This window comes from Candidatus Thiothrix sulfatifontis (assembly GCA_022828425.1).
Lineage (GTDB): Bacteria > Pseudomonadota > Gammaproteobacteria > Thiotrichales > Thiotrichaceae > Thiothrix > Thiothrix sulfatifontis.
This window is the reverse complement of the sequence record CP094685.1, coordinates 3504842-3561257: the sequence shown is the minus strand read 5'-3', so window position 1 is coordinate 3561257 and position 56416 is coordinate 3504842. Positions and strand designations below refer to the sequence as shown.

Here is a 56416-nt window from a genome sequence, read left to right as displayed (position 1 = left end):
TTTGAAGCTTGGATGTAAGTTCATAATGATTCCCTGTTAAGCCCAGCAATAAGCTGACTATTATTATATAAACTGGGTTAATTAATAGTTGTGATGGGTATCACATGGAAGGTGGAAACGTGCTGTTATCGGGTAAATCATGGGTGACGGTTGCACCCGCTGCGATGGTAACGTGATTGCCGATGGTGAGATAAGGCAGAATCACTGCACCTGCACCCACGAAGCACTGTGTGCCGAGGCGTACTCCGCCACTGATGACGGCACATTGGGCGATGTGGCAAAAGTCACCGATGACGCTATCGTGTTCGACCACGCTGTTGTGGTTGAGGATGCAGCCTGCACCGATAACGGCATCAGGGCCGGTGATGCTGCCAGCGGTTAGCAAACTACCTGTGCCAATGGTTGTGCTTGGGTAGCAGGTGGCGCGGGGGTGAATGGCGGTTGCGGCGCTGATGCCGCGCTGTTGCCATGCGGTTTGCAAGGCGTGGCGGATGCGGTTATTGCCGATGGCGAAGTGGATGGTGTAGGCGGCTGAATCCTGTATGTCAGCAGGGGTGAGAATGGGCAAGCCGCAACGCTGTTCGTGAGTGGGTTGGTCATCCAAGAAAGCAGTGATGGTTTTGCCCATGCTGGTAAAGGTGTGAAACACGACTTTGCCGTGTCCACCTGCACCGTAGATGTAGCAGTGAGTCATGATGGCTTCAGGCGGTTTTCCATGATAAATCCAGTTTGCGGTGTTGGGTGACGCAATCCCGCAAATAGAGGTTGATCAGGGTTTGGTAAGGGATGCCGGTTTCTTCGGTCATGGCTTTGAAGTATTCCACGGCATCGTTATCCAAGCGGATGGTGACAGGTTGTTTTAAGTGCTTGATGTAGGGGTTGCGTTTCCCTTGCATAGTGGCGAAGTCGTAATGTTCTCTCATGGTCGGTTGCTCCAATAAGCTGCTTGTTCAGAAGCGTCAGCATGTCGGGCTGAGATAATGCGGATGACGGTTTCAGTTTGGCGAAAACAGTGACAGATAACCAAGGTTTTTAGTTGGTGGTTAGTGCCAAGCAGGATAAAACGGTCTTCATCATCGGAGTGATCTGGGTCGTAGAATTGCATGGCGTATTCATCATGAAATGCGGTTTTCGCATCAACAAAGGAAACGAAGTCGGTACAGCCATGATGGCGAGCAATTGCCAAATGTAAGGCATCAGGTGTTTTTAAGCGATAAATTGACCTGAACTGCAATTCCTGTTCGTAAACTGTTTCTCACTCATCACCCCAAGCATCACGTATCTCTTGAATAGTGCGGTCAATATGCTTTGGATTTCCGAGCGGATAATGTTGGTCAGTATCGGCGGCTAACCATGCCTTGACTCCTTGGGCACTGCCTTTATGGGTTTGCCAGATGGTGAGGTGATTACTGAAAGGCATAGGTTCATCATATCGCCGGATGATGTCGATTATTCTCAGGTAATTAGCAAACGGGATGATCACTGCCTGTTTGCTGCCGCGCTCATCAACGATAAATTGTTCGTTTAACTGCATATGCATGATGTGACTTTCCGCTTGGAGACGCTTTTGATTGTGGCATAGCTTATGAGTAGCTGCAATTAACGTCGGGCTTGCAGGTAGGCTTGCGCGGTTTGGCGTAGGGCTTCATCGACGCTGACGGGGGGTGTCCAGCCGAGCAGTTCACGGGTCTTGCTGATGTCGACTTGCAGGTTGTTATTTCAAGGCAAATTATCGAATAATACCAGTGAGATATGGATGCAGGCTGCTTTTACCTGTCGCCAGTCATGCCATTTGGGATCAAGGTTCTTGTATTCTGCCAATTCAGGTGCTACTTCATCTAGGTCAAAGGGTAAGGGATTCGCCAGTTGCGTTTGCAGTTGTTGCAAAGGCGATTCGCCATTGGGTTGTGGGTAAAGTTCATCAAAACGTGCCAGTGCGTGAGTGACTTGCTCCTCACCCAAATGATCAGCCAGTGCAATAAAATCCAAGTAGTCGCGGGTCGCGTTGCGTTTGAGGATTAGCACGCCTTTGATACGCAGTATTTCGCCTTGTGTGGGCAGCGTTAGCTTTTCCCCGTGGTAGTCAATCACGTTGGTTTCTAGCGGTATTTCGCGGATCAGTTGCCGTATGCCAGTTTCAATACCGTCTAAACTGCCGAGTATTTGTACTGGGCGTTGAATACGGGCTGTTTTCCAGCCTGCTACAGACTCCATTTCAAGCAACACGTCATCAAAGCGTGCTTTTAGGTCAGTCAGTACATGGTCGGCATCCCGTGAAAAGCGATGTTGGGCGTAAATGGCAGATGCTGTGCCACCCACGAGAACGGCTTCCGGCAAAATGCGTTGCAGGCGTGCTGCCGCCGATAGCACTTGTTCCCAGTCAGGCAGCTTGGCGTTGCGCATAATGTTTCCAGAAGTGGTAGCGTTGTGCAAAGGGGTCAGCAATGCGGGCATCGCAAATACGTTGTACTTTGACGTTCAATGTGCGGTCTTGGTGTAAAGCCATGCGTAACTCAGCCCAGTCCACCCGTCGCCCACGGGCGATAATGTCGTCAATCGCAGCCAAGGTGAACTGTTGGTGTGTTAGGTGACGGTGGAGCATGGTGATTATCCGTGAGTCGCTGAATTCAGAAAAAGTATAGCACGCTTTAACGCTGGTTTTGCAGGTAGGCTTGGGCGGTTTGGCGCAGGGCTTCATCGACGCTGACGGGCGGTGTCCAGCCGAGTAGGTCGCGGGTTTTGCTGATATCGACTTGCAGGTTGCCGCAGAGGCGTTAGGCTACCTTATCCATTGTTGTTAGCAGCAAGCTCAATTCCCTTTGAACGTAGTCGGCGATGAATTTCTTCCGTTGCCTTAGTGCGTCGATTTCTGATTTCGTCAGCCGTCTTGAAACCAATGAGATACTGGGCTTCGTTGGCAGTGAGGGCGTGGGGGCAGATGTGGAACAGGTTGATGATTTCATTAGGGTATCTCCGCTCAAGTTTGCCAATGATTGTTTTATCGGGTGCAAGGCGTTTCAAACGTCAACACTATTCCCCAAGTGCCAATAGTGCTTGATGAATAAGGTCGTCAGATGCATACATACCCGCTTCACGAAGGCGGTATACCCAAGGTTTAGCGGTTTCAATGAACCCTCGGTCTTTGGCGCGTAAGACGACACCCAATGAGCCGATCATCTGAAGGTTATGGGCATTAATACAACGTCGCGCCATGCGGTCATCCAGCACTGCCCAGAAATTTCCTGTCAGGCAATGGCTGATCACTTGTGTTTCACCTGCACCCAAATCCCAACGTTCTACACTGGTTGGAATGGGTATATCAGCGCATTGATAGGCTTTTGCCCAAGCCAAGGCTCGATTGGCTGTTGCATCTTTGGGAAGACCGTCTCTGACTTCTTCCATCACTGCACTGGGGATATGTATTTGTGGTGCGAGTTTTTCAAATAATTCCAGTTGATTGATACGGGCAAACAAAATTAGGGGTGAGGCGTTGATAATCCATGCATTAGGCACGTTTGACTTCCTCTAGCAGTTCATCCAGTTCGATTTGGATAACCGGGATGCGGCGTTTGGCGAGTTCGTCAATAAAGGCTGCGCGGCTGAGTCCGGCTATTTCTGCGCCTTTTTCTTGAGAGATACGTTGTTGGGCGTACCATTGGGCAGCGGCTTCAATACGCATTTCTTTGAGAAATTCGCTGGGCGCGAAGCGTAGCGCGGAAAATACGCTGTCGGGTACGGTTAAGTTGAGGGTGGTCATGATGATGCTCTATCTCTTCTTGCCAAGATGATCTTAAGTATATCTCACGAAACACGTCGCGCTAACATCAACATCTATTTCTTTGGAATGCTGATGAGAAGCTTGTAAGGGCTGCATCGACGCTGACGGAGAATCCCGCCGCGCAAGTCGCGGGTTTTGCTGATGTCGACTTGTAGGTTGCCGAAGAGGCGTTGGGCGATGGTGCGTTTGCCCACTAGGGTTAGCGCGGTTTCCAGCCAGCTTTGGGGGATGGGGAGGATGTCAACAGTTTTTCTTCATGGGGAATGGAACATCCAGCCCGACTTCACGCCTGACCCTGCGGTAGATGTGGTGTACGGCTATTTCTAGACCAACAGATTCCAGCACCAAGGTATCTTCGGCGTAATAGGGTTCTAATTGCCAGTGGGTGCGGCGGCGGTAAACCCGTAAATAGGGCGTTTCCTGCGAAACCACGACGTATTCCAACAAGGAGGGAATTTGGGTGTAATTATCGAATTTTTCTTTGAGGTCAACCCGCTTGGTTGAGCCAGATAGCACTTCGACAATCAGTATGGGGTTAGTGCGGTAATAGGGGTCGTCAGTGTTTTCACCACAAGCCGCCATGATGTCGGGGTAATAGGAAAACGGTTTGTTGTCGCGGGTTTTCCCAATCACTTGCATGTCAGATTGCCAAACGCGGCAGGTGTCTTTCAGGGCATTGTCGATAGCAGAGCCGAGTGTATGGGCGATGGTGTTATGGGTTTCACTTGCGCCTGCTATTGCGTAGATTTCACCATCAACGTATTCGCTACGGGTGTCTACGTCGCGTTCGCCTTCCAGATAGTCATCGAAGGCGATGTAGGTTTGTGTTAAAGCTTGCATTGCCATAGGGTTGCTTCCGCTCTACTGTGTTGTTTTAGGAAAGATTTGAACAAGTATAGCAAATTAACGCTGGACTTGCAGGTAGGTTTGGGCGGTTCGGCGTAGGGCTGCCTCGACGCTGACAGAGAATCCCGCCGCGCAAGTCGTGGGTTTTGCTGATGTCGATTTGCAGGTTGCCGCAGAGGCGTTGGGCGATGGCGCGTTTCCGTCATTGCGGGCTGGAGGCGGTTTGCAAAGGAATCCACAGCAAGTATGCATTTGGTTGTGGATTCCTTTGCCGGTGGTTGTTGGGTGATTGCTTAAAATATGGTATCAATACGTGTGGCTACACAATATCCGTAGGTAACTCTTATATTAGTGTCAATATGAACAGTAACCTGTTTATTCAATGATGCGGCTAATAATGCACTGGCATAATGGCGATTGCCCTCACCAGTGGGGGTACTAGTTGCCTTACAATCTAAAGATACCCATCCGTCATTATAACCACAACCATTAGCAATAGGACTATCGAGCTCTATCATGCATCCACCCCATAGAGAAGAGTCTGATAGTACTCGAGTGATCTTTCCTGTTTTTTCAAATGTTGCTGCATTAGCTTGATTGGTTGCCATTACTAAAATGGTCGTAAGCAATAGTGTAAAAAGCGTATGTTTCATGTCGATGTCCTGAATTTGCGTGGTTGGTAAGTAAATATTCGAGGGTTATTCCTCGCGTTGTCCGGTTTCTCGTTGGCGATATTGCGCTTCGAGTTCCGCGACTTCGGGAGTGATGGCAGCGTCGGGGGAGAAATCAATTTCATTAGGCGAATAAAGTGGCGTTTCCCCCGAGCGGTATTGTCTTTCGAGTTCGGCGGTTTCTGGTGTAACCGGGGCATTAGGCGTGGTGTCGATGTCATCAATTGATAGTGTTGGTATTTCCCCGGCTCGATATTGCCTTTCAAGCTCGGCGACTTCTAGTGTGACAGCCGCATCGGGGGAGAAATCAATTGCATCGGATGTGCTTATTGGCAGTTTGCCTTCGCGGTATTGTTGTTCTAATGCTAAGACTTCGGCTGATACTACATTAAAGTCATGATTGATTGAGGTTTGCGCTGCATTGGTTGGTGCTATGGCATCGCTCTTATTGGGAATGGTTGAGCTTATAATTTCTGGACTCATTGCCGTGTTGCTTTGAGCCGTGGGCGAGGGCGGTGATTCCAGAGGTGTGGATGCATCGGGCAATTGATTTAGGGCTACATCGGTTGGTGCGGAATCCCACAGTTTAGGTGATGCAAACAGGTAGTAGCTGCAAACCGTGCTAACGACGAGCGCTATGGCTAAGAAACGTTTGTTACGCAGCATTTCACTTATACCCCTTCGTGTTAATCAATAAATAATGGTGATCGCAGAAGTAGATGGCGTTGAGACAGCACTTACACGAATCAGTTATATTTATAGCATTTACCCTTTGTGGTTTCTGTGATTGGTGTCACATGGATTGTATTTATTTATGATTGGTTATTACGTTGGGTATTGGTGAGATAGGCTTGGGCGGTCTGGCGTAGGGCTGCGTCGACACTGACGGGGGGTATCCAGCCGAGCAGGTCGCGGGTTTTGCTGATGTCGACTTGCAGGTTGCCGCAGAGGCGTTGGGCGATGGCGCGTTTGCCCACTAGGGTTAGGGCGGTTTCTAGCCAGCTTTGGGGGATGGGGAGTAAGCGGGCGGGTTTGCCTAAGGCGCGGCTGAGGCGTTGCAGGAGTTCGGTGGTGGAAAGGTCTTCGCCGTCAGAGACGAGGAAGGTTTGGTTGGCGGCGGCGGGGTGGTCGATGCAGGTGGTGATCAGGTCGATGAGGTTGGGCAGGGCGACTAGGCTGCGTTGGTTGTGGATGTTGCCTAGGGGGAGGGGGATGCCATGCGCTACGGTTTTGATGAGTTGCCCGAAGTTGCCGGGGGCGTTTGCGCCGTAAACTAAGGGGGGGCGGATAATGACGATTTCCATACCTGTTTCGGTGGCAAGTTGGCGTAGACCGATTTCGGCTTCGTGTTTGGAAATGGCGTAGGGTGTGTGTAACCCCTCGCCCTCAGCCCCTCTCCCGCAAGGGGCGAGGGGAGTAATATCATCATCGGCGGTGAAGGGTTGGGCGTAGGTTTGGTTGCCATTGACTCCGATAGAGCTGATGAAGATGAAACGGCGTACACCTGCGTTAGCGGCTTGTTGGGCTAGGTTGAGGGTGGCGTAGGTATTGGTTTCGCGGAAGGCGGCTAGTGGGTCAGTGGCTTGGTCTTTGAGGATGTGGGCGCGGGCGGCGAGGTGGATAATGGTATCTACTTTGTTAATCGCAGATGTCCAATTAGTAGATGGAAGTAGATCAGTGACAGAGACTTGCTTAATGTCGGGAGAAAAAGCATCGCTAATTTGGCGTACCGCAGCAATGATGGAATAGCCTTTTTGGTGTAGATGTTGGGTGAGGGATGAGCCGATGAATCCTGTCGAGCCAGTTAGTAAGATATTTTTCATGGCTTTTTATGACCAATAACAGACAATAAAAGACAGGAAAGTAGAAATAGAATTTTTTCGGATGGCTTGCGGCGACAGTTATAAGCGTTAAAAGCTAGATAAAGAAAATCGCTACGTGATAGGTCGCACCAACGATTTACAAATGGGTGTGAAGCTAAGCCGCATAAACGGGCAAGTAACACGGATTGCTCTAGAGCCTTGCCACTAAGAACAAAGCGCATTCGATACAAGAATGCTTTATAACCAGTGTTGACACCAACTTGATTATTTTCATGCTGACGGTACAGCATTGACGAGTATTTATCTATGTACCACTTGTAGTTATGAGAGCGTGCGAATGCGTAGATAAACCAATCATGTAGCCAAACAGACGACATAGGTTCTTTGTTGTCACGGACAAATGCTTGCAATTCAATTGCAAGTTTTTTAGTCAAAACAAACGTGCAACCCGGTCCCGGTGATTGAAAGAGATAATCCCATTCAACTTGGGGTTGAGCTTTATTTATTAATTTTTTTCGTCCATCAGGCCAGAAAGCTGTGAAGTTGCTGGAATAGCCATCGCAGTTATATTTAGTCAACATTTGGATGGCTCTGGAAAGTTTATCGGGATACCAAATGTCGTCTTGATCAGCGAATGCAATATAGTTAAATTCTGAGAAATCGACATCACTAATAAGACGGAAGAAATTTGGGGCTGCACCACCAAAAATATCACCATAAGGTAGTAATTTGATAGAGTCTTTTAGTAAAGCTAATTTCTTTATATGAGATTGAATACTATCTGGAGATTTGTCGAGGCTAATAAATATTGTTGGTGTAACGTTGATTTGGCTTTCAATGGAATTGATTTGACTGTTAATATATGTTTCATCATTATAAGCGGCCATTATTACGGCTACATTACAGTAGTAAGAGTTAGAAGTTTTCATCTTTTATGATATTAACTTTATTGTATGTCATCGGCAATTGAGAATTCGCTCTTTATCATTTGATAACGATGAGTTCAGGCAATCAAAGAATGGTAGGTTTCCATTAGTTATAACAGTCGGTTGTGGATAAAAAAATCACGTAGTTGTTTTTTAGTTTCATTCCAGTTAAATCGGGTGATAATTATTTTTTTACTCTCCTCATTGAATTGATAGGAGTCAACAGCGTCAAGAAGATTAATTAAGGATTCTTCTTTATAAGGACTGAAGTAGTAGATGTTAAACTCTCCAAATTCGGCTAAAGAACCTGCATCAGAAGAAAAAACAATCGTATTTGAATTAATGGATTCTAAAACTGGCAAACCAAACCCTTCATAAAGTGATGGAAAAACAAATGCGCTAGCATTTTCATATAAGCTTTTTAAGCTTGCATCATTAATGTATCCAGTATAGATTATTTTTTTCTTGCCTATGGCTTTATTCTCTCCTTTGTGACCGACTAAAACTAGTTTTTTAGTAGAGTTGGATTTAATGTAACAATTTATTAGGAATGTTAGATTTTTATGAGGTCGGTTATTTCCAGTATAAAGAAAAAAATCTTTTTTTCTTAGGTTTAAATTGTAAAAATCAACATTATTTAGATTATTTGTTTCAAGAAGATTAACTCCCTCAACGATAGTTGTTGAATTTAATCCAAATATGTTTTTAACATCTTGATTGGTAGCTTCTGATATGCTAAATATATGGTTTGAGTTTTTTAAGCTGGTTTTAACGATTAAGTTATAATAAATGACGGCTAATCTATTTATAACGTAAAACCCTCCAAAAAAACCATTAACAATTCGATACATTAGATCATGAACTGTGGTTATGTAAATTTTTTGACGATCTTTGAAAAAAGAATTTGAGTAAAATGGCGAATGATAAATATCCGCATCTATTTTTTTTAAGAAGCGATGAAAAATAAAAAAATGAAGCAGATTAAATGGTTTTAGATCGGTTTTATAGGTTTTTATTTCTGTGAAATGCTTCTTTAAGTGTGGGGTTGTTATAAGTAAGATATTTTCCGAGCCAAATAAGTCCATATATATTTTTAGTATTTCCTCACTGTATCTGGAAATCCCTGTTTTTTTATCGGAAATTAATCTGCCATCTAGGATAATTTTCATAAATATATAATTTACTATTTAGCGGTTTATTATCTTTGGAAAGTATATGATTAAAGTTATATAAATAGATTGCTGTATAACTTGATATAAAAATATGTCTGGGCCGTGTCTAAAAAAGTGAACAGAGTTTATAGTTAATAAGAGAATTATTAAGTTTCCTAACGTTGATGAAAATAGTCGTATTAAAAGAGTGAGGAAAGAAAAATAAAATATATAAAGAAACCACCAATAAGATTTTGACAATATAAGAAAATAAGCAATCGGATGTAATGCTAGACCATGCCCTACTTCATCCTTGTAAAAATCAGCTAATAAATAATCAAGATTAAAGTATGTTCCATACAAGAGATGGCTATTATCTAGAGCATGACCTATACTTGCATAGACACCTAAAAACTCAGATGTGTAGGAATAAAATGAAAATAATTGATGATAAACATCTGCTTGATCATCAGCTGCAACTGCTCTTAATATTGAGATGACTATTATTATAATAATTGAGAAAATCCCAATGTAAATTAAATGCTTATTTGAGTTTTCACTTGTGTCAGAGTTAAATAAAAGTAATGCGATGGCATAATAAGAAAACTTTTTTCCTAAATATATAAAATCAAGCAACACAAATAGAAAAACTATTATATAAAAATATTTTTTTGAAATATATCTTGCAATATAAACTAAAGCGCCAATAAATAAAAAAGATACGCCAGAAACAAGAAATTCATGTAGATTTGAAAGTAAAAAAATTCTGTCTGAACCAACAGTTAATCGCTGGTATATCCCATTTGTTAATAGAACAAAAATAAATAATAAAAATAAATAAAAATGAATTCTTAAAATTTTCCTTGAAAGAGAGCTAATTGATTTGCTACTATTGATTGATTTTTTAGAAATTATATAAGTAAGACCTAAGAAAAAAAATGATACACAGAAAGCAAACATAGCAAAGTATTTAGAGAGGCTCTCGCTATATGAGAAAATATAAAAGTTACTTCCTAAGACGTACTCTCCTGATATGGGAAGGATAAAGTATAAAAAAAATAATAAAATTATAAATTTTGTTTGATTACTTAGAGGGATTTTGTTATTCATCATGTTGTTCTGGAAATCTCAGTAAAGCATTGATGGATTTTATTTTTGAGGAGTTCAGAAATTTCTCATTTATAGTGGCTTTTGCATTACTTTGTAAATCAGTGTAATTAATTAAGTTAAGTGATTTAATTATTGAATCAATGTTCTCTATTTTTTTATAGAGAAAGCCATTTTTTTCATGCTCAACCATTTCTGGAATGCCATCAATGCTGTGAGCAATAACAGGTACGCCGTGATTAAAAGCTTCTAATATAACTGTAGGTAAAGAGTCTTTTTTGCTTGTTATTATAAGGAAATGAATGGATTCGTAAAATTTACTGATGGATGGTCTATCAAGTCTACCTATAAGCTCAATACTTAGCTGTTCTGCCTTTATGACCTGCTGTACTTTTTTAAAGAGTTGCTGATCTAAGATTGATCCGTACACCATTCGTCCTGATATTTTGATATTTTTTGTTATACTTGCTTGCTTAATAAAATGTGTAAAATCAAGTGGATTCTTCAATTCATCAATATTTCCAATGAACCCAAAAATCATTTCATTATTTATTTCTTTTTTTAGATAGGTTGAGTTAGGAGTTAGTCCATTGTAAACGATAACAATTTTATGCTCAGGTATTCCTATAGTGACAAGTGCTTTTTTTACAGCATCTGAGACAGCAATATATTTACTTACGAAGCGATCAAAAAATAAAATCCATTTTGCTAAGAGAGTGCCTTGCTCAATCATATCGTGAATATAGTTAATATGAGTCTTCTTAAATAAAAAAGAGTAAAAAGAGTAAAAAATATCACCTGTATTATTGCCAAGGACGACTGTTATTTTTTTGTTTGATAATACTTTCGCTAACACAAAGAATGACATTGCAAGACGGTAAGCTTTATGTACTAATCCAAGTAATCCACTAGTTGCATGAGCTGGAATTAAAAATTTACTGGTAATACTTTTATTAAAATTGAACTGTTTGTAAAAATTATTTACAGTTTCAATATCCGAATAAATAATGGTGATTTTATTTGTGTGTTGTGTTTCTCTCAAGTAATCACCTAAAACAATTTCAGCACCACTTATAATGGGTGTGCCGCTAATGATCAATACTTGATTGCTGTCCATTTTTTTCTCAAATAACTCATGATTTTGGATGAAAGTTTTGGCAATATTCTATGGGGATATTTTAAATATCGGTAGTACCATATTTCCTTGCGCAAATAATTATCAATTTCTTGCTGAGTCACAGAATCCAGCAAGGGATTGTTTGGGAATGAATAGAACTCTTTTGAGTCAAACAGTATTTGACTCTGATATAAAAGATGTTCGACATTATTTGAGTCGCAATGTAGTCCTGAGCCGTCATAACCGTGATTTCGTACTCGACTTGTATTGGAGAAAATGCAACTCATGTTGTTGCGGAATAAATGGTAACAAATATAGGTGTCACCGCCAAGTTTGTTTATTCTGATGCTGCGTTTAAGGTGGGATAAAACATGTTTGCTTGTTATCTTCTTTACATTATCTTTGTTAAGCAAATATTCTTTCACCTCATCTATATTCCAATTAATTGCTCTAAATTTATCTCTCCATGTGCCATAGCCCCATGCAGAAAAGCCTTGATACAAAAAAATATGGTCAGGTTTTTTTCTAAAGTTTAATGGGTATATATAACCACATATAGCTAGAATATCTGATCTCTTTTCATAAGTATCTAGTCCACCATTTATGAAGTTTAGGAAATCTAGTGAGAATTCGTTGTCATCCTCAGAAATTATGATTCTGTCATATTTTTCAAATATTAAAGCCTGAGCATTGTAGAAATTTTCGTGTGCACCTAAGTTTTCTTTGCGTTTTATAATGGTAACTTCTTTAAATCCATTGATTCCACTATCAATGTATTCTTGTATTTTATTATAACCTGAACAGTGTTTTTCTGATGGGGGATAGTCGAGTGCTATAAAAAGGTGAGTTTCATTGCTATAAATGCAGTTCTTTAGTGATTCAACACAGCGCTTAAAGTGATCATAGCGGTTAAGTGTTCCTATCAAAACAGGAGCATATTTTTTTACTGATTTCATAAAAATTTATCCAAACTAAAACTTTCTAACCACTTATGGTGATTATTAGTAAATATATGATTGCAGATGGGGTAAGCATCAAAAAAACATCTTTAACCAACCAAGACAAATGAATATTAGGTGCATATTTATTATGGACAATCTGTGTATATCCGAATAAATAGGTAATATTTGCTATTACCCACGCATACCCAGCCCCAACCATCCCATACTGTTCAGTAGCCCAAAATAAAATAGGCAACAAAACTGCCACATACAGAATGCTTCCAATAACATGTAAACGCAGTTTACCCATTGCATACTGAAGATAATACGGAAATGCTGAAACAGCTAAGATACCATAACCAATGGCATATAATGTCAATATTGGTGCTGCCGTCTCTACAATATGTTTGTTACCTGTCCACAAGTACAATATGGTTTCTGAAAACCCAGCTAAAATAATAGCTATAGACCCTGCAATGACAGTAACTAACTGCGTTGACTTTCGGTACAACGCGATAAGTTCATCTTGCTTACCTTCTTCGTAAAGTTTTGTCATACGCGGCATGATGGATGAACTAATAGGTGCGGAAATCATCATAATGCCACTGGCTACCAATACAGCTAGGGTAAAATACCCATATTCTTCTAATGTCAAAAGTTTTGACATGATGAGCTTATCAGTTTGGGTTACAAGAACCCACAACCCTGAGGTCAGAGCAATTCCTAGTGAAAACTGAAGAACATTCTTAATCGGTTTGATTGAAAAGCCTATTTGTTGAGCCTTACCAAGCTTTGGTAATAGTGATCGAGATTTCAAGAACAGACCACAGTATTCAATAATCGCAACAAAGAGTTGAAAGCTAAAGAAAACCGTTGGTGTTGCGCCGAAATGCCACAATACAGGAAAAATCACCAAAAAGCGTAATGTTGCAATAAACGCATTAAATCCACTTAACCAAACTAACAATTCTGAGCCAGAAACCACTCCCCGATATAGACCTGTCATCCAGCGCAGAGCGACGCTAATGGCCATCACTTGCAAAGCAAAGCTAACTTCTGTGATGGATAATTTTTCTATTTTTAACCAGTGATTACCAATCGCTTCAGCGTTAAAGAATAATAGTATTCCACCAATTATTGCGATACCGAAAAAAAGTAAATTTAATGCCCTAAAGAGTTGACGGTAATAAAGTCCGTCATAGCCCCCCGCCCTGAATTTTGCAGTTTCTCTCGCAATAGTGGGTGTTAAGCCTAAATCTAAAAGGGCAAACCATGCCTGCAACATAGCAAAGAAGCCTACTAAACCATAGGCTTCTGCCCCCATATATTTTATGTATAATGGAAGTGTAAGAATCCCAACGGAAGTAATATAGATTTGGCTGGCATAGCTGGCAACTATGTTTCTTTTAAGATTCATTTTTCTTGTGGTTTAATAATTGTTGTTCTAATGTTAATAAGTCTTTTTTTCTTTCTTTGATAAGTTTAGCTGGATTCCCTGCATAAATCCCAAAAGTCTTACAGCTTTTCGTGACCAAAGATAAAGCTCCGATAGCCACACCTTCCTCCAATCTAACCCCCGGCAATATCACACTCCCACTACCCACAATGACATGCTTACCTAAATAAACATCAGCATGTTTGACATTAGTGAGCTGTTTAGGAACAGTAGGATTAGTCATGAAAGCCCCAGAGTAATCATCACTACTTGAGTAAATAGCAACTCTTGATGATAAACCACTAAAGTCAGATAATGTTATATTTCCAGCCCCGATCAATGTTGAGCCTACAGCAATATGGACATATCGCCCAACATTAACTCCTCCTTCTCCTGCTGCAACTACACAGAAATCATCTATACGGCAGTTATCCAATAATTTAATTTTATTGCAATTATAAAAAGTGGCTTTTTCTGAGATTAGGACATTACTACCAATTTCAGCAAAGCCCATCTGTTCTAGAGTTTCATGACTAATAGCTGCCATTATTTTTCTCCGGCAATAACCTGAATAATTCGTTGTTGCTCATGATGCGAAAGATTTGGATAGATAGGCAAGCAAATCACTTGTTGCGCTGCTTTTGAGGCAACGGGTAAATTGTCAGGTGTCGCAGAGCGCAAGCCGCGATACATAGGGAATTCTGAAATTAATGGATAAAAATAGCGACGTGCAAAAATGTTATGTTCCCGCAATTTGAAATATAGCTCATCACGGTTTAATGGATAATCATCTTCGACCATGATAGGGAAATAGGCATAATTAGCCGCTTGTTCGCCAGCATCATTAACGCAACGGATTCCCTTAACATTAGCTAAAGCTTCACGATAATGCGCATCAATTTCTTGGCGGTATTTCAAAGCCTCATCAATATGTTGTAACTGCAATAAGCCTACAGCCGCATTGAGTTCACTCATTTTCCCATTAATGCCAGGAGCAACAACGGTGATCTCATCAACAAAGCCGAAATTTTTCAAATGGTCAATACGCTGTTTTGTTTTTGCATCAGGGCAAATAATTGCACCACCTTCAAAGGTGTTAAAAACCTTAGTGGCATGAAAACTCAAAACCGACAAATCACCGTGATTCAAAACACTGCCACAATGACATTTAACCCCAAACGCATGGGCGGCATCATAAATCACGCGCAAATTATAGTTATCTGCAATTTTCTGAATAGCATCAACATCACAAGGGTGTCCATAGACATGCACCGGCATAATCGCAGTGGTTTGTGGTGTAATAGCTGCTTCAATTTTGCTCGGCTCAAGATTCAGCGTGTTAGGGTCAATATCAACAAATACAGGCTTAATACCGTTCCACAGCAGTGAGTGCGCTGTTGCCACAAACGAATACGGCGTAGTAATCACCTCACCGGTAATACGCAGGGCTTGCAAAGCCGTGACCAATGCAATTGTACCATTGGCAAATAAGGCAATGTGTTCAACACTTAAATACTCACACAACGCTTTTTCTAATTGTTGATGAAAAGGCCCACCATTAGTAAGCACTTTGTTATCCCAAATCTTTTCAAGATAAGGAATTAGCTCTTCTAGCGGGGGTAAATAGGGCTGTGTAACGTAGATGGGCTTATCATTATCCATAATTAAATTCCGTTTATTATTTAGTGAAATCCAAACAGTTCTACACCACCACGCCAAAAAGCTGCACCATTCAGATACCAGTCTACGGTCTTACTCAAGCCTGACGTGAAGGTTTCTTGTGGCTGATAACCAAGCTCGTAGCAAATTTTGCTGTTATCAATCGCATAACGCCGATCATGCCCCAGTCTATCCGTCACATAAGTAATATGCTGCTGATGCGGCACATTCGGCGATTCGGGGAAACGCGCATTCAACAAGTCACACAGTGTGTGAATCAGGTTGATATTCGCCTGTTCATTATTCCCACCGATATTATAAGTTTCGCCAACCCGCCCTTTACGAATAATCAGATCAATCCCGCGATTATGGTCATCCACATACAACCAGTCACGCACTTGCAAGCCATCGCCATAAATCGATACAGCTTGACCTTGCAGCAAACGTGAAATCGCCAGTGGTATCAATTTTTCAGGGTATTGATAAGGGCCGTAATTATTAGAGCAGTTGCTAGTGGTCGTTTGTAACCCATAAGTGTGCTGATACGCCCGCACAATATGATCCGAAGCTGCTTTACTCGCTGCATACGGTGAATTCGGTGCATACGGTGTGGTTTCCGTAAATGCAGGGTCAGTAGGGGAAAGCGTCCCATACACCTCATCCGTCGACACATGATGAAAACGGTGTGCAAACCCCGGCTTTTCATCCAACCACACCGTTTTAGCTGCTTTCAGCAAACTGTGCGTACCATCAATATTGGTTTTCAGGAAAGCATCCGGCCCGTAAATCGAACGGTCAACGTGCGATTCCGCCGCAAAATGCACGATGGTGTCAATGGTTTCCTCACGCAACAGCGTTGTCACCAATGCCTGATCCAAAATATCACCCTGCACAAAGCGAAAATTGCTTTTCCCCTCATGCGCTTGCAGGTTTTCACGCCGCCCCGCATACGTCAGCACATCCAACACCACGATATGCGCATCAGGGTATTGTTCAAGCCAATAATGCACAAAGTTAGTGCCAATGAAGCCAGCTCCACCCGTGACGAGTAAGCGTTGAGGATTGTGTGTTGTTGTCATGCGCGGAGTAATCCTGTCAGATAATGACCGTAACCACTTTTTTGCAGCGGTTCGGCTAATTTAAGCAATTGTTCTTGGTCAATAAAGCCCATCCGCCACGCGATTTCCTCCGGGCAAGCAATCTTCAACCCTTGCCGCTCTTCAATCACCCGAATGTAGTTGGATGCATCCAGCAATGACGCATGTGTACCCGTATCCAACCACGCTGTGCCACGTTTGAGCATTTCCACCTGCAATTGACCCGCTTCCAAATACATCTGATTCAGGGTGGTGATCTCTAACTCACCACGCGAGGAAGGGCGTACTTCACGCGCCATATCCACCACTTGGTTATCATAGAAATACAGCCCAGTCACCGCATAGTTTGAACGTGGTTTAACCGGCTTTTCTTCAATACTGAGGGCTTTGCCGTGAGCATCGAAATCGACGACACCGTAGCGTTCAGGGTCTTTAACATAATAGGCAAACACGGTTGCACCGTTTTGTTGCTGTGCCACGCTTTGCAGGCGTTGTGACAGCCCTTCGCCGTAATAAATATTGTCACCCAAAATCAAAGTGGCAGGTGAGTTACCTACAAAGTCAGCCCCGATCAAGAAAGCCTGTGCTAATCCTTCCGGTTTTGGTTGCATCGTATACTCAATATTCAAACCCCATTGTGAGCCATCGGCTAACAATTGTTGAAATTGAGAGGAGTCTTCTAGCGTGGTAATGATTAAAATATCCCGAATGCCAGACAACATTAGCACTGTGAGCGGGTAGTAGATCATCGGTTTGTCATAGATCGGCATCAACTGCTTGCTGACTGCTTTGGTAAGCGGATACAAGCGCGTACCACTGCCACCAGCGAGGATAATGCCTTTACGCTTTAAATTGTTCATAGGTAATTCTTAAACCTTTATGTAGCGGTGTGCTTGCTTCTAGCGGTTACTCATCCGCAGTCAACCAAGCACCCAGCCGTTCAGCAATTTGTTCAGGGCTGGGTAGTTCAGTTTGGATATTCTCTGGCAGACGTGGCACGACAGAATAGGTGGCAATTCCCAATGGGCGGGTGGCATTACGTAAGGCATACTCCACCACCGTTTTGTTCTTCCCACGGCAGATAATGATACCGATGGGTGGGTTTTCCTCTGGAAGACATTCGCTGGCTTCCAGAGCCTCCAGATAAAACTCCATCTTACCTTTGTGTTCCGGCTTGAAGTCACCAATCTTGAGTTCAATGGCGACCAAGCAACGCAAGCGCCGATGAAACAGCAGCAGATCAATGAAGTATTCCTGCCCACCGACCTCAAGGCGGTGCTGGTTGCCGATAAAGGTGAAAAAGCCACCCAGTTCAATAAGAAAATGGCGTAAATTCGCGACCAATGCCTGTTCAAGCTGACGTTCGCTGTGTGCTTCCGCAAGTTCCAGAAAATCAAAGGTATAATGATCTTTGACCGCCAAAGCAGCCTGTGCCTGAAGTTCCGCCGTTAGCGTCTGGTCAAAATTAGTCTGATTGAGCAAGTATTTTTCGTAAGTCTTATTATCTATCTGGTGCTGTAACACCGCCTTCGTCCAGCCAAAACGCGCCGTACTCCGCAGGTAAAATTCACGCTCAAGCGGATCTTTGCAACGGCTCAGGATAACAAGATTTTTAGCCCAACTGATTTCTCTAACCAATGGTTGGAGTTTTGGTAGTTCACTGTATTCCCGGTAGAATTGCCGCATAAACCATAGGTTTTGGGCGGAAAAGCCATTGCGTCCCGGAAACTCCGCTTGCAGATCATGCGCCAGTGTCTCGACAATCGCTTTACCCCAGCCCAGCTCCTGTTGTTTTTGGTGAATAGCCTGACCCATATCCCAGTAAAGCGCGAGCAATTCATGGTTGACCGCCCGCAACGCTTGGTACTGGCGTTGCCGGATACTAGCCTTAAGCGCACCCAGAAATTCTGCGTAACCTTGTTGATTCAGTATTTCCTGTTTCATTTCACCACCCTGGTGAGGATTTTCATAACGCAGACCTATAAGCCTTGTAAGTATCCGCAATTCCCGCAGGTAGAGACTTACTGGCTTGCCAATGTTGGGCGTTCAACAGTGACACATCCAACACCTTCCGCATCGTCCCATCCGGCTTACTCGCATCAAACACAATCCGCCCCTCAAACCCCACCACGTCCATAATGGTTTCTGCCAGTTCCCGAATCGTCACATCCTGCCCCGTGCCAATATTCAGCAACGACCCCGCAAACCGTTGTTCCATCAAAAACACACAGGCATCCGCCACATCATCCACATACAAAAACTCGCGCCGTGGCGTTCCCGTTCCCCACACCACAAGCTCCCTGAGTAAATCCAGCTCCTGCTGTGAACGGGTAATGATATTGGTATAACCACCCGCTTGCAGGCGGCGCACCAACGCACTGCCGACCATGCCACGATGCCCGGTGACGAAGATTTTTGCATTTTTATTCATGAGTTTTTAAGAATACAGTAGCCAGACACGCTACCGCCCTACCTCGTCATTATCAGCATCAAATCAAAAAACAGAAGATGTAAGCCCGCATCAAGAACGCTACCGCCCTACCTTGTCATGGTCGGCATCAGTAAGTGTTCGTGTGAGATGTACCATAGCTTAATGTAATGCGGGAATTATGCCTGTGATAGCGGTCACATTCTAGTCAATTGTGGGGGCTAAAATTCACGGGGAACCCTGCCAAGGAAACCTAATTCTCATGTGCCGATGGTATATGCCGTATTCTTGCTTACTGCACAGCATCCAGCCTAACTTCAGGGTGGTTATTTCAAATACGTGAGGAATATGCCAGCGCCAGACACGCTACCGCCCTACCTCGTCATTATCAGCATCAAATCAAAAAACAGAAGATGTAAGCCCGCATCAAGAACGCTACCGCCCTACCTTGTCATGGTCGGCATCAGTAAACGTTGTTAACGTAGATGTACCATAGCTTAATGCAATGTGGGGATTATGCCTGTGATGGCGGTCACATTCTAGTCAATTGTGGAGAGTAAAACTCACGGGGAACAGGGCTTCGACTACGCTCAGCCCACGGATGCCTCGCGGTAGTTCGCGAGTCCACCACTTACCCGCGCCCTGAGCGGAGTCGAAGGGCATTCGCATATACCCGACCTCGCCGAGATTTGAATATTCATGAAGAACCTCACCCCCCGCCCCCTCTCCTTGACAGGCGAGGGGGAGAAAGAGTCGCATTTCTTAGCCCCTCTCCTGTCAAGGAGAGGGGTTGGGGTGAGGTTCTTTTAGAGGAATGTCATTACCTGTAATCTCTTCAACGCGGTATCACGCACCGGAACTCTTCCTTATCGCGATCATCGACCAATATCAAGTTCGGTTGTAAAGCTAACGCTCGCTTGATCCCACTGCCATAACCGCTATAAGGCAACACCCGCCTACAAATCGAATTCAGAATAGGGTTGCGGTGGACTGACAAACCCTGTTTAATTTTTTCCACCGTGAGTGAATTAGGCAGCTTGCCAGGACTGACGATTTCCAATCTCGTTTTGAACACAAACACTTTGACGGAGGATTGTATGTAGTAATCCCGATGTATCAAAGCATTTACCAATAATTCACCCAACACCGTCTCATCAATTTCCAGCTTTGTTTGGGCATTGAACCCTGATTCTGTTGGGATGCGGTGCAGGTTAATTTGTAAGAACTGCATAGTGCTTTCGTATTGTTGGCGCAAACTGCCTTTGATCGTTGCTTTGGTAATAAAGCCGTCAACACCCATATCATCGCCATCAAAATGCACACAATCCACGTAAAATGATGGGCTGAAACGTTGCGGTGTTTTACCGAAAATCAGGTTGCCAGCCAGTGTCAGATGGTCGTCCCGCAACAGGTCAAGATTTTGCAGGACGGTTGCCAGCGTCAACTTACCTTGTTTTAGCGCCTCATAAACGCTGCGGTTATCCGTGTTTAAGAAGTCATAAAACGCTTCGGTGTTCAAGTCAGTGATGTCACTGCGGGGGAGTGCTTCCTCATCAGCGAATAACCGCGCAGACTCGGCAAACAAACGCCGCAACTCTTCCGGCGACATTTTGCGCTTATCACTCCCCGATTTGGTGAAATAAACCCCTTTGCTGGTTTGGTAAGGGCGATTCTCACCTTTGCGTACACTCACGGCTATGATGCGTTTGCCCTGAATACCAAGTACTTCCGTCAGTGGATAAATCGGCGGTTTGACATTTTCATTGGCGGTATTGCTGAGTAATTGGTTAATGCGGCTGATTTGTGCCTCATCCAGACCTGTCACAGAGCCATCATCAGCAATCCCAATCAGCAATAAACCACCTTCGGCATTAGAGAAAGCGCCCAACTCTTCCGCCAATCGGTTCGCGTCGGTGACATCTTGTTTGAATTGCGTGGTGCTGTCTTCACCGTTATGAATGCGATCAAGGATTTCAAGTGCTTGCATGGTGTTGTGTCTATTCATGAATTCATGCTAGCAAGTGTAGCTGATTGGCTCAGTCACTCCCAAGTGCTATATCAATAGTAATCCCGATACCACCGCACAAATCGCTCCAACCCATCCTCCACCTCTGTAGCAAGCTTGAACCCTACATCCGCAATCAATTCATCCACATCCATGGGTGTTTATCTGTTGGTGGTGAAGTGGGGCTTCGACTACGCTCAGCCCACGGATGCCTCGCGGTAGTTCGCGAGTCCACCACTTACCCGCGCCCTGAGCGCAGTCGAAGGGTTCTTAACCACGGCAAATAATGATTCATTGTTGTTTCATCGCGTAATACCCGCCAGTCTTGGATGCACCCCGAAATTCAATCTTCTGCTCGGCTTTGAGCTGTTTGAGCCATCGCTCAACAGTTCGTTGTGCCTTGTCACTCAAACGCACCAATTCACTGGTGTTCAAACCGGGGCAAAAGAGCAAGTCAGGTGTATCTACTATCCGTAACAAGTCTGTTTCTACCTGCGTAACAAACTGATGCCCCAAGCCTTGACTCTTCTCATCGTAATAATCAACCGCATCTTGAAGGTCATCAAATGCTGCTGGGTGAAGGAAATACCGCATCAGCCAACTCTGGCAAGTGAGCGTTGCTTCAGTTGTTGAAGCGCCATCTCGCCATCCATCAACACCGCTGCACCACCGTCCAATTGCGCCAGTCGCATCGCAATTTCTGCCTCTAATGCTTGTTCCGCTTGATTTTTCTGCTCTAGTACTTGCAACAGGCTAACATATAACCCTTTGATGCGTTGGTATTCATCCTTGTAAGAGGTCAGCGGTAGATATTCAACTACACAGCGTCTCACTGCCTCACTAGCGGTTTTGCAACCTTCCCGCGCCATAATTTGCTGCAAGCATTGCTCATCTTCTTCACTCAGTCTTAACGTAAAAGCCATGATATTTTTTCACACTAAGGATAATGTGAAAATGATACCATTTTTTATTGAATTGTGTGTGAATTTCAGGAAATGATACCTTGTCAGCTCACAAAGCCACCACATTGGAATCGACATAAGCATTCGGGTTATCAATCGAATACCGCCCCCCCGCCTGCACCCCCAAATTCACCACCGCATTTGCAAGGAAAAAGCCGGTGAATCCGGCAGAGCCGGTGATTAGGATTTGCATGAGTGTTTATCTGTTGGTGGTGAAGTGGGGCTTCGACTACGCTCAGCCCACGGATGCCTCGCGGTAGTTCGCGAGTCCACCACTTACCCGCGCCCTGAGCTAAGTCTGCTTCTCACTCAGCAAAAAACCATACAAATCATTCACTGCTATCTCCAGCCCAACCGATTCGAGCATGAGGTTTTGCCCACCCACATAACGCTCCACCTGCCACTCTGTGCGTTTGCGGTACATTTCAATGGCTGGAAAGTCTTGCGAACACAGCACATATTCTTGCAGAGAAGGTAGTAATGTATACGCGGTCAATTTCTCGGTGCGATCTGTCCGTGCCGTGCTCTCAGACAAGACTTCAACAATCAAACAAGGCGAACTGTTGTAATATTTATCCGTTTCATCCTCACAGGTCACTTGCACATCTGGGTAGTAAAAGTGATCTTCTCGTAGCGAGCGGATGCCAACTTTCATGTCAGTCTGAAATACTTCACAGTGCCCGCCATCTAGGTGATTGAATAAACGTGCAAAGAAACTTCCAGCAACACGGTTATGATTCCTGCTTGCCCCTGCCATCGCATAAGTCTGCCCGTTGACGTATTCATACCGTATGCCATCAGAGCGGTCATTTTCCCCTAACAAGTATTCTTCCGGGGAAATGTAAGTAACTTTAGGTAATGCGCTCATCATTGCTATCCTGTTATCCACGATGCTGTGAGGTTAGCAGGGCAGGGGAAGGGCTGCAAATAGCGTTTCGGCTTAGTCATTTCCAAACTTGAAAGCTTGTCGAACCACTGTCTCCACTTCATCCAGCACACTATCGGGCAAATGTGCATACTGCTTGCGCCGATGTTTCGAGAGATGTCCGCCATTGCCCCAAGCCATCCGCACCAATGCTGCTATGTCTTTCTTCGGCAAATGAAAACGCTGTTCCAGTACCTGATGAAACATAAAACGGTGTAAGCGCCCATTAGTGAGACGGGTTTGACAGCTAACGTTAACTGCTCTACTAAGTATGCGTAACCGACTAAACTCATGCTCAAATCCGAAAAATCTTCAGTGAACCTGAAATTTTATCAGCAAAAGCTATTTTTGGCGTTTTTATTTGGATTTAGCTCAGAGGAGATGACCGATGCGATTAGTCACTCCCAAACAAATCCCGCGTATACACTTTCGCCGCGACATCACCCAACTCATCCACCATCCGGTTCGCCACAATCACATCACTCATCTGCTTAAACGCTTCCACGTTGCGAATCACTGCCGAGCGGAAAAACGTTTCTTCCTGCAACACCGGCTCATACACCACCACATCAATCCCCTTGGCTTTGATGCGCTTCATAATCCCTTGAATGCTGGAGGCACGGAAATTATCCGACCCCGCCTTCATAATCAGCCGATAAATCCCCACCACCCGTGGGTTACGGCGAATAATGTCATCAGCAATGAAATCCTTACGGGTACGGTTCGCATCCACAATCGCATTAATCAGGTTTTGCGGCACTTGGTTGTAATTCGCCAACAACTGCTTGGTATCTTTCGGCAAGCAATACCCGCCATACCCAAACGACGGGTTGTTGTAATGGTTGCCAATGCGCGGGTCAAGGCAAACCCCGTCAATAATCTGGCGCGTATCCAGCCCGTGGGTCGCCGCGTAAGTATCCAGCTCATTAAAATACGCTACCCGCATCGCCAGATAGGTATTCGCAAACAGCTTGATCGCCTCCGCCTCGGTCGAATCAGTGAACAGGGTAGGGATGTCACCCTTAAGCGCCCCTTGTTGCAACAACTCGGCAAACGTCGCTGCCCGTTGCGAACGCTCCCCCACCACAATTCGCGACGGGTAGAGGTTGTCATACAACGCTTTGCCTTCGCGCAAAAACTCCGGCGAGAAAATAATATTGTCGCTACCCATTTCCGCCCGGATACGCGCCGTATACCCCACCGGCACGGTCGACTTAATCACCATCACCGCATCCGGGTTGAGTGCCATCACATCACGGATTACGGCCTCTACCGAGCGCGTATTAAAGGTATTGGTCTGGGTGTCGTAATCGGTCGGTGTCGCAATCACCACAAAGGCAGCATCACGATAAGCATCCGCTTTATCCAACGTAGCACGGAACTGCAAATCGTCACGCGCAAGAAACTGTTCAATTTCCGTATCGGCAATCGGTGACTGCCGCGCATTCAGTTGCGCCACTTTCTCCGGCACAATATCCAAGGCAACAACCTCATTGTGTTGCGCTAACAACAGCGCATTGGATAGCCCAACATAGCCCGTTCCGGCAATAGCAATTTTCATGGTGGTTATTTCAAATTACAGATAATAAAAGACGAATATGCCAGCGCCAGACACGCTACCGCCCTACCTTGTCATGGTCGGCATCAGTAATCGCTGTTAAGTTTAATGTACCATAGCTTAATGGAATAAGGGGATTATGCCTGTGATGGCGGTCACATTCTAGTCAATTACGTGAGGTACATGCCTCGCACATTCAGGTGGCAGGGCATGAGCCATCAGGATTCGGAGGACGTTGAGGGTTGCCTCCCATGTCGATGGTGATATTTGCCGGTAGCCCCGTCGGCAATCCAATCAGGCAATTTTGCTCGACATACACAATGGGTGTGGCCTGAATGGCGGTATTTCCCCATGCGGTTTCGACATCAGCGCTTAGTAAGCGGTTGTTTCTAAGTGTCAAAGTATAGAGGTTATTCAGGTTAGAGAGTTGTGGCAGCCCTGATGCCCCGCTAATGGCATTGTTGTCTGCGTAGATCATCTGGAGGTTTGTTAAGGTGGAAAGCACAGCCAAGCTGTTTACTTGATTGCCATCCAACCCGATGGTCATCAAATTGGCTTTATTGCTAAGTGCTGTGATTAGCACAATATTGTTGAATCTGAGATCCAGGAATGTCCAATTCTCGCCTATGTTACTAAGCCCTGATATGTCTGATAAATTCGCATTTATCAGGGTGACGTGGGTTAAATTTGGTAAATTGTCCAATTGCGCCAGATTGACGCCCGACAAGTCAATACCATTACAGGTGAATGCCGTTAGGCTTTGCAGCGTGCTGTTGCTGGGTAATTCGCCAGGGAAGCAACTTTGTAGGGCTGGATCTGTGATCAACGGTGTTTCGCGCACAGTGATCTGAACCGTAGCGGGGCTAGACACTAAACCAGCGGAATCGGTGACAGTAAATGTGAAACTGTCTGTGCCTACATAATCAGTGTTCGGTGTGTAAGTGAGCGTGGAATTGGCAAGCACTCCTAGATTACCCGCGCTACCATGTGCCGCTATGGTCGTCAGTGCATAGGTGAGGTTGTCACCCTCTGGGTCGCCTCCTAATAGCGTGAAGGTTTTTGCGGTATTTTTATAGAGCGTAATATTTTGTGCATAAGCCACCGGCTGGTCATTGGTATTTGATGTGTCACATCGGGAAAGCGGAAACTGCCAGTGCTTGCCAAACGCGCTGATAGTGGCAGGCATGACAAGATCGCCGAGGCAGTTATCATCCGCTAACAGTGTGAACGTGTTAGTCATGGTTGCTACAGGTGCAATGTCGGGCAAGAAGTTGCCACGTAAGTCCAACTGTTTATTCAGGCTACTCAAGCTGCTCAACGGGGAGATGTTTCGGATCTGATTGTGCGCCAGCGCAAGGTATTGCAGGTTGCTAAGTACAGATAGCTTGTCAACCGCGCTAACCGCATTGTTTTCAAGCCCAAGCTGGGTGAGATTTCCGAGGGCAGAAAGTGACGTAATAGTGGCAATGTCAATTTGGTTAAAACCCAACTCCAGTGTTTGCAGGTTGGTCAGACCGGGGTTGGATAATGCGTTGATGTCGGTGAGCAAATTACCCCCGATGTAAAGTTCTTGCAATCCATGCAAGTTCGATAGGGCTTCTAATCCAGAACCCGACGTTCCTGTCGAAGTGTTTGAGTCGATGCTATTAGCGTCTAGCACGAGAATTTGCAATGCATTCAAGTTGGAAATGGGGCTAATGTCGCTTATTTGGTTATAGCCGAGTCCCAAGTGCGTCAAGTTGGTTAGGTTGGTCAGGGTATTTACAGTGGTGATATTGTTATCATCCAGCCATAGCTGGTGTAAGACCGTTTTGTTGGCAAGGGGGCTAATGTCAGTGATGGAATTGGCTTCTAGGTGCAGTTCCTGTAATTGGGTTAAATTCGATAGGTTGCTGATGCGAGTAATACTGTTGAAGCTCAAGTCCAGCTCTGTTAGCTTGGTCATGCCTGCTAAGGCGCTGATGTCCGTCAGTTCATTAGACGCTAGGTTTAACCGAGTCAAATTTTTCAGTGTGGATAGAGCGCTAATATCGTCGAGTTTGCTGTGAGGCAGTTCAAGGGTTTGCAAGTTGACTAACTGCCCTAGATTGGATAAGTCGGCTTGGCTTAAGTCTTGCCCTTCGCAGGTGAAACTGGTGAGGTCGTAGAGCGCCTGACCTTGTGGAATTGCCCCGCTGAAGCATGATTGGATAAAGGGGTCGCTGATCCGAAGGTTGTCGATGTATTCCTGGAATTCTTGTAGTTGCCGTTGTTTAATGGCGGGTATTAATGTACCCGCGACGAAAGTTAACAGGAAATCATCGGGTTTTACGGTAATACCGATGGTTGCTGGTGTAGAGAATGCTGTTCCATCCGTTACCCAAAAGCTGAAATTATCCGTCCCGGTATAGCCTTGCGTCGACGTGTAAGTGACACTGTTGCCTATTGGCGCTGTCACTGAGCCATGTTGAGGGGCTTGCTGAATGCCATAGGTCAGGGCGTTACCATCAGCATCTTGCGCTTGAAGTGTGATCTTGGTGTTGATGCCCGACGTGACGCTAACGGATTGCGGTATAGCGACAGGCGGAGTGTTTGCAAAGCTTTGTGCAGATAATCCGCAGAAAGTGAAAATCAGAACAACTTGTGTAATAGTATTACGCCACATAACATTCAAGTAACATCTATAATATCTTAATTAATCAACTTGTGCGTGATGAGAGTCACACTTTTTAGATAAGAGGAAATTATACCATAAACATTAAGATATTATGGTGAGGATGTCCAGTGAGCCCCAAGTTGACAGTGTATGCAGTATTCTGCATGATTTTGTTGTCATTTCCAGCACAAGCAAATGTTACACCAATAGCGACACCACAAGCCGTTGCAGTGGATGAAGATACAGCAATCCCCATTAGCTTGATAGCCTCTGATACAGATACGGATGAAAAACTATTAACGTATAAGATCACGCTTCAGCCTAGCACGGGTGTCGTGTCACAACTAAAATCAGGTAGTAAACAATTAATTTATACGCCATCCGCAAATTTTTCAGGAACCGATAGTTTTTACTTTCAAGTCAGTGATGGCAGATTGATTTCTAAGACAGCAAAAGTATCTATCACTGTGAACCCTGTGAACGATGCTCCTGTGGTACCTAGTGTGACCACATTGAGTACGGAAGAAGATGTCTCTAAGTCAATGACGTTCACCGGAACAGATATTGAGCGTGATACCTTAAGTTATGTTATTCACACTAAAGCCGCGCATGGGCAAGCTATTATTCAGGGGGGGAAAGTTACTTACACGCCAGAACCCAATTTTTTCGGTACAGACAGTTTTACTTACACGGCTTTTGATGGCAAAAATTATTCTGCACCGGGACACATTAACGTGACCGTAATCCCCGTGAATGATGCACCAATGGCACAACCACAAACCGTAACGCTTCCGGCTGGTCAACCTAGCATTATTACTTTGCAGGCAACAGATCCAGATAATGATAAGTTAAGTTATCAATTAGCAAATTCACCCAATCCAAAAGGCAGTTTGGGAACTGTGAATGGCAGCCAAGTTATCTACACGCCTAAAGCCGGTGTTAGTGTGGACAGTTTTGGATTTATTGCACACGATGGAACAGTTGCATCGCCGCCCGCGCTGGTAACGATAAACATACAATCGGCATTGACTGCTGTTACAGATCCTAGCTTATTACAATGTTTGAAAAATATTGCACCAACCGCAGCCGATCAACAAACATTGGTAACATTTAGCTGCAATGGTTTAGATCTTTCTAATGCTGATTTAACACAGCTAACATATCTTCCTAATTTGCGTAGCCTTGATTTGTCAAATACTAAATTGGCAAACATTAATGGGCTTGCTGAGTTAAAGCAACTAACTAAATTGAACTTGGGTTCTAATTACATTACAAATATTAGTGCATTATCAGATATGCAGCAATTGCAAATTTTGAATTTGGGTTTCAATGAAATTAGTGACATTACTCCTTTGTCAAATATAAACAGTCTACAAGAGCTTTACTTGGATGCTAATAAGTTAAGTAATTTGAGTGCACTATCAAATAAAAAATCACTACTAAAGCTTTATTTGGATGATAATCAAGTTAATTCTATTGCTGAATTATCAGCCTTGACAAATTTGACACACTTAGGTTTGAGCTATAACCAAATTAATTCTATTAGTGCTTTATCTAACTTGAAACAACTTCAGTCATTAGCATTGGAGGCTAATGACTTGTCAAATATTGCCGCATTAGCAGAATTCGTGAATTTACAATCACTTTATTTAAGTGGAAACTTGCTAACGGATATTAGCCCATTAACTTATCTTGTAAACATGAAGACGTTGGAGTTGAGCTTTAACCAAATCGCCAGTGTTATTTTTTTGCAAAATATGGTCAGCCTGATTAACTTGACGCTAGATTTTAACAATCTTACTGAAGTTACTGGTTTGACAAATTTGATGAGTTTGCAACATATTGATTTGGAAAATAATGCGTTAAATACCATTAGTGGTTTGCAAAATCTAAGTGCAGTGAATGGCTTATTGCGATTAAGTCATAACCTGTTGTTAGATGAAGATATTGTGCTACTTGCGTCCATGTGGAATAGTTATAGCCTACGTTTAGAAGATAACTGTTTGGTGAATATTTCATTGCCTGAAACTGTTCAGGTTTATGGTAAGTCTTGGCAGTTTCCAGGCTCAAAGTGTGGGGGCATTGCGCCTGTGGCTATTGGCAAAACAGTAGAGGTTTATCCTAACACTGCAACAATAATTACCTTGGATGCTTATGATCCTAATGATAAAACCATGATTTTTCAATTGGATAGTGTTGCGGTTAATGGTGGAGTGCTAAGTGCTTCTGTTGGAAAATTAGCAAGCAATCAGATAACATTTTTCCCTAATCCCGATCACTTGAAGAGTGCGGGTAATTTCACCTTCTCAGTTACGAATAGTGATGGTGTAAAGTCACAAAAAGTTACCGTGCAATTGCGTGTAATTCCTCCGATTCTGGAGACTTGTTTTGGTAAAAATATTCCTAGTGATGAGGATTTGTTAAAATTACAATCTTTGAGCTGTGAGAATAAAGGTAACAATGTTACTGACATTAGTGCATTGCCTATGTTTTTGCCTAACTTGACGCATCTATCGTTAGGCGGCAATGCTATTAGTGACTATTCAACGTTGTTAGATTTTCCTGAATTGATAGGTTTGTCTTTAAAAGGTAATGTGTTAGATGCTACAGCATTACAAATTATCGCTCAGTTATCAAAACTTAGTATTCTCAGTTTAGAGAAAAGTCAGTTGAATGACTTAGATATTAATTTTTTGGCTGGGTTGACCAATCTAACTCAATTGTATTTGGGTGGTAATAAAATTACTAATATTAATCCGTTAAGTCAATTAAAACGTTTGGATGTCTTGACATTGGATAATAATTTTATTGATAATTTGACGCCGTTGGCATCATTAACGAGTATTCGTACTTTAAGTTTGAATAATAATGGATTAAGTAAAAATCAAGCGCTTAATTTGGCTGTTTTGTCAAAATTGCAAGCATTAATTTATTTTGAGATTGACAGTAATGGATTGACTAGTGCTAATGGTTTGGAAAATCTGACAAACTTGAATGTGCTAACGGTTCGTTATAATCGCTTAATGACAGCCAATAACTTGAAAGTATTTCCTCAGGCTATGACTTTGCATCTGCAAGGAAATTGTCTCAGTAATTCAGATTTATTTGGTTGGCCAAGTAATATCAGTCTTATCGGTAGCAATAGTAGTAATCAACGCAGTTTGTTTAATAATCAGTGTCCTGTTTATCCGCAATATATATCAGCAATTGCAGGCGTTTGGGATGCGTCTTACTAGACGATCGCGAAAGGGTTGTGTACTCTGAACCCTTCCACCACCAGTCAGGCTAGAATAACTTGCTAACATACCTCCTGCGCCGTTTACTCTTGATGATCCCCACGCTGCTGGGGATCACCATTGTCGTATTTACCGTCATGGCACTGTCCCCCGGTGGCATTACCGTGCAATCGCTGGTTGGCGGTGCGAATATGAACCCGCAGGAAAAAGCCGCGCTGACCGCTTATTACAACCAGCGCTATGGTCTCGATCAACCCGCGCCGCTCCAGTATGTACGCTGGCTCAACAATGTTTCCCCCATCGGTTTTACCCAAGATGCGGAAGGCGCATTCACCGGCTTTTCCTTCACCAAGGGCATGGATTTGGGCAATAGCTTTATGTACGGGCGTCCGGTGAGCGACATCCTGGCTGAACGCATTCCCATCACGCTGTTGCTTAATCTGGTGACCTTGCCGTTGATTTACGTGATTGCGATTGTGGTTGGGGTGAAAGCGGCAACGGATAGAGGAGGGCGCTTTGATATTGTCTCCGGCGTGTCGATGCTGGCGTTGTGGTCGATTCCGACCATGTTAGCCGGGGTGTTATTGCTGGGGTTTTTTGCCAATACCCAATATTTTCAGTGGTTTCCGACGGCGGGGATTTCCAGTCGTGCCGCGCAAGACATGCCGTTTTTGCCGCATATGTTAAGTGGCGAATTTGTCCCCGGTTACTTGCTGGATCGCCTCTGGCATTTGGTATTGCCGGTCATTTGTTTGTCTTACGCCGGGTTTGCGGGGTTGGCAAAACTCACGCGCACCTCGGTATTGGAAAATCTGCAAGCCGATTATGCCCGCACTGCGCGTGCTAAAGGTTTGGCAGAAGAGGATGTACTGTGGAAACACGTCTTCCGCAATAGCCTGTTGCCGTTAATTACCGTCTCTGCCGGATTATTGCCGAGTTTATTGGCGGGGTCGTTGATCGTGGAAAACATTTTCAGTATTAATGGCATGGGACAATTGGCGATCGAGGCGGTGAAAGGGCGTGACCGCGAATTGGTGCTGTCGATTACGTGGATTAGCGGCTTTTTGACCCTGATTGGTTATTTGATTGCGGATTTTTGTTACACGTTGGTCGATCCGAGGGTGTCGTATGACTGAGATAAGCGCACAAGCGGTCAGCCGCGAATCGTTTTCCCGACGTATTTGGCGCAAGACTTGGCAGGGTGTCGGGGTGAAGCTCGGCTTTGCGTGGGTGGGGGTATTGATTTTCATGGGCGTGTTCGCGCCATTTTTGGCCAATTCCATGCCCTTGCTAATGAGCAAAGACGGGGCGTTGTCTGCGCCGGTATTGGCGTATTTGACGGCGGAAGATGCCTTGGTGCTGGCGATGTTTGCGCTGGCACTGCTGTTGGCGTGGTTGCCCTTGAGCGGCGGTAGGCGAATAGTGTTGTTCATCGCGGGAACTTTGCTGGCAGCGTTGTTAGCCAACTGGCTGGTAAAACCGCCAGCGGTGAAAATTTACGACGAATTCCGCACCCCCGCGTACACCGACGTCGATTGGCGGATTATGCCGCTTGTGCCTTACGCGCCCACCGATTACTTGCGTGATTACCCCGAACACGGTTTGGAAGCGCCGTTAGCCTCCACCGAGCGCTTGCATTTGATGGGGACCGAGGAAAATGGTGCGGATGTGTTCAGCCGCATGATTCATGCCTCGCGGATTGCGTTGAGCATTGGGCTGATTGCGACCGGCATTGCGCTGGTGATCGGGGTGATTCTGGGCGGGCTGATGGGTTATTTTTCCGGCGTGGTGGATATGCTTGGAATGCGTCTGGTGGAAATTTTCGAGGCGATTCCCACGCTGTTTTTGCTGCTGACGTTTGTGGCGTTTTTTGGGCGCAGTTTGTACATGATGATGATCATTATCGGCGTGACCAGTTGGTCGGGGTATGCGCGTTATGTGCGTGCCGAATTCCTCAAATTGCGTCAGCAAGAGTATGTGCAAGCGGCGGTTGCCAGTGGTTTACCATTGACCTCGATTTTGTTCCGCCACATGTTGCCGAACGGGGTAGCGCCCTTGCTGGTGGCAGTGAGTTTTGGGGTGGCGTCGGCGATTTTGGCGGAAGCTACCTTGAGCTTTCTGGGGTTAGGTTTAGTCGGTGAGCCGTCTTGGGGGCAAATGTTGGATCAGGCGGTGAAATCGTCCACCTTCAATTGGTGGATGGCGGCGTTCCCCGGTGGCGCGATCTTCTTCACGGTGTTTGCGTACAACCTGATTGGGGAAGCTTTCCGCGATGCGATTGATCCGAAATTGTCGCGCAATGCGGGGGTAGGGTCATGAGTCAAACCTTGCTCGAAATCCGCCACTTACGCACCTACCTGAAGAGTGACGGGCGTACCGTGAAAGCGGTTGATGACGTGAGTTTTAGCATCCCCAAGGGCGAAACCTTTTGCTTGGTTGGCGAATCGGGCAGCGGCAAGTCGATTACCGCGTTGTCAGTGATGCGCTTATTGCCGCAGGATATTGCCTCGCACCCCGGCGGCGAAATCCTGTTTAACGGGCAGGATATTCTCACCCAGCCCGAAACCGCATTGCAGCACATTCGCGGTTCGCAAATTGCGATGATTTTCCAAGAGCCGATGACTTCGCTTAACCCGGTATTTTCGGTGGGCGAACAGATTACCGAAGCCTTGCAATTGCACCACCCGTCGATGAGCGATGCGGATGCGGTGGAACGGGCGATGTTAGCGCTGGAACAGGTGCAAATCCCCAAGGCACGCGAACGTTTTCGCGATTTTCCGCACCAATTATCCGGCGGGCAACGCCAACGGGTGATGATTGCGATGGCGCTGGCGTGCGAACCGGAATTGCTGATTGCCGACGAACCGACCACTGCGCTGGATGTGACCGTACAGGCTGAAATTTTGCGCCTGCTGCGCCAACTGCAAGACGATACCGGGATGAGCACGCTGTTCATCACCCACGATTTCGGCGTGGTGGCACAAATGGCGCAACAAGTCGGGGTGATGCAGCAAGGGCGCTTGGTGGAAGTTGGTAGTACGGCGCAAGTGTTACGCCAGCCGCAACACGCTTACACGCGGCAATTGCTGGCGGCAGTACCGGAGAATTTGGCACGGAAAGACCCTCACCCCAACCCCTCTCCCAGAGGTAGAGGGGCTAAGAATGAAGAAGCGGCAGGTATCTTGCTCCCCTCGCCCCTTGAGGGAGAGGGGCTGGGGGTGAGGGGTTCTTCTCTCCTCTCCATCCGTAACCTCAAAGTCTGGTTTCCCATCAAAAAAGGCATTCTGCGCCGCACGGTTGATCATGTACGCGCCGTCGATGACGTGTCTCTCGACATTCCGCAAGGGCAAATCGTGGCACTGGTGGGGGAATCCGGTTGCGGCAAAACCACCTTAGGGCGGGCAGTATTACAGCTAGAAAAGCCCACTTCCGGCAGTATCCAGCTTCACGGACAAGAGTTAATCGGCTTATCGGCGCGGGAATTACGTCCTTTGCGCCCGAAAATGCAGATTGCGTTCCAAGATCCGCAATCGTCGCTGAATCCGCGTTTGCTGATTGAAACCACCTTAACCGAACCGCTCAAAGCCCACGGCATCGGCGCAAACCACGAGGAACGCATCGAACGAGCCGCGCAAATTCTGGCAGATATGCAGCTTCCGCGTGACACGCTGTGGCGTTACCCGCACGAATTTTCCGGCGGGCAACGCCAGCGGATTGGTTTGGCGCGTGCTTTGGTATTGAACCCCGAATTCATCGTCTGTGATGAAATTACCAGCGCATTGGATGTATCGGTGCAAGCGGAAATCTTGCAATTGCTGCTAAAAATCCGCGCCGAACACAATCTGACACTGCTATTCATTACGCACAATATCGGCGTGGTGGAATACCTAAGCGATCAAACCGTGGTGATGTACAAAGGCAAAATTGTGGAGCGGGGGACTACCGCTGCGGTATGCGGTAATCCTCAAGAAGCGTACACACAGAAGCTGTTGCAGGCTGTGCCACGCTTGATTACTTGATGGGGATCAATCCTTTTTCCAGAACTTCTCGCCACAATCCTGACACCAGAATTTGTGCTGGCGAGTCAGCAGCTTTTCATACCAAGTGCGCCGCACGGCCATTACGTAGGAACTTTTGCAACTGGGGCAACCGATGCGGCTGTGTTTCAACCAATCAAAATGGTGCTTTTGCGAAAACGGACGCGGTGGGGATGTAACCACCAACGCTTTGGATGTACTTAACATAACACAAGCCCTTTAACACTCAGAATAATATTCATACAGTGTTAAGGTAAGGTAAGTTTAGCCATAGATGAAATCAATTATTTTGATTTTGGATAAGTTTTAGGTATCCGCATTACTTAATCGCATCGTCGCTTTGCCACAAATAGCGTCCGACCGCTAACCATGAGCCAATAACGCCTAACACGCTGCTGGCAAGCAGAATTTTCAGGGTCATCACAACATCAATGCCACTGAGGATAAACGTACTGCCATACAAACTGGCAAGTTTAGTGACCGGCTCGACCAAAAATAACAGCGCGACATGGACAATCACCAAGCTCAGGACGCCGCCAAACAACCCCAGCCAAACCCCGTTATAAATGAAAGGGCGGCGGATATAGGCATTGGTTGCGCCGATTAATTGCGTAACACGGATTTCTTCCTTGCGGTTTTCAATGTCGAGACGGATGGTGTTGCCTACCACCAGCAACACGGTTAGCCCCAGCAATACAGACACCACCAGCACGATGCGTTCCGCAATGCGCAAAATTCCGCGCAGGCGTTGCACCCATTCCACGTCAATTTGCACATCGTCGACTTCGGGGTAAGCTTTGAGCTTTTTAGACAAACCCGCGACATCCATTTCCAAATCGCCGAGCAGACTGAGGCGCGGCGTCAGAATCAGCACATGGGGCAGGGGGTTTTCGTCCAGCGTTTCCAAGGTTTGCGCAAAGCCAGTGATTTTGCGGAAATCGGCCAGCGCTTCTTCGCGTGTCACCACGCGCACATTGTCGATTTCTGGCAATTCAGACAGCAATTCCGCGCGGTCTTTGGCCTGCTGCTCGACGACGGCGGGTTTGAGGAAGAGTGTAATCGTGGGGACTTCGCGCTTGTCCGCTGTCAAAGTTTGCATATTTTTCAGCAGTAAATGCAAACTGGTGGGCAAGGATAGCGCAATCGCAATCGCTGCCAGCGTGATCCACGTCGATACCGGGTTGAACCACAAGCGCTCCATGCTGAAATGAATGGCGCTGGATTGCTGATTCCACCAAGCGCTCAACGGGTTAGCGCTGGAGGCGGCATTGCGTTTCGGGGGCGTTTTCTTATTGCTGGGGTTCGCCATTAGTCCACCTTTTGTAAGACGATGGTGCGTTTTTTCATGCGTTCCACCAGTGCATGGTCGTGGCTGGCAATCATCACCGTGGCACCGAGTTCGTTGAATTGCGCAAAGGTAAACATAATGTCTTGCGCGAGTTCCGGGTCGAGGTTGCCGGTGGGTTCATCCGCCAAAATAATGGTGGGTTTATTGACCATGGCGCGAGCAATGCCCACCCGCTGTTTTTCCCCGGCGGAAAGCATCAGTGGAAAGGTGGTGTCGCGCCCGGTTAGCCCGACTTTATCCAACGCGGCTTGCACGCGGCGGCGAGTTTCGCTTTGCCCCATGCCAGCAATGCGCAAGGGCAGGGCGATATTGTCGAACACGCTGCGGTCGTACAATAAGTGTGGGTCTTGGAAAATGAACCCAATGCGGCGGCGGTAGTTGGGGATTTGGCTACGCCCTAATTTGCTCAAGGAACGCCCACCAATCAGCACCTCGCCTTTGCTGGGGCGTTCGAGCATCGCAACCAGTTTCAATAAGGTGCTTTTGCCCGCACCGGAATGCCCGGTGATGAACACCATTTCACCGGCTTCCAGCGTCAGGTTGATATTGTAAAGGGCAAGCTGCCCCGTAGGGTATTTCTTACTAACCTGTTTGAATTCAATCATGTGGCTCAGTCGTTTCCGGCGAGCAGGGCGCTGGTGAATTCATACGCATCAAATTCTTGCAAGTCGTCGATGCTTTCACCCACGCCAATAAAGCGTACCGGAATGTTAAGTTGTTGGGCAATCGCGAACAGAATCCCGCCTTTGGCAGTCCCGTCCAGTTTAGTGACGGTAATTCCCGTCAGCCCCAATGCTTCGTTGAATTGTTTGGCTTGTACCAAAGCATTTTGACCAATGCTGGCATCCACAATCAGCATGATTTCATGCGGTGCCGTGCCGTCGAATTTCTGAATGACTCGTTTGACCTTTTTCAGCTCATCCATCAAATTGGTTTGGGTGTGCAAGCGTCCGGCAGTATCTGCCAGCAATACGTCGATTTTACGCGCTTTGGCGGCTTGGAACGCATCGAAAATCACCGAGGCGGAATCCGCGCCACTGCCTTGCGCAATCACCGGAATATTATTGCGTTCGCCCCAGACGGTGAGCTGTTCCACGGCGGCAGCACGGAAAGTATCACCCGCCGCTAACATCACCGATTTGCCGTCTTGCTGGAATTTTTTCGCCAGTTTGCCAATGGTGGTGGTTTTACCCGCGCCATTGATGCCAACCATGAGCAGCACAAACGGTTGGTGTGAGCCGTCGATTTCCAAGGGTTGGGCGGCAGGGCGCAGAATGCGGTGCATTTTGTTGTAGAGCGCTTGCATGAGCGCATCCATATCCGCGAGTTCCGCCCGTTTCACGCGGCTGGTGAGGTCGCTCATGATTTCGCGGGTCGCTTCGATGCCGACGTCGGCGGTGAGTAAGCGCGTTTCCAGTTCCTCCAGCACATCGTCGTCGATTTGCTTTTTGCCCACCACCAACGTTTCCATTCCCTCGGTAAGGGCATGGCTGGTTTTGGACAAACCGCGTTTTAACCGTGCAAATAAACCTTCCGCCGGGGCAGGGGCTTGCGGAACTACCGTAGTGGCATCAGGTAATTCCGGCTTTTTTTTCTTTCCGAATCCAAACATCGTACAATGACCGTCCAGCTTTATTATCGTCAGGTGCGAGAATGCGAAGAATACTACCATTTGCCAGACAAAACCGTAATATCAAAACAATTCTAGCGGTTCCCATTATATTTGCCGGTTTTTTTATAGCCCCTGCACACGCCATCGAGCGCGTGAAAGTCGAAGTACCCGTTCACGAATACAAGTTGGATAACGGCTTGAAGGTGTTGGTAAAACAGGATAAACGTGCGCCGATTGCCGTGGTGCAATTGTGGTACAAAGTCGGGTCGAGCTACGAACACAACGGTTCGACCGGCTTATCGCACGTGGTCGAGCACATGATGTTCAAAGGGACGACCAAGCATCCCACCGGCGAATTCAACCGCATCATTGCGGAAAATGGCGCGGAAGATAATGCGTTCACCGGGCAAGATTACACCGCTTACTATCAAGTGATTGCCGCCGATCGGTTGGAAGTCGCGTTTGAATTGGAATCGGATCGGGTGCGCAACCTCACTTTACCGCCCGCCGAATTCAAAAAAGAAATCGAAGTGGTGAAAGAAGAGCGCCGCTGGCGCACCGAAGACAAGCCTACGTCCTTGACCCGCGAACAATTCGAGGCGGTGGCTTTCCTCAACAGCCCGTACAAAAATCCGGTCATCGGCTGGATGGCGGATTTGGATGCCATGCAAGTCGAAGACCTGCGGGCATGGTATGAACGCTGGTACGCGCCTAACAATGCCACGCTGGTCGTCGTCGGTGATGTTGAGCCGGAAAAAGTGCTGGAACTCGCGAAAAAATATTATGGCCCGCTGAAACCGACTGAAAACATTCCCCTGCCCAAGCCACAAACCGAAGTTGAGCAAAAAGGCGTGCGCACGATCAAAGTCAAAGCGCCTGCTGAACTGCCGTACATTATGATGGGTTATAAAGTCCCCGGCATGATCAATGCCAAGGAAAAATGGGAGCCGTATGCGCTGGAAATGTTAGCCAGTATTTTGGATGGCGGTAACAGTTCGCGTTTATCCAAAGAGCTGATTCGCGGCAAAGAAATTGCCTCCAGCGCCAGCGCTTGGTACAGCGGATTTGGGCGCTTGCCGGATTTGTTCAGCTTAAGCGGAATGCCGACCAAGGGTGAAAAACTCGAAACGGTGAAAGCCGCCTTGTTGGAACAGGTGGAAAAACTTCGCAACGAGCCGGTGACTGCCGATGAATTGGCGCGGGTCAAGGCGCAAGTGATTGCCAGCGAAATCTACGAGCGCGATTCCCAACAAAATCAGGCGAATGTGCTGGGTACCTTGGAAACCGTGGGCTTGGGCTACAAGTTGGCGGATGAATACGTGGACAACATTCTGGCAATTACCCCTGAGCAAATTCAAACGGTGGCGAAAAAATACCTGATCGAAGATTCGTTGACGATTGCGGAACTCGACCCGCAGCCCATTGACCCGAATAAGCCGAAAAACACGCGCAGCTTTGTGAGATAACTGATGTTAAAAACCATTATTGTAGCGCCGTTGGTGCTGTTATTTGCCCTGTTTACCACGCAGGTATCCGCCGCCCCGAAAATTGAGCACTGGACAACCGCGAATGGCTTGCGGGTGTATTACGTCCCCGCGCCGGAATTGCCGATGTTGGACATGCGCCTGATTTTTGCCGCCGGTAGCGCCCGTGATGCTGCAAAACCCGGTTTGGCAATGTTGACCAATGCCATGTTGGATAAGGGCGCGGCGGGTTTGAGTGAAGATCAACTCGCCGAGCAGTTTGAAGCCATTGGTGCGGTGTTTTCCTCCAGTACCTCCAACGACATGGGCTGGGCAGGTTTGCGCACCATTACCTTGGAAAAAGAGCAGCAAGCGGCGCTGGAGCTGTGGTTGAAAGTAGTGTCGAAACCCGATTTTCCACAGAAGGATTTCGAGCGGGTGCAAAAGTTGGCGTTGGTGGATTTGCAAGGCGAAAAACAAGATCCTGCTAGTCTTGGTGGCAAAGCGTTTTACCAAGCGCTCTACGGCGATCACCCGTATGGGCAGCCTGAAAACGGTACGGAAGCCAGCGTGCAAGCCTTAAAAGTCGACGATTTGAAGGCGTTTTACCAACAGCATTACGTGGCGAAAAACGGTCTGCTGGCGATTGTCGGCGCGGTAGACCGTGCGCAAGCCGAAGCGTTAGCGGAAAAGGTGTCGGGGGCGTTGCCGGTGGGTGAAGCCGCTGCCGCGTTGCCTGAGGTTAAACCGCTGACTGCGGCGAAAACGGTGAAGATTCCTTACCCTTCCGCACAGGCGCACATTTTGGTGGGGCAGGTGGGTAATAAGCGTGGTGATGAGGACTTTTTCACCCTGTACATGGGCAATCAGGTGTTGGGGGGCAGTGGTTTCACCTCGCGTTTGATGAAGGAAATCCGCAATGATCGGGGCTTGAGTTACAGCGTTTACAGCTATTTTGCGCCTTCAGCACAACTTGGGGTGTTCCAAGTGGGCTTGCAAACCAAATTGGAGCAAACCGACGAGGCATTGAAAGTGGTGCGCGATGTGTTGGGCAAATTCCAGCAAGACGGCCCGACGGCTGAAGAGTTGGAAGCGTCCAAAAAAGACGTGAGTGGCGGTTTCCCGTTGCGTACCGCCAATAATAGCCAGATTGTGGAATACATTGGCATGATCGGCTTTTACCAATTGCCGTTGGATTATTTGGATACGTTTACCACTAAGGTGAATGCATTGACGCGCGAACAAATCACCGAGGCGTTTTCGCGTCGTGTCCAGCCCGATAAAATGGTGACAGTGATTGTGGGCGGTGATGAAAAATAATCTGTTGCGCATAATTGGGGGCGAATGGCGCAGTCGCCAGTTGCGCTTTGCCGATGTTCCCGGTTTACGCCCAACCCCGGATCGGGTGCGTGAAACGTTGTTCAATTGGCTGCAACTGCAAATACCGGGGGCGCGTTGCCTCGATTTGTTTGCAGGCAGTGGCGCATTGGGTTTGGAAGCGTTGTCACGCGGGGCGAGCGAGGTGGTAATGGTGGAAAAACACCCGGCTGCTGCCAAAGCCTTGCGTGACAATATTGCGTTGTTGGGGGCGCAACACGCGCAGTTGGTGCACGATGATGCCTTGCGGTTTCTGCAACGGGAAACGGAAGGGTTTGAGGTGATTTTCCTTGACCCGCCGTTTCGCAAAAACTTGTTGGAACCCGTGCTGGATATGTTGCGGCATAAATCCCTGCTAAAGCCAGAAGGTGTGATTTATTTGGAACAGGAGTTCGATGCTGTCATCGACTTCAGCCGTTTCAATTTAAGCATCCATCGGCAAACTCAGGCGGGTCAAGTTAAAAGTTTGTTACTGATTTGACTGTATTTGTTCAGCAAAGATTCAGGTTCTGATCTAGGCTTTATGCAGTGAGTGTGTTTTCGGTGTTGAATGGAGGGTAGCCAGATGTCTGGTATGATAATGCAGGGATTCGCGGTTCTGATGATTTGTTCTTTAATCGGTTGTAGCGCAGTGCCTGAAGCGCCTGAAGTGCCTAAAATGGCGCGAGTGACACAGATTCCGGTGGTCAAGGCGCAACCGGCAGTGAGTTTGCTGGATAAGGTGGTGTGGAATGCGCAAAAGCAGCAAGGCAAAATGTACCGTTGGGGCGGAACTAGCCCGGTGACGGGGTTTGATTGCAGCGGTTTGACACAATATGCTTTTAAAAATGGCGCGCGCGTGGCGATTCCGCGCACCGCTGCGGAACAATACGCGGCGGCGGTTAAGGTAGCTCAAGCGCACAGTCAAAAGGGTGATTTGGTGTTTTTCAACACCAGTGGCAGGCGCGTGAGTCACGTGGGGATTTATTTGGGCAATGGCAAATTTGTCCACGCGCCGCGCACCGGCAGAGCAATTGCGACCGATGAGTTGAAGGGGTATTGGGCGAAGCGACTGGTTGGCTTTGGGCGCATTCCCGGCGCGTGTAAACCGAGTTATTCCTGAGTGCACGGCGCGGCGTGATGTTATTGCGCCGTGCCCGGTTGGTGAATCCCGTGTTTCGTCAGAATATACCGGATGCTGTGCGGTAATTTTGCCCCTGTGAAACGTTCCACGCATTCCCCCTCCCGAAACAGCAGCACGGTCGGCATGGCGCGGATGCCGAAACGTTGGCTCAATTGCGCATTTTTATCCACATCCACTTTGGCCAGCAGGAAAGCGCCTTGATAATCCTCTGCAAATTCAGCCAGCAACGGGGTTAGATTCCGGCAGGGGCCGCACCATTCGGCATAGAAATCGACCATGACGGGGGTTTTGTGTGAAGTTTCCAACACCATGTCATCGAATTCCTCGACCGTGACGAACGCCTCAAACGTGCTACGGTTGTCGGGCATGGCGGTTGGTTTCGGGCGACGCTGCATCCTAATGATGAGGAAAGAGAGAATGGCAACCACGGCAGCGGTGAAGAGCGCAACATGCATGAAGGATTCCTTGATTATTCAGTCGGCGATGTTCGGTTGTTGCTGATTGTATAATAAACGTTATTGCCTGTACCCAGTTTGCCGATGGTTATTCACGTCAGGATCAAGCCGGATGGTGGTTTTTTCCTTTATACACATTACTATTCCAGTCAAAATTTGAACGGTTATGGATATGACCGAATTAGGCGATTGCATCTTGGCTGCAAACAAAATATGATGACTATCAGTATCTAATAAAATGGACTACAAATGATCGGTTCCTTTGAACTAACCAAGTGTACCAAGGCGACTGCCTTGAGCTGATTTCCCAACTACCCGATAAATCATTAGATATTGTTGTGACAGCCCCCTTACTGGGGACAACGGCACTCAAATGGGACTGGCGTAGAAAATGATCCAAGAGATTACCTTGCATTTCTTACACAGGTTTTCACGGATCTTCTCCCTAAGCTAAAAGAGGGAGGATTGCTGTGGATCAATATTGGAGACGCTTACAACACCCCCGTGAACTGGAAGGAAGATGATAGACATTTCAGTACGTTAGGCGCAGAAAAAACGGTTTGTCCGCCAATAATTCTGCCTACACCAAACCAAGAGCAAAACGTAAAGCCTTTGTTGAGGAAGAAACCGCATGGCTTCAATATGGCAACCTACTAGCTCTTCCTTACCGTCTTATTGTAAGCCTCTGTGACAACGGTTATCTTTTCCGTGGAGAAGTTATCTGGCGCAAGAAAAACCCCATGCCAGAAGGCCGATGCCGTCGCCCCCATCGCTACCATGAGCCTATTTACTTACTGGCAAAAAACGAACGCCACAATTTTCAAGTAATTCCTCCTGTTAAAAGTGTTTGGGACATTGCCAATGAAAAAATCGATGGGCTCAAGCATTTTTCGCGTTTTCCAGAAGAGTTACCATTCCGTTGCATTGATGCTTACGGAATAGCTGGAAAGGATGTGATAGTTCTTGATCCTTTTTCTGGTTCTGGCACGACGGGAATGGCTGCACTGCGTTTGGGATGTTCGTACATAGGTTTTGAGATTGAACCCGAGCAAGTCGAAGCATCCAATGCCCGGTTAGCGAATGTCAGCAGACTTAAATCCCAAGCCTTGTTCTAACGCGCTGACATTCTGAGACAATAAAGTTTGTAAAGGCATCATTCGGATTGGAGAAGTCACAGACAAAAATTTTTGCCTTAGCTGGGTAAGAGGTCGGCGTTGGCTCTGTGTTCTTGTTGTACGAGAAACATGCAGAAAAGAATCCGTCATCCTCAATGTCTTTGCGTTTAGCACTTCTACCGTCAATACCCTGACCACTAAAAGTATTACCCAATTCTCCACGATTAACTGGTCGAGAAGAAGGCGTGCTTTTACAGTCCATCGTCCACAAAGGTGAGATGTAGCCAGCATCAACCAATGCTTTACTCATTGGTACATCGTCTGTCCTACGTTCTGCAAAGCTTGCCTTGACATGGACAACACCAAGCAGCTTTTCGGTGTTCCCACTGCCGACAGTCAACAAAACATCCATTTTGTCAGCTTCAAGCCGATGCCCAATATCAATATTAGCTAAAAGATGAACTTTACGTTCTGTGTCTGCGATAACCAAATTGATCCCATATGCTGCCAATGTAGAGCCATAATGCCGCTCAAGGATACGTTCCAACGCCCAACCACCAGTACGCTTCCAACTTTGGGCAAAATCCAAACGAGAATGTTCAGAGGGATGGTTGTAGGGATCACAATAAGCACGGTAGGTCAGAAACCACCATAAATCAGACGGGTTTGCAGTAGACCAAAGCTGTACAGCTTTGAGGAAAGTACCCGCCACACTCTCTGTTTTTATTGACTTTCCTTGAGCAACGCTAACATTTTGACTGCTAAGTTGGGCAAGTCCGTTACGGAGTGTCAGCAAGAAATCCGTAAATTGTTCAAGGGTAGCATTGGCAAGTTGGTAGGTGGCATCATACTTGGCGTAGGTAAATTGAATATCTAAAGCATTGCTTACCGTTTTTGCAGCAATTGAACGATGAATATGCGGAACACTCCCGTCCATCTCTTCAGCTAGATCGGTCAATGTCTTGCCATAGACTGAAAGCATCGAAGCAATCACATCAAGACTCGGATGAATGTTGCCTGCTTCAACAGCAGACACCCAACCTGAGCCAAGAATTAATCGCTCTTCAACCTGTGCAGAACTAAGATTGCAAGCCAGACGGAAGCTACTCAAACGTTGAAGGAGACGAAAAAGATAATCAGAGTTAGATGTTGTCATCAAAAAAAGCCCTTATATTAATTTCCAATGCATCGGCTATTTTTTTGATATTTAATAAGCTGAGGTTTCTCTCACCACGTTCAACACCGCCGATGTAAGTACGATCTATATCGGCAAGTCCTGCGAGTTCTTCTTGGGATAGATTTTTCTGACGCCGAATATCTCGAAGTCGATCACCAAACTGTTTAAGGAAGATATGTTGATGCTTTGACATGCAGCTATTAAATAGTCATGATGACAATAATTCCACGGATTATAAGTATCATATAAGTTACTGTCATCTTCCCTACATCACATTCCCGACATTCCCCCGCAAACCCCTTTGTCGCACACCCAACAACAAACCCCTAAATAACTGTAAATAAAAGAAAAATTACCAGCAACCGTCACTTGGCACGCAAATTGAACTACCCATGCAAACACCCTCACGAAACCCATTTCGTCACGGAGAATACGCATGGAACTGACTGTTTTAGGGCAAAGCCAAACCACAGCCCCCGATGCCGGAGGTTGCGCCTCCAGCGGTTGCGGGAGCAACGACGACCAATTGAACCACCTGCCGGAACACATCCGCGCCAAGGTGCATAACCACCCGTGCTACTCCGAAGAGGCACACCACCATTACGCCCGGATGCACGTTGCGGTCGCCCCGGCCTGCAACATCCAGTGCCACTATTGCAACCGCAAATACGACTGTTCCAACGAATCGCGCCCCGGCGTAGTGTCCGAACTGCTCACCCCCGATCAGGCGGTGAAAAAGGTCATGACCGTGGCGGCGAACATCCCGCAAATGACCGTGCTGGGCATCGCAGGCCCCGGCGACCCGCTCGCCAACCCGGAACGCACCTTCGACACCTTCCGCCAACTGACCGAAAAAGCGCCGGACATCAAGCTGTGCGTATCCACCAACGGTCTGGCATTGCCGGAACTGGTTGACGAACTGTGCAAACACAATATCGACCACGTAACCATGACCATCAACTGCGTTGACCCCGACATCGGCGCACAAATTTACCCGTGGATTTTCTGGAAAAACCGCCGCGTCTACGGGCGTAAAGGTGCAGAAATCCTCATCAAGCAGCAGCAAAAAGGGCTGCAAATGCTGGTTGATCGCGGCATTTTGGTCAAGGTCAACTCGGTGATGATCCCCGGTGTCAACGACAAACATCTGGAAGAAGTCAGCAAGGCGGTCAAAGCCAAAGGCGCATTCCTGCACAACGTCATGCCGCTGATTGCCGAAGCCGAACACGGCACGTTCTACGGCGTGATGGGGCAACGCGGCCCGACCCACGACGAATTGCAGGAACTGCAAGATGCCTGTTCCGGCGACATGAACATGATGCGCCACTGCCGCCAATGCCGTGCCGATGCGGTCGGGATGCTGGGCGAAGACCGTGGTGACGAATTCACCCTCGACAAAATCGAAGCCGTGGATGTCGACTACGCCGCCGCGATGGTCAAACGCGCCGAAGTCCACGCCGCCATCGAAGCCACCCTCGCCGCCAAACAGCAGAAGAAAAATGAAACCTTCATCTCGCTGTCCAGCTTGAGCATTCCGAAAAAGGAATCCCGCCCAGTCCTGATGGCGATTGCCACTTCCGGCGGCGGTATCATCAACCAGCACTTCGGTCATGCGCGTGAATTCCTGATTTACGAAGCCAACGCCCACGACGTGCGCTTCATCAGCCACCGCAAAACCGACCTGTATTGCAGCGGCGATGACACCTGCGGCGACGGCGAAAGTGTGCTGCAAAAAACCATCAACGCGCTGAAAGGTTGCGAGGTGGTGCTGTGTTCCAAAATCGGCTACGAGCCGTGGGGAATGCTGGAAGAAGCCGGAATCATCCCCAACGGCGAACACGCGCTGGAAGCCATCGAAGACGCGGTTGCCGCCGTCTACAAGGAAATGGGCGAAAAAGGCTTGCTCGACAAGAAACCGGAAACCCAACAACGCGCCACCGCGTAAGGAGCTGCATCATGGCATTACAAATCGTTGACGGCTGCGTGAACTGCTGGGCGTGCGAACCGCTCTGCCCCAGCAAAGCCATTTACGCCGCGCTCCCGCATTTCCTGATCGACGCCAAGAAATGCACCGAATGCGACGGCGACTACGCCGACAAGCAATGCGCCAGCATCTGCCCGGTCGAACAAGTGATCGTGGACAGTCAGGGTGCAGCCCTGAATCCACCGGGTTCACTGACCGGGATTCCGCCGGAACGCTGGGAGCGGGTTAGGGCGGAGATTCAGGCGAGGTAGGAAATGAAGAGGGCGTATGCAATACGCCCCTACGAAGACCGCACCTGTAGGGGCGTATTGCATACGCCCTCTTCGGGTGTTCAACACGAGGACACAGCCATGCAATCACGTTTACTAAAACTTCTGCACAAGCTACATCACCGTACCCAGCAGATCGACCCGGCACTGAAACGCGCCTACCCCGGTCTGCCCAGCTACTTGCTCAAGCGCCATTCCGCGCTGCTGAGCATGACGCTGGAAGGTCACAGGCATGGCTGACACCCTCAACGTTTCCACCTGGAAAGAAGCGGTCGAGTTCGCCCCCGGTGTCCACTGGATCGGCGCACTCGACCCCACGTTACGCACCTTCGACATCATCCTGCGTACTGCCAATGGCACAACCTACAACTCGTATCTGGTACGCGGCAGCGAAGGCGTTGCCATCATCGACACCGTAAAGGAAGGCTTTGAAGACGAATTCTTCCACCGTCTGGAATCGGTAGCGCGTTACGACGAAATCAAAGTGATCGTGCTCAACCATCTGGAGCCTGATCATAGCGGCGCACTACCGGAACTGATGCGCCGCGCCCCGCAAGCCCGGCTGTACATTTCCACCCGCGCCACCACCATGCTCAAAGCCTTGTTGCGCCCCAACCGCGAAGAGCCGTTTGAATACACCACCGTTACCACCAATGACCGCGTAAGCCTCGGCGACCGGCATTTGCGGTTCCTGCACACGCCTTTCCTGCATTGGCCTGACACGCAATGCACCTATCTGGAAGAGCAACAAGTGCTGTTTTCTGGCGATGTATTTGGCTGCCATTACTGCGATTCGCGCCTGTTCAATGACCGGGTGGGCGATTTCCGCTTTTCGTTTGATTACTACTACGCGCACATCATGCGCCCCTTCAAGCAATGGGTGATGGAAGCGCTCGCCTTGATTGAACCGCTGAAACTGAAGATCGTCGCGCCGACGCATGGCCCCATTCTGCGCGAACGCCCGCGCCGTTACGTGGCGCATTACCGCGAACTGTCCACCTCCACCCTTAGCCGCGAAATCGGCGACACCAACAAATCGTTGATCATTTTCTACATGAGTTCCTACGGTAACACGGCACGTATGGCGGAAGCGATTTACAGCGGTGCGGATACCGTCGAAGGCGTGCGCGTGTCGCTGTACGACCTCGAAGGCGGCGAAGTCGCGCCTTTCGTTGACCTGATTGAAGATGCCGATGCGCTGCTATTCGGCTCACCCACCATCAACGGCGATGCGGTCAAGCCGGTGTGGGATTTGCTCTCGTCACTGGCGGTGGTGAATCTCAAGGGCAAGATTGGCGCAGCGTTCGGCTCGTATGGCTGGAGCGGCGAAGCGGTGCGCATGGTCGAAGACCGGATGCGCGGCTTGAAAATGCGGGTTCCGCGAGAAGGCATCCGCGTCAAACTGATTCCAACACAAGAAGAATTGGATGAATGCACAGGGTTTGGTAGAGAAATAGCCAACATTCTGGTGGGCAGAGAAGTGCAGCGTAGAGTCATTGACTTCAATGAGCTCACCTGAACACCCGCCACCGGATAACTTTTTATTTAATGATTAAGGAAATAGACATGGCAAAGGCAAAAATTACCTTTGAAGACATCAACCAAACGGTCAATGTCCCCGCCGGAACCCGCATTATCGAAATCTCCGAAAAGGTCGGTGCGGGCGTTATTTACGGCTGCCGCGAAGGGGATTGTGGCACGTGCATGATGGAAGTCACCGAAGGCTGGAACAACCTGACCGAACCTTCCGTGCTGGAAGAAAAAATCCTGCGCGAAAACATGGCAGGTCGTCACTACCGCTTGGCGTGCCAAGCGCAAATCCTCGGCGATTGCAAAGTCAAACCGGCCTGATTCAAGGAGAACACCATGGCATTAATTACTTTTTCCAGCCCCGAATACAAGGACAAAACCGTGTACGCGGTGGCAGGCAGTTTTACCGAAACCGTATTGAAAATTGCCAAAACCAACAAGATTCCGATCCAGTTTTCCTGTGGCGATGGCGAATGCGGCACTTGCGTGGTTAAAGTCACGCAACTGGGCGACAAAGCGCCAATGGGCTATCACTTGGAAGAGAAGGAAAAAACCGTCTTGCTGGAATTGGGCAAAATCACCAAAAGCGAGATGGAAGACATGATCGTCAACGACCTGCCGAGCAAGTGGCGGCTGGCGTGCCAGTTCATCCCGCGTGATGAGGATGTTTTGGTCGAGTATTGATACCTACCACATGGCACGTTTATTGAATCAATCCCCATAAACGTGCCAATTGTAGGAAACCATTCATTATGACCACCATGCCCAAACCGCCCAACCTCTTGCAAACGCACTACGCCTACCTGATGCAGCACCGCCGTGGCAGCCCCAACGAACACCTGCTGGCAACCATGTACGCCTCCGCCCTGTGCGGACAAGGTGCAATGCCGCTCTACCTCGGCTTACCGCTGGACATTTTCCGCAGCATGATGGCATACCATTTCCCGACCTTGCCACAATTACCGCTACCTGCTCACGTCGTATCGCTGGATTTTGCACGTCTGCCAGAACTTGATGACCTACGCACGCTTCTCCAACAAAACCTCAGCCAACCCTCACCGATGGCAGGCTGGATGACCGAAATCCTCATCGCGGGATGTACGGGTAACGATCACCTCTGGCAAGACCTCGGATTGTGGTCGCGCAAAGACTTATCCGCGTTCATGCACGATAATTTCCGCTCCCTAGCAGAACAGAACACCAAAGACATGAAGTGGAAAAAATTCCTCTACAAGCAATTGTGCAGCAGCGCAGGCATTTACGTGTGCCGCGCCCCCTCCTGTGAAGTTTGCGTGGATTACGCCGCATGTTTCGCACCGGAAGCCTAGTCACCGACCTCGAAACCGAGTTGCACAGCCTGCAACGGTCGGTTGCTGCCTACCTTGGTCTTGCGATCGGTGATGCCTTGGGTGCAACCGTGGAATTCATGACCCCCGCAGAAATCCGCCACGAATACGGTACGCACAAGCAAATGATCGGCGGCGGCTGGCTGAAACTCAAAGCGGGCGAGATCACCGATGACACCGAAATGAGCCTTGCTCTCGGCAACGCCATCCTCAGCGCAGGTAAAGTCGAACCCGTGAGTGTCGCCGAAGCCTTCAGCAACTGGATGCGCAGCAAACCCAAAGACATCGGCAACACCGTGCGTCGTGGCATCGTGCAATACCGCCGCACCGGACAAACCACCATGCCCGAAAGCGAACACGATGCAGGCAATGGCGCGTGTATGCGCTGCCTGCCCGTTGCCCTCGTCACCCTGCATTCGTCATGGACAGACGTGCGAACCGCGTCCCGCCTGCAAGCCCACACCACCCACAATAACCCTGTATCCGACGCAGGCACAGAATGCATTATCCACATGCTACAAGCCGCTATCCTCGGCGAACCGCTGGCAGAACTCGAATTGCTGGCACGCAAGCTGGTCATGGAATACCCCGTATTTGAATACCGCCAACGCCGCCGCGACAACCCCAGCGGCTACATCGTTGATACCCTGCAAGCCGTGTTCCAAGCCTTATTCAGCACCGATAACTTTGAAGCCGCACTGGTCGATGTCGTCAACCGAGGCGGCGATGCCGACACCACGGGCGCAATCCTCGGCATGGTGGCTGGCGCACTGTACGGCATAGACAACATCCCCACCCGCTGGCTGGAACGGCTCGACCCCAATATCCGCACCCAATGCACCCAACAAGCCCGCGCCCTTTACCAACTGGCACAACAAGGACACACCCCATGAGACTTTCCCGCAAAGACGAACATTCCATCACCGCGATGCTGTCACTGGCTGCCACTGACCGCTACGCCGCCCCCATCAGCCTCACCGAACTGTCGGAGTCGCTGGGCATTTCCACCTCGTATCTGGAACACATCTTCAGCGGTCTGCGCAAACACGGGCTGGTGGAAGGTTTGCGCGGCGTAGGCGGCGGCTACCGGCTGGCACGCCCTGCCACGCAAATCAGCATTGCCGACATCCTCCACGCCACCCACGCGCTGACGGATGAGGACACGCTGGAAAGCACGCTCGCAACCGTGGATACACGCGGGCTGGAAGCGGCGCAAGGTTGGGTGGAACTCAGCCGCCGTATCCGCGACTTTCTCGGCGAACTCACCCTTGCCGATTTCGCCAACACCAAACCCAGCAGCGTGTGGAAACAGCGCGAAGATTCCGTCAGCAATTACATCGCCACCATGTTTCCGCCGCACACCGTCTACAACAACAGTATGTCTGCTTAACGACAAGCCTAGCGCAACTGACCTGTGCCAAATCCTACAAAACCGCTCGAACAATACAAAAAATCCTTAACAATCAACAATAAAACCACTTGGCACAGGCTTTGCAATATTCCCGTAAAGCACTTTACTACGGGAGATAACGCATGATCATACTGACCGACAACGCCCAGAAAGCCCTCGGACGCTTCATTGAAGGCGCAGACAAATCCATCGCTGGCTTGCGCATTGGCGTTTCCGGCGGCGGCTGTTCCGGCCTGCAATATTCCATGAGTTTGGTCGAAGCTAAAGCCGACGGCGATTTGGAAGTCCCATTCCCCGCGCTGACCGTCTTCGTTGATCCCGAAAGTGCGCCGAAACTGGAAGGTTTAACCGTGGATTTCATCGACGGTATCGACGGCAGCGGCTTCAAGTTTGAAAACCCCAATGCCACCAATAGCTGCGGTTGCGGCAAATCCTTTGCAGCCTGATAGAGAACGGACACCGAACAGGAGACCCAAGCCATGTGGGATTATTCAGAAAAGGTACAAGACCATTTTTTCAACCCGCGTAACGCTGGTGCAGTCGCACAAGCCAATGCCACTGGCGATGTGGGTTCACTCAGTTGCGGCGACGCGCTCCGCCTGACCCTCAAGGTCAACCCTGAAACCGACATTATCGAAGATGCGGGTTTTCAGACGTTTGGCTGCGGTTCGGCGGTCGCCTCCAGCTCTGCCCTGACCGAAATGGTCAAGGGCATGACGGTGGATGATGCGTTGAAAATTTCCAACCAAGACATCGCCGATTACCTCGACGGCTTGCCACCGGAAAAGATGCACTGCTCAGTGATGGGGCGCGAAGCCCTGCAAGCCGCCGTTGCCAATTACCGGGGCGTGGAGTGGAAAGACGACCACGAAGAAGGCGCGTTAATCTGCAAATGCTTCGCGGTGGATGCGGTGCTGATTGAAGAAACCATCCGCGCCAACAACCTCAGCACGGTGGAAGAAGTCACCTTCTACACCAAAGCCGGTGGCGGTTGTTCCGCGTGTTTTGAGGGCATCGAAGAAATCCTCAACAAGGTCATGCTGGAACGCGATGAGGAAGAAGTCGTTGCGCCACCACCGCCCGAACCTGTTAAGCCCGCCAAAGCCCCGTTGACCAACCTGCAACGGATGCGCCGCATCGAACACACCCTGGAAGCGATCCGCCCGCAACTGCAAGCTGACCGAGGCGACATCGAACTGGTGGAAGTCGATTTCGACAAGAAAATCGCCTTCGTCAACCTGAGTGGCGCGTGTTCTGGTTGCCAGATGGCAGCGGCTACTTTGGGTGGCGTGCAACAGCGTGTCATGGAAGATTTGGGTGAATTCATCCGCGTATTGCCTGCGACTGAAATGGGCAAGTTTTAAGGAGTTGTGTGATGAGCGAAGGTATTTATCTCGACAATAACGCCACCACGATGGTGTCGCCGGAAGTCGTGCAAGCCATGCTGCCGTATTTCACCGAGCAGTTCGGCAACCCGTCTTCCATCCACCAGTTCGGCAACAAGGTTGGGCTGGCGATTAAAGCTGCCCGCAAGCAAGTGCAAAAGCTGCTGGGTGCGGAACACGACTCCGAGATCGTTTTCACCTCGTGCGGCACGGAATCCGATTCCACCGCGATCCTCTCTGCCCTCAAAGCACAGCCGGAACGTAAGGAAATAATCACCACGGTGGTGGAGCATCCTGCCATCCTGACCTTGTGCGAAAATCTGGAAAAAGACGGCTACACCGTGCATTACCTCAAGGTAGACGGCAAAGGTCGGCTGGATCTGGATGAATACGCCAAGCTGCTGACCGACAACGTAGCGATTGTGTCGGCGATGTGGGCGAACAACGAAAGCGGCACGTATTTCCCGGTGGTGGAAATGGCAGCAATGGCGAATGCTGCGGGCATCATGTTCCACACTGATGCGGTGCAGGCGGTCGGCAAAATTCCGATGAGTTTGAAAGACACCAAGATCGACATGCTGTCGGTGTCTGGTCACAAATTGCACGCGCCGAAAGGCATTGGTGTGCTGTATTTGCGCCGGGGCACACGTTTCCGTCCGCTGCTGCGCGGTGGGCATCAGGAACGTGGACGGCGTGCGGGTACGGAAAATGCCGCTTCCATCGTCGCGCTGGGTAAGGCGGCGGAAATGGCGATGGAACACATGGAGCATGAAAACATTTGTGTGCGTGCCATGCGTGATCGCCTGAAAGAAGGCTTGCTGGCTGCCATCCCCAACTGTTTCGTGACCGGCGACCCGGACAATTGTTTGCCGAATACGCTCAATATCGCGTTTGAATACATCGAAGGCGAAGCGATTTTACTGATGCTCAACAAGCAAGGCATCGCGGCTTCCAGCGGTTCGGCGTGTACCTCCGGCTCACTCGAACCGTCGCACGTGATGCGGGCAATGGGCATTCCTTACACTGCTGCGCACGGCACGATCCGCTTCTCGCTGTCGCGCTACAACAATATGCCCGAAATCGAGAAAGTCATCGCTGCTGTTCCGCCGATTATTCAGCAACTACGCAAGCTGTCCCCGTATTGGGATGCTGCCAATAATGTGCCAGTGGAAGAACCGGAAAAGGCATTTGCTCCGGCGTATGCCTGACACACCGAAGAGGGCGTATGCAATACGCCCCTACAAGACTCCCCCGTAGGGGCGTATTGCATACGCCCTCTTTCTCTTCCCATATTCGGAGATGACATGGATATTGCTCAAATTCAACCCGGTGACATGGTGTTTGCTGCTGCCGACTTGTTCAGTGACGGCGAAATTCCGGGCTACGCCGAAGGTGCGTTGATCGTCAAAGCGGGTACTCGCGGCGTGCTGATCAATACCGGGCATTATGAGGAATACCCGGATGTGGAGTTTTATCTGGTGCAGTTTGAGGATGAGAGTGGGACGTTGGGGCTTTCGTTGGGGTGTTGGGCGGAGGAGTTGACTACCAACGCATAACGCTTAGCAAACCTCCCACACCAACCGTTCAAACCCCAGCGCCACCACCGCCAGACACCGCAACCGCTGCGGTTCACGGTACTTTGCTTCCAACACCTCGCGGTAATGCTGCAACTGCTGCCGCGCTTCCTGCATGGCCGTTTGCACCGCAGGCAATGCCGCCGATTCCTCGCGCTGCTGGGCACGAACCTGTTCCCCAGTCAAACCCAACGCTGCCAGCGGCAAGTATTTGAATTCCAGCACCATATCCAACAGCGCGTATTGGCGCATATTCGGGCGCACAATCAGGGTCAAATCGGAATAACGCCGCTGCAATGCTGCTTCCGAATCCATAATGTAATAGGTGTCATTGAACAGCAGGGTCAGGAACGCGGTTTTGACGGTCAGCTCATTGCTCCAGCGGTAATCACGGTTATTGAACACCGCGAAGTATTTGCTTTCCATGAGTTCTGCCAAAGGCTGCAACTCGGCAGTTTGGTAAAACTTATCGGTCAAGCGGTGCAAACTGTGCCGATCACCCGCATCCGGTAAAGCATTACGTTTGATTTCATCGACATACAAACCCCTGATTACCAGATTGGGGATGCCCAATACCAATTCCCCAATCATGCCGCGCCCCGTCAAGGTCAATACCCCGAAGAAATACAGCAAAGACACCATATAATCCGGGTCAGTTTGAATATCGTGCAGCTTTTCAATGCCAAACTGGTTTTCCAGACGCGCCAGCGTGACCGCCTGTTGCTCATCCAGAATATTGGCAATCACCGCCTTGCCAGCAGGCAGATTAGCAATGTAACGGATTTTGTTCGCGTCCATTGCCAAGTTGCCATCCAATATCTGCGGCGGGGCACTGCAATATTCTTGATAGTGGCGCAAGAAATAAAACGTCAACGTCGGGTTGTAAACACAGGCTTGCTGCATATCGCCGCAAAAACGGTAGCCATTGTAAAAAACCCGCATGGTTTCCAACGTGGTTTGCACACTATCACTGGGGTGCTGGCATTCCACACTGATGGTCGTTACCAACTGCGTCAGTTCGGGGGGTGTTACACCACACAGCGCATTGAATTTAGGCTCAAGGTAGATGTGGGTAGCGACGTTATAGCCACTGGTCATGTCACTCATCACCAAGGGCGATACGCCGGTGATGAATACCCGCCCGATCTTGCCTTCGGAAGCATTGGCTTTAATGGCTTTGAATAAGGTTTTTAAAATCCCTTCGCTTTGCACCAAATCTTCGTAACGCTGCTGATTGGGGCGGGTTTGCATCAGCACTTCGTTGGCGAAATTGTCGTATTCATCGATCAATAGGTACAGTTGCTGCCCGCTGCTGCCTACCGCATTTACTAGGGATTCAAACGAGGCAATGGCGTTGTCAGTAATAATGTCAATACTAACCTGCAAATAAGGCTGGTACTGATTCACAAAATACTTGATGGCTTGGTTGATATGGTCGAATAAATGGCGGGTAATCGCGGCGGTATCACCTTGCGCCGACACTTTGGAAAAATCCCAACGCAATACGGTGTATTGGTTCTGTTCCCCCGTCGGATTTTGCCCAACCGCCAAATCGCCGAACAAGGTTTCAAATTCACCCGCCCGGTTGATGTCGTAATAGTTCGCCAGCGTAGACAGCAATAAGGATTTACCGAAACGGCGCGGGCGCAGGAACACAAGCTGCTCGCCCGCCTGTTCCAGCAGGGAGATATGCTGGGTACGATCAAGGTACAGTTTGCCTTCTGTACGTATTGCGTAGAAATTGCTGTTTCCATAGGGAAAATGAATCATAATGCCACTGCTATCCAACCAACGTGATTGCCTGATTCTAGCATGAATCCTTCAGCAGCCGCTTGACCTTGCGCGTCGCCACTGCCTGCAACGGGTCATCCGGCCACGGATGTTTGGGATACCGCCCTTTCATATCCTTTTTCACCTCATGGTAAGAAGTACGCCAAAACCCCGCCAAATCCTGCGTAATCTGCAACGGCCTGCCCGCCGGAGACAGCAGATGCACCAGCAGCGCGACCCTGCCATTGGCAATGGTCGGGGTTTGTTGGCAACCAAACATTTCCTGCAACTTCACCGCAAGTACCGGCGGCGCTTGGCTGTAGTCGATGGCGATGTCATGACCGGATGGCACTTCCAAGCGTTTGGGAGCAAGTTGTTCAAGGCGTTGTTGCATGTCCCACGGTAACAAGCTGCTGAGGATGCTGGTCAAATCGAGCTTTTTGAAATCCGCCAACACATTGACCACCTCCAGATACGGGGCAAGCCAATCTTCCAGCGTCACCAGCAAATTGGCACGGCTGATATCAGGCCACTGCTGTTCCGGTTCTACGCTGCGTAACAGGTTCACCCGTGCGCACCATTGTTCCTGTTCCGCCTGCCAAGGCAACACATCCAGCCCTTGCTTGCGGATGAAACCGATCAGGGCGGCACTTTTGGCTTCACCCGGCACGGCTTGCAGGGCTTTGCGCTGTAACACCAATGCGCCGATTTTTTGCTGAGCTTCGGCGATGAAACGCCCCGCTTTGTTATCCCATTCCACCACGGTTTGCTCGCGCACCTGATCAGCCAATGCGCTGGCAAACAGCTTGTCATCCAGCGCGGCGGCGGAGCGGATGATGTCGCTGCTTTTGCCCACCATGCTGCTGACTTCCGCAATCGCCAGCCACGATTGATTGCCAAGCGCGTGTTTGTCGGGCAGGTCGGCACTGCGTCCGTTGGCAAGTTGATAGCCGCCGGAATGCCGCCGTCGGGCAATTCGATCGGGGTAGGCACAGGCCAGTAAATAGCCGTGAATTTGTGTGGCGGGCAGCAAAAAGCTCACGCCACTTTCCGGCAATGTCTGGCTGCGGATTTGTTCCACAAACTGGTTTGCCAGTTGGCGGGTACGCTGTAACCAGCCCTGTTGTGGATACGGGCAAC

The 56416-nt window shown here is 48.2% G+C and carries 66 protein-coding genes (2 of these 66 cut by a window edge); 23 read left to right on the top strand and 43 right to left on the bottom strand.

All coding sequences use genetic code 11. From position 1 onward, the window contains the following. The 11 genes from L3K52_17870 to L3K52_17820 form a co-directional block, all read right to left on the bottom strand. On the bottom strand, positions 1–24 hold the beginning of the coding sequence (locus L3K52_17870) for a sugar transferase (GenBank protein UOG92034.1). The gene continues 555 nt to the left of window position 1, outside the view; the window shows 24 of its 579 coding nt (coding positions 1–24); its start codon is at positions 22–24; its stop codon lies beyond the left edge, outside the window. Positions 25–100: 76 nt separating this feature from the next. Further along, positions 101–694 (bottom strand): acetyltransferase, encoded by a 594-nt coding sequence (locus L3K52_17865; GenBank protein ID UOG92033.1) that lies wholly within the window; start codon positions 692–694, stop codon positions 101–103. A gap of 7 nt (positions 695–701) precedes the next feature. Next, the gene (locus L3K52_17860) at positions 702–923 is read right to left on the bottom strand and encodes a BrnA antitoxin family protein (protein UOG92032.1); all 222 of its coding nucleotides are present in this window, start codon (positions 921–923) and stop codon (positions 702–704) included. After that, positions 920–1234: a BrnT family toxin gene (locus tag L3K52_17855; protein UOG92031.1), complete on the bottom strand. Its 315-nt coding sequence runs from the start codon at positions 1232–1234 to the stop codon at positions 920–922. The genes L3K52_17860 and L3K52_17855 overlap by 4 nt, the downstream gene beginning before the upstream one ends. Before the next feature lie 21 nt (positions 1235–1255). After that, positions 1256–1540: a hypothetical protein gene (locus L3K52_17850; GenBank protein ID UOG92030.1), complete on the bottom strand. Its 285-nt coding sequence runs from the start codon at positions 1538–1540 to the stop codon at positions 1256–1258. Between the two features lie 179 nt (positions 1541–1719). Then, complete coding sequence (locus tag L3K52_17845; protein ID UOG92029.1) at positions 1720–2403, bottom strand: hypothetical protein; 684 nt, start codon at positions 2401–2403, stop codon at positions 1720–1722. Beyond that, positions 2381–2602, bottom strand: coding sequence for a hypothetical protein (locus L3K52_17840; protein ID UOG92028.1), 222 nt, complete (start codon positions 2600–2602; stop codon positions 2381–2383). Before L3K52_17840 ends, L3K52_17845 begins: the two co-directional genes overlap by 23 nt. 182 nt (positions 2603–2784) lie before the next feature. After that, the gene (locus L3K52_17835; protein UOG92027.1) at positions 2785–3021 is read right to left on the bottom strand and encodes a hypothetical protein; all 237 of its coding nucleotides are present in this window, start codon (positions 3019–3021) and stop codon (positions 2785–2787) included. A 9-nt stretch (positions 3022–3030) separates the two neighbouring features. Next, positions 3031–3513, bottom strand: coding sequence for a DUF3368 domain-containing protein (locus L3K52_17830; GenBank protein ID UOG92026.1), 483 nt, complete (start codon positions 3511–3513; stop codon positions 3031–3033). After that, positions 3506–3757 carry a UPF0175 family protein gene (locus L3K52_17825; protein UOG92025.1) on the bottom strand — a complete coding sequence of 84 codons (252 nt, stop codon included), beginning with the start codon at positions 3755–3757 and terminating at the stop codon, positions 3506–3508. The genes L3K52_17830 and L3K52_17825 overlap by 8 nt, the downstream gene beginning before the upstream one ends. A 261-nt stretch (positions 3758–4018) precedes the next feature. Continuing rightward, entirely contained in the window at positions 4019–4624 is a 606-nt protein-coding gene (locus tag L3K52_17820; protein UOG92024.1) for a Uma2 family endonuclease, read from the bottom strand. Between the two features lie 139 nt (positions 4625–4763). On the opposite strand from L3K52_17820, the gene L3K52_17815 reads away from it, so the two are divergent. Then, complete coding sequence (locus tag L3K52_17815; protein ID UOG92023.1) at positions 4764–4913, top strand: hypothetical protein; 150 nt, start codon at positions 4764–4766, stop codon at positions 4911–4913. A gap of 4 nt (positions 4914–4917) precedes the next feature. Here L3K52_17815 and L3K52_17810 read toward each other — a convergent pair whose 3' ends face one another. From L3K52_17810 to L3K52_17700, 23 genes are all read right to left on the bottom strand, one after another. Beyond that, complete coding sequence (locus L3K52_17810) at positions 4918–5277, bottom strand: hypothetical protein (protein ID UOG92022.1); 360 nt, start codon at positions 5275–5277, stop codon at positions 4918–4920. A gap of 45 nt (positions 5278–5322) precedes the next feature. After that, entirely contained in the window at positions 5323–5961 is a 639-nt protein-coding gene (locus tag L3K52_17805) for a hypothetical protein (GenBank protein UOG92021.1), read from the bottom strand. Between the two features lie 146 nt (positions 5962–6107). Further along, positions 6108–7118 (bottom strand): SDR family oxidoreductase, encoded by a 1011-nt coding sequence (locus L3K52_17800; protein ID UOG92020.1) that lies wholly within the window; start codon positions 7116–7118, stop codon positions 6108–6110. Next, positions 7115–8047: a glycosyltransferase gene (locus tag L3K52_17795; protein ID UOG92019.1), complete on the bottom strand. Its 933-nt coding sequence runs from the start codon at positions 8045–8047 to the stop codon at positions 7115–7117. Before L3K52_17795 ends, L3K52_17800 begins: the two co-directional genes overlap by 4 nt. A 107-nt stretch (positions 8048–8154) precedes the next feature. Next, positions 8155–9213, bottom strand: coding sequence for a glycosyltransferase family 4 protein (locus tag L3K52_17790; protein UOG92018.1), 1059 nt, complete (start codon positions 9211–9213; stop codon positions 8155–8157). Between the two features lie 18 nt (positions 9214–9231). Next, entirely contained in the window at positions 9232–10308 is a 1077-nt protein-coding gene (locus L3K52_17785; GenBank protein UOG92017.1) for a hypothetical protein, read from the bottom strand. Beyond that, the gene (locus L3K52_17780; protein ID UOG92016.1) at positions 10298–11419 is read right to left on the bottom strand and encodes a glycosyltransferase family 4 protein; all 1122 of its coding nucleotides are present in this window, start codon (positions 11417–11419) and stop codon (positions 10298–10300) included. The genes L3K52_17785 and L3K52_17780 overlap by 11 nt, the downstream gene beginning before the upstream one ends. Continuing rightward, entirely contained in the window at positions 11398–12375 is a 978-nt protein-coding gene (locus L3K52_17775) for a hypothetical protein (GenBank protein UOG92015.1), read from the bottom strand. Before L3K52_17775 ends, L3K52_17780 begins: the two co-directional genes overlap by 22 nt. A gap of 25 nt (positions 12376–12400) precedes the next feature. Then, on the bottom strand, positions 12401–13777 hold the full coding sequence (locus L3K52_17770; protein UOG92014.1) for an oligosaccharide flippase family protein: 1377 nt from the start codon (positions 13775–13777) through the stop codon (positions 12401–12403). After that, complete coding sequence (locus tag L3K52_17765; GenBank protein UOG92013.1) at positions 13767–14342, bottom strand: acyltransferase; 576 nt, start codon at positions 14340–14342, stop codon at positions 13767–13769. Before L3K52_17765 ends, L3K52_17770 begins: the two co-directional genes overlap by 11 nt. Continuing rightward, complete coding sequence (vioA, locus tag L3K52_17760) at positions 14342–15457, bottom strand: dTDP-4-amino-4,6-dideoxy-D-glucose aminotransferase VioA (protein UOG92012.1); 1116 nt, start codon at positions 15455–15457, stop codon at positions 14342–14344. The genes L3K52_17765 and vioA overlap by 1 nt, the downstream gene beginning before the upstream one ends. Before the next feature lie 20 nt (positions 15458–15477). Further along, positions 15478–16533: a dTDP-glucose 4,6-dehydratase gene (rfbB, locus tag L3K52_17755; protein UOG92011.1), complete on the bottom strand. Its 1056-nt coding sequence runs from the start codon at positions 16531–16533 to the stop codon at positions 15478–15480. Next, positions 16530–17411 carry a glucose-1-phosphate thymidylyltransferase RfbA gene (rfbA, locus tag L3K52_17750; protein UOG92010.1) on the bottom strand — a complete coding sequence of 294 codons (882 nt, stop codon included), beginning with the start codon at positions 17409–17411 and terminating at the stop codon, positions 16530–16532. The genes rfbB and rfbA overlap by 4 nt, the downstream gene beginning before the upstream one ends. A 46-nt stretch (positions 17412–17457) precedes the next feature. Further along, positions 17458–18495, bottom strand: a complete 1038-nt coding sequence (locus L3K52_17745) for a PDDEXK nuclease domain-containing protein (protein ID UOG92009.1) — start codon at positions 18493–18495, stop codon at positions 17458–17460. A gap of 22 nt (positions 18496–18517) precedes the next feature. Next, the gene (locus L3K52_17740) at positions 18518–18982 is read right to left on the bottom strand and encodes an NAD-dependent epimerase/dehydratase family protein (protein UOG92008.1); all 465 of its coding nucleotides are present in this window, start codon (positions 18980–18982) and stop codon (positions 18518–18520) included. An 832-nt stretch (positions 18983–19814) separates the two neighbouring features. Then, positions 19815–20984: a putative DNA binding domain-containing protein gene (locus L3K52_17735; GenBank protein ID UOG92007.1), complete on the bottom strand. Its 1170-nt coding sequence runs from the start codon at positions 20982–20984 to the stop codon at positions 19815–19817. A gap of 291 nt (positions 20985–21275) precedes the next feature. After that, positions 21276–21578 carry a hypothetical protein gene (locus L3K52_17730; protein ID UOG92006.1) on the bottom strand — a complete coding sequence of 101 codons (303 nt, stop codon included), beginning with the start codon at positions 21576–21578 and terminating at the stop codon, positions 21276–21278. Beyond that, positions 21578–21907: a hypothetical protein gene (locus tag L3K52_17725; GenBank protein UOG92005.1), complete on the bottom strand. Its 330-nt coding sequence runs from the start codon at positions 21905–21907 to the stop codon at positions 21578–21580. Before L3K52_17725 ends, L3K52_17730 begins: the two co-directional genes overlap by 1 nt. Positions 21908–21995: 88 nt before the next feature. Further along, entirely contained in the window at positions 21996–22139 is a 144-nt protein-coding gene (locus L3K52_17720) for a hypothetical protein (GenBank protein UOG92004.1), read from the bottom strand. Between the two features lie 99 nt (positions 22140–22238). Further along, positions 22239–22814, bottom strand: coding sequence for a Uma2 family endonuclease (locus L3K52_17715; GenBank protein UOG92003.1), 576 nt, complete (start codon positions 22812–22814; stop codon positions 22239–22241). A 72-nt stretch (positions 22815–22886) separates the two neighbouring features. Then, on the bottom strand, positions 22887–23078 hold the full coding sequence (locus L3K52_17710; protein ID UOG92002.1) for a hypothetical protein: 192 nt from the start codon (positions 23076–23078) through the stop codon (positions 22887–22889). Between the two features lie 187 nt (positions 23079–23265). Then, positions 23266–24432: a nucleotide sugar dehydrogenase gene (locus L3K52_17705; GenBank protein ID UOG92001.1), complete on the bottom strand. Its 1167-nt coding sequence runs from the start codon at positions 24430–24432 to the stop codon at positions 23266–23268. 193 nt (positions 24433–24625) lie between these two features. Next, positions 24626–27073: a leucine-rich repeat domain-containing protein gene (locus tag L3K52_17700; GenBank protein ID UOG92000.1), complete on the bottom strand. Its 2448-nt coding sequence runs from the start codon at positions 27071–27073 to the stop codon at positions 24626–24628. Positions 27074–27228: 155 nt separating this feature from the next. Here L3K52_17700 and L3K52_17695 point away from each other — a divergent pair, with 155 nt between their 5' ends. From L3K52_17695 to L3K52_17680, 4 genes are read left to right on the top strand one after another with little or no spacing between them, the layout of a single operon-like run. Continuing rightward, a complete protein-coding gene (locus L3K52_17695; GenBank protein UOG91999.1) occupies positions 27229–30300 on the top strand; it encodes an Ig-like domain-containing protein in 3072 nt (1023 codons plus the stop codon). Between the two features lie 59 nt (positions 30301–30359). Continuing rightward, positions 30360–31436: an ABC transporter permease gene (locus L3K52_17690; GenBank protein UOG91998.1), complete on the top strand. Its 1077-nt coding sequence runs from the start codon at positions 30360–30362 to the stop codon at positions 31434–31436. Continuing rightward, positions 31429–32619, top strand: coding sequence for an ABC transporter permease (locus L3K52_17685; protein ID UOG91997.1), 1191 nt, complete (start codon positions 31429–31431; stop codon positions 32617–32619). The genes L3K52_17690 and L3K52_17685 overlap by 8 nt, the downstream gene beginning before the upstream one ends. After that, on the top strand, positions 32616–34319 hold the full coding sequence (locus tag L3K52_17680) for a dipeptide ABC transporter ATP-binding protein (protein UOG91996.1): 1704 nt from the start codon (positions 32616–32618) through the stop codon (positions 34317–34319). Before L3K52_17685 ends, L3K52_17680 begins: the two co-directional genes overlap by 4 nt. 6 nt (positions 34320–34325) lie before the next feature. Here L3K52_17680 and L3K52_17675 read toward each other — a convergent pair whose 3' ends face one another. From L3K52_17675 to ftsY, 4 genes are all read right to left on the bottom strand, one after another. Beyond that, the gene (locus L3K52_17675) at positions 34326–34544 is read right to left on the bottom strand and encodes a hypothetical protein (GenBank protein UOG91995.1); all 219 of its coding nucleotides are present in this window, start codon (positions 34542–34544) and stop codon (positions 34326–34328) included. A gap of 112 nt (positions 34545–34656) precedes the next feature. Further along, complete coding sequence (gene ftsX / locus L3K52_17670) at positions 34657–35646, bottom strand: permease-like cell division protein FtsX (protein UOG91994.1); 990 nt, start codon at positions 35644–35646, stop codon at positions 34657–34659. Further along, entirely contained in the window at positions 35646–36290 is a 645-nt protein-coding gene (gene ftsE, locus L3K52_17665) for a cell division ATP-binding protein FtsE (protein ID UOG91993.1), read from the bottom strand. The genes ftsX and ftsE overlap by 1 nt, the downstream gene beginning before the upstream one ends. Before the next feature lie 5 nt (positions 36291–36295). Further along, positions 36296–37297 (bottom strand): signal recognition particle-docking protein FtsY, encoded by a 1002-nt coding sequence (gene ftsY / locus L3K52_17660; GenBank protein UOG91992.1) that lies wholly within the window; start codon positions 37295–37297, stop codon positions 36296–36298. Between the two features lie 41 nt (positions 37298–37338). Between ftsY and L3K52_17655 the strand changes: the two genes are divergently transcribed. From L3K52_17655 to L3K52_17640, 4 genes are all read left to right on the top strand, one after another. Next, positions 37339–38763, top strand: a complete 1425-nt coding sequence (locus L3K52_17655; protein UOG91991.1) for an insulinase family protein — start codon at positions 37339–37341, stop codon at positions 38761–38763. Positions 38764–38766: 3 nt separating this feature from the next. Then, on the top strand, positions 38767–40080 hold the full coding sequence (locus L3K52_17650; protein ID UOG91990.1) for an insulinase family protein: 1314 nt from the start codon (positions 38767–38769) through the stop codon (positions 40078–40080). Next, on the top strand, positions 40070–40618 hold the full coding sequence (gene rsmD, locus L3K52_17645) for a 16S rRNA (guanine(966)-N(2))-methyltransferase RsmD (protein UOG91989.1): 549 nt from the start codon (positions 40070–40072) through the stop codon (positions 40616–40618). Before L3K52_17650 ends, rsmD begins: the two co-directional genes overlap by 11 nt. A gap of 84 nt (positions 40619–40702) precedes the next feature. Then, complete coding sequence (locus L3K52_17640) at positions 40703–41239, top strand: C40 family peptidase (protein UOG91988.1); 537 nt, start codon at positions 40703–40705, stop codon at positions 41237–41239. Positions 41240–41259: 20 nt separating this feature from the next. On the opposite strand, the gene trxA is transcribed toward L3K52_17640, so the two are convergent. Then, complete coding sequence (gene trxA / locus L3K52_17635; protein UOG91987.1) at positions 41260–41715, bottom strand: thioredoxin; 456 nt, start codon at positions 41713–41715, stop codon at positions 41260–41262. A 560-nt stretch (positions 41716–42275) separates the two neighbouring features. On the opposite strand from trxA, the gene L3K52_17630 reads away from it, so the two are divergent. Further along, positions 42276–42830 (top strand): site-specific DNA-methyltransferase, encoded by a 555-nt coding sequence (locus tag L3K52_17630; protein UOG91986.1) that lies wholly within the window; start codon positions 42276–42278, stop codon positions 42828–42830. Here L3K52_17630 and L3K52_17625 read toward each other — a convergent pair. Beyond that, positions 42808–43986 (bottom strand): BsaWI family type II restriction enzyme, encoded by a 1179-nt coding sequence (locus tag L3K52_17625; GenBank protein ID UOG91985.1) that lies wholly within the window; start codon positions 43984–43986, stop codon positions 42808–42810. The genes L3K52_17630 and L3K52_17625 overlap by 23 nt on opposite strands. Beyond that, a complete protein-coding gene (locus tag L3K52_17620; GenBank protein ID UOG91984.1) occupies positions 43973–44200 on the bottom strand; it encodes a helix-turn-helix domain-containing protein in 228 nt (75 codons plus the stop codon). The genes L3K52_17625 and L3K52_17620 overlap by 14 nt, the downstream gene beginning before the upstream one ends. 243 nt (positions 44201–44443) lie before the next feature. Between L3K52_17620 and nifB the strand changes: the two genes are divergently transcribed. From nifB to L3K52_17555, 13 genes are all read left to right on the top strand, one after another. Next, entirely contained in the window at positions 44444–45952 is a 1509-nt protein-coding gene (nifB, locus tag L3K52_17615; GenBank protein UOG91983.1) for a nitrogenase cofactor biosynthesis protein NifB, read from the top strand. A gap of 11 nt (positions 45953–45963) precedes the next feature. Continuing rightward, positions 45964–46242 (top strand): ferredoxin, encoded by a 279-nt coding sequence (locus tag L3K52_17610; GenBank protein ID UOG91982.1) that lies wholly within the window; start codon positions 45964–45966, stop codon positions 46240–46242. A 99-nt stretch (positions 46243–46341) separates the two neighbouring features. Beyond that, complete coding sequence (locus L3K52_17605) at positions 46342–46500, top strand: hypothetical protein (protein UOG91981.1); 159 nt, start codon at positions 46342–46344, stop codon at positions 46498–46500. Next, entirely contained in the window at positions 46493–47779 is a 1287-nt protein-coding gene (locus L3K52_17600; GenBank protein UOG91980.1) for an FprA family A-type flavoprotein, read from the top strand. Before L3K52_17605 ends, L3K52_17600 begins: the two co-directional genes overlap by 8 nt. A gap of 47 nt (positions 47780–47826) precedes the next feature. Next, positions 47827–48111: a 2Fe-2S iron-sulfur cluster binding domain-containing protein gene (locus tag L3K52_17595; protein ID UOG91979.1), complete on the top strand. Its 285-nt coding sequence runs from the start codon at positions 47827–47829 to the stop codon at positions 48109–48111. A gap of 15 nt (positions 48112–48126) precedes the next feature. Beyond that, positions 48127–48474, top strand: a complete 348-nt coding sequence (locus L3K52_17590; protein ID UOG91978.1) for a (2Fe-2S)-binding protein — start codon at positions 48127–48129, stop codon at positions 48472–48474. Positions 48475–48542: 68 nt separating this feature from the next. After that, complete coding sequence (locus L3K52_17585; GenBank protein UOG91977.1) at positions 48543–49118, top strand: nitrogen fixation protein NifQ; 576 nt, start codon at positions 48543–48545, stop codon at positions 49116–49118. Further along, positions 49097–50029, top strand: coding sequence for an ADP-ribosyl-[dinitrogen reductase] hydrolase (draG, locus tag L3K52_17580; GenBank protein UOG91976.1), 933 nt, complete (start codon positions 49097–49099; stop codon positions 50027–50029). The genes L3K52_17585 and draG overlap by 22 nt, the downstream gene beginning before the upstream one ends. Beyond that, positions 50026–50526, top strand: coding sequence for an Rrf2 family transcriptional regulator (locus tag L3K52_17575; GenBank protein UOG91975.1), 501 nt, complete (start codon positions 50026–50028; stop codon positions 50524–50526). Before draG ends, L3K52_17575 begins: the two co-directional genes overlap by 4 nt. 143 nt (positions 50527–50669) lie before the next feature. Continuing rightward, the gene (locus L3K52_17570) at positions 50670–50993 is read left to right on the top strand and encodes an iron-sulfur cluster assembly accessory protein (protein ID UOG91974.1); all 324 of its coding nucleotides are present in this window, start codon (positions 50670–50672) and stop codon (positions 50991–50993) included. Positions 50994–51026: 33 nt separating this feature from the next. Next, the gene (gene nifU, locus L3K52_17565) at positions 51027–51911 is read left to right on the top strand and encodes a Fe-S cluster assembly protein NifU (GenBank protein ID UOG91973.1); all 885 of its coding nucleotides are present in this window, start codon (positions 51027–51029) and stop codon (positions 51909–51911) included. Positions 51912–51922: 11 nt separating this feature from the next. Further along, the gene (gene nifS, locus L3K52_17560) at positions 51923–53140 is read left to right on the top strand and encodes a cysteine desulfurase NifS (GenBank protein ID UOG91972.1); all 1218 of its coding nucleotides are present in this window, start codon (positions 51923–51925) and stop codon (positions 53138–53140) included. A 96-nt stretch (positions 53141–53236) separates the two neighbouring features. Then, entirely contained in the window at positions 53237–53488 is a 252-nt protein-coding gene (locus L3K52_17555) for a nitrogen fixation protein NifZ (GenBank protein ID UOG91971.1), read from the top strand. A gap of 3 nt (positions 53489–53491) precedes the next feature. On the opposite strand, the gene L3K52_17550 is transcribed toward L3K52_17555, so the two are convergent. Both L3K52_17550 and hrpB read right to left on the bottom strand, forming a co-directional pair. Further along, a complete protein-coding gene (locus L3K52_17550; protein ID UOG91970.1) occupies positions 53492–55276 on the bottom strand; it encodes an ATP-binding protein in 1785 nt (594 codons plus the stop codon). A 37-nt stretch (positions 55277–55313) separates the two neighbouring features. Beyond that, on the bottom strand, positions 55314–56416 hold the final stretch of the coding sequence (hrpB, locus tag L3K52_17545; protein UOG91969.1) for an ATP-dependent helicase HrpB. 1471 nt of this gene lie beyond the right edge of the window; the window shows 1103 of its 2574 coding nt (coding positions 1472–2574); the start codon falls outside the window, past its right edge; it ends in the stop codon at positions 55314–55316.

What these genes read in the sequence shown, in the direction of transcription:
- L3K52_17865 (UOG92033.1), bottom strand. Translation starts at nt 694, where the DNA reads ATGACTCACTGCTACATCTACGGTGCAGGTGGACACGGCAAAGTCGTG.
- L3K52_17860 (UOG92032.1), bottom strand. Translation starts at nt 923, where the DNA reads ATGAGAGAACATTACGACTTCGCCACTATGCAAGGGAAACGCAACCCC.
- L3K52_17850 (UOG92030.1), bottom strand. Translation starts at nt 1,540, where the DNA reads ATGCATATGCAGTTAAACGAACAATTTATCGTTGATGAGCGCGGCAGC.
- L3K52_17845 (UOG92029.1), bottom strand. Translation starts at nt 2,403, where the DNA reads ATGCGCAACGCCAAGCTGCCTGACTGGGAACAAGTGCTATCGGCGGCA.
- L3K52_17840 (UOG92028.1), bottom strand. Translation starts at nt 2,602, where the DNA reads ATGCTCCACCGTCACCTAACACACCAACAGTTCACCTTGGCTGCGATT.
- L3K52_17825 (UOG92025.1), bottom strand. Translation starts at nt 3,757, where the DNA reads ATGACCACCCTCAACTTAACCGTACCCGACAGCGTATTTTCCGCGCTA.
- L3K52_17820 (UOG92024.1), bottom strand. Translation starts at nt 4,624, where the DNA reads ATGGCAATGCAAGCTTTAACACAAACCTACATCGCCTTCGATGACTAT.
- L3K52_17810 (UOG92022.1), bottom strand. Translation starts at nt 5,277, where the DNA reads ATGAAACATACGCTTTTTACACTATTGCTTACGACCATTTTAGTAATG.
- L3K52_17805 (UOG92021.1), bottom strand. Translation starts at nt 5,961, where the DNA reads ATGCTGCGTAACAAACGTTTCTTAGCCATAGCGCTCGTCGTTAGCACG.
- L3K52_17800 (UOG92020.1), bottom strand. Translation starts at nt 7,118, where the DNA reads ATGAAAAATATCTTACTAACTGGCTCGACAGGATTCATCGGCTCATCC.
- L3K52_17795 (UOG92019.1), bottom strand. Translation starts at nt 8,047, where the DNA reads ATGAAAACTTCTAACTCTTACTACTGTAATGTAGCCGTAATAATGGCC.
- L3K52_17790 (UOG92018.1), bottom strand. Translation starts at nt 9,213, where the DNA reads ATGAAAATTATCCTAGATGGCAGATTAATTTCCGATAAAAAAACAGGG.
- L3K52_17785 (UOG92017.1), bottom strand. Translation starts at nt 10,308, where the DNA reads ATGATGAATAACAAAATCCCTCTAAGTAATCAAACAAAATTTATAATT.
- L3K52_17780 (UOG92016.1), bottom strand. Translation starts at nt 11,419, where the DNA reads ATGGACAGCAATCAAGTATTGATCATTAGCGGCACACCCATTATAAGT.
- L3K52_17775 (UOG92015.1), bottom strand. Translation starts at nt 12,375, where the DNA reads ATGAAATCAGTAAAAAAATATGCTCCTGTTTTGATAGGAACACTTAAC.
- L3K52_17770 (UOG92014.1), bottom strand. Translation starts at nt 13,777, where the DNA reads ATGAATCTTAAAAGAAACATAGTTGCCAGCTATGCCAGCCAAATCTAT.
- L3K52_17765 (UOG92013.1), bottom strand. Translation starts at nt 14,342, where the DNA reads ATGGCAGCTATTAGTCATGAAACTCTAGAACAGATGGGCTTTGCTGAA.
- vioA (UOG92012.1), bottom strand. Translation starts at nt 15,457, where the DNA reads ATGGATAATGATAAGCCCATCTACGTTACACAGCCCTATTTACCCCCG.
- rfbB (UOG92011.1), bottom strand. Translation starts at nt 16,533, where the DNA reads ATGACAACAACACACAATCCTCAACGCTTACTCGTCACGGGTGGAGCT.
- rfbA (UOG92010.1), bottom strand. Translation starts at nt 17,411, where the DNA reads ATGAACAATTTAAAGCGTAAAGGCATTATCCTCGCTGGTGGCAGTGGT.
- L3K52_17745 (UOG92009.1), bottom strand. Translation starts at nt 18,495, where the DNA reads ATGAAACAGGAAATACTGAATCAACAAGGTTACGCAGAATTTCTGGGT.
- L3K52_17740 (UOG92008.1), bottom strand. Translation starts at nt 18,982, where the DNA reads ATGAATAAAAATGCAAAAATCTTCGTCACCGGGCATCGTGGCATGGTC.
- L3K52_17735 (UOG92007.1), bottom strand. Translation starts at nt 20,984, where the DNA reads ATGAATAGACACAACACCATGCAAGCACTTGAAATCCTTGATCGCATT.
- L3K52_17730 (UOG92006.1), bottom strand. Translation starts at nt 21,578, where the DNA reads ATGCGGTATTTCCTTCACCCAGCAGCATTTGATGACCTTCAAGATGCG.
- L3K52_17725 (UOG92005.1), bottom strand. Translation starts at nt 21,907, where the DNA reads ATGGCTTTTACGTTAAGACTGAGTGAAGAAGATGAGCAATGCTTGCAG.
- L3K52_17720 (UOG92004.1), bottom strand. Translation starts at nt 22,139, where the DNA reads ATGCAAATCCTAATCACCGGCTCTGCCGGATTCACCGGCTTTTTCCTT.
- L3K52_17715 (UOG92003.1), bottom strand. Translation starts at nt 22,814, where the DNA reads ATGAGCGCATTACCTAAAGTTACTTACATTTCCCCGGAAGAATACTTG.
- L3K52_17710 (UOG92002.1), bottom strand. Translation starts at nt 23,078, where the DNA reads ATGTTTCATCAGGTACTGGAACAGCGTTTTCATTTGCCGAAGAAAGAC.
- L3K52_17705 (UOG92001.1), bottom strand. Translation starts at nt 24,432, where the DNA reads ATGAAAATTGCTATTGCCGGAACGGGCTATGTTGGGCTATCCAATGCG.
- L3K52_17700 (UOG92000.1), bottom strand. Translation starts at nt 27,073, where the DNA reads ATGTGGCGTAATACTATTACACAAGTTGTTCTGATTTTCACTTTCTGC.
- L3K52_17695 (UOG91999.1), top strand. Translation starts at nt 27,229, where the DNA reads ATGATTTTGTTGTCATTTCCAGCACAAGCAAATGTTACACCAATAGCG.
- L3K52_17685 (UOG91997.1), top strand. Translation starts at nt 31,429, where the DNA reads ATGACTGAGATAAGCGCACAAGCGGTCAGCCGCGAATCGTTTTCCCGA.
- L3K52_17680 (UOG91996.1), top strand. Translation starts at nt 32,616, where the DNA reads ATGAGTCAAACCTTGCTCGAAATCCGCCACTTACGCACCTACCTGAAG.
- L3K52_17675 (UOG91995.1), bottom strand. Translation starts at nt 34,544, where the DNA reads ATGTTAAGTACATCCAAAGCGTTGGTGGTTACATCCCCACCGCGTCCG.
- ftsX (UOG91994.1), bottom strand. Translation starts at nt 35,646, where the DNA reads ATGGCGAACCCCAGCAATAAGAAAACGCCCCCGAAACGCAATGCCGCC.
- ftsE (UOG91993.1), bottom strand. Translation starts at nt 36,290, where the DNA reads ATGATTGAATTCAAACAGGTTAGTAAGAAATACCCTACGGGGCAGCTT.
- ftsY (UOG91992.1), bottom strand. Translation starts at nt 37,297, where the DNA reads ATGTTTGGATTCGGAAAGAAAAAAAAGCCGGAATTACCTGATGCCACT.
- L3K52_17655 (UOG91991.1), top strand. Translation starts at nt 37,339, where the DNA reads ATGCGAAGAATACTACCATTTGCCAGACAAAACCGTAATATCAAAACA.
- L3K52_17650 (UOG91990.1), top strand. Translation starts at nt 38,767, where the DNA reads ATGTTAAAAACCATTATTGTAGCGCCGTTGGTGCTGTTATTTGCCCTG.
- rsmD (UOG91989.1), top strand. Translation starts at nt 40,070, where the DNA reads ATGAAAAATAATCTGTTGCGCATAATTGGGGGCGAATGGCGCAGTCGC.
- L3K52_17640 (UOG91988.1), top strand. Translation starts at nt 40,703, where the DNA reads ATGTCTGGTATGATAATGCAGGGATTCGCGGTTCTGATGATTTGTTCT.
- trxA (UOG91987.1), bottom strand. Translation starts at nt 41,715, where the DNA reads ATGCATGTTGCGCTCTTCACCGCTGCCGTGGTTGCCATTCTCTCTTTC.
- L3K52_17625 (UOG91985.1), bottom strand. Translation starts at nt 43,986, where the DNA reads ATGACAACATCTAACTCTGATTATCTTTTTCGTCTCCTTCAACGTTTG.
- L3K52_17620 (UOG91984.1), bottom strand. Translation starts at nt 44,200, where the DNA reads ATGTCAAAGCATCAACATATCTTCCTTAAACAGTTTGGTGATCGACTT.
- nifB (UOG91983.1), top strand. Translation starts at nt 44,444, where the DNA reads ATGGAACTGACTGTTTTAGGGCAAAGCCAAACCACAGCCCCCGATGCC.
- L3K52_17610 (UOG91982.1), top strand. Translation starts at nt 45,964, where the DNA reads ATGGCATTACAAATCGTTGACGGCTGCGTGAACTGCTGGGCGTGCGAA.
- L3K52_17605 (UOG91981.1), top strand. Translation starts at nt 46,342, where the DNA reads ATGCAATCACGTTTACTAAAACTTCTGCACAAGCTACATCACCGTACC.
- L3K52_17600 (UOG91980.1), top strand. Translation starts at nt 46,493, where the DNA reads ATGGCTGACACCCTCAACGTTTCCACCTGGAAAGAAGCGGTCGAGTTC.
- L3K52_17595 (UOG91979.1), top strand. Translation starts at nt 47,827, where the DNA reads ATGGCAAAGGCAAAAATTACCTTTGAAGACATCAACCAAACGGTCAAT.
- L3K52_17590 (UOG91978.1), top strand. Translation starts at nt 48,127, where the DNA reads ATGGCATTAATTACTTTTTCCAGCCCCGAATACAAGGACAAAACCGTG.
- L3K52_17585 (UOG91977.1), top strand. Translation starts at nt 48,543, where the DNA reads ATGACCACCATGCCCAAACCGCCCAACCTCTTGCAAACGCACTACGCC.
- draG (UOG91976.1), top strand. Translation starts at nt 49,097, where the DNA reads ATGTTTCGCACCGGAAGCCTAGTCACCGACCTCGAAACCGAGTTGCAC.
- L3K52_17575 (UOG91975.1), top strand. Translation starts at nt 50,026, where the DNA reads ATGAGACTTTCCCGCAAAGACGAACATTCCATCACCGCGATGCTGTCA.
- L3K52_17570 (UOG91974.1), top strand. Translation starts at nt 50,670, where the DNA reads ATGATCATACTGACCGACAACGCCCAGAAAGCCCTCGGACGCTTCATT.
- nifU (UOG91973.1), top strand. Translation starts at nt 51,027, where the DNA reads ATGTGGGATTATTCAGAAAAGGTACAAGACCATTTTTTCAACCCGCGT.
- nifS (UOG91972.1), top strand. Translation starts at nt 51,923, where the DNA reads ATGAGCGAAGGTATTTATCTCGACAATAACGCCACCACGATGGTGTCG.
- L3K52_17555 (UOG91971.1), top strand. Translation starts at nt 53,237, where the DNA reads ATGGATATTGCTCAAATTCAACCCGGTGACATGGTGTTTGCTGCTGCC.
- L3K52_17550 (UOG91970.1), bottom strand. Translation starts at nt 55,276, where the DNA reads ATGATTCATTTTCCCTATGGAAACAGCAATTTCTACGCAATACGTACA.